This window comes from Bradyrhizobium agreste (assembly GCF_016031625.1).
Lineage (GTDB): Bacteria > Pseudomonadota > Alphaproteobacteria > Rhizobiales > Xanthobacteraceae > Bradyrhizobium > Bradyrhizobium agreste.
The window spans coordinates 112712-166540 of record NZ_JACCHP010000007.1 but is presented as its reverse complement, the minus strand read 5'-3'; the positions used below and the strand labels follow the sequence as shown (position 1 = coordinate 166540).

Sequence of the window (53829 nt, the reverse complement as noted above, 5' to 3'; positions counted from 1 at the left end):
CGGAGGAGAATCCGGAAGCGACCGCGAAGGCGCTGCGCGAGTTCTTCCTGGCAGGCTAGCGCCGCTCCCGAAAAAACTCCTTGAGCAGGCGCGCCGCCTCGCTCTCGCCGACACCGGAATAGACGTCCGGCGCGTGGTGGCAGGTCGGCGAGGCAAAGAACCGCACGCCCGATTCCACCGCGCCGCCCTTGGGGTCGGCCGCGCCGTAATAGAGCCGCCTCACCCTTGCAAACGAGATCGCGCCCGCACACATGGTGCAGGGCTCCAGCGTCACGTAGAGGTCGCAGTCGACCAGGCGCTCGCTGCCGATCTTTTTCGCCGCCTCGCGCAGCGCAATGATTTCGGCGTGTCCGGTGGGGTCGTAATCGGTCAGTGTCCGGTTGGCGGCCGTGGCGATCACCTCGTGATTCCGGACCACCACGCATCCGATCGGAACTTCGCCCGCCTTTCCGGCATTTTCGGCCGCCAGAAGCGCCAAATCCATGAAAGAGGGGGCTTTCAAGCCTCGTATCATCCGAAGAAACCTGCTAGTAGCTGCGCCTTCAGCAGAAGTGCTCAACCGAATTTGCCTGAGCCCTGCGGCTCGGAACGAGCGCGCACAATGCTCATCGCGCCACTTCCCTAAGTGAGATTATTTCATGCCTCGCGACAGCGACAAAGACAACGATTCCCGCGGCCGGCGAGGCCCGGCCAAAGGCGGCCGCAGCGGCAAGCCGCGCGGGCCTGAGAAGAAATTCGCCAAGCGCGGCTTCGCGGGCAAGGGCGAGCGCGACAGCCGCCCGCCCCGTGGCGACCGTGACAGCCGCCCATTCCGCCGCCGCGAGGAGGGCGACGCACCGCGCCGCGATTTCAGTGACCGTCCCCGCTTCAAGCGCGACGACCGCGGCAGCGAGGGCCGCGGCGAGCGCAGCTTCAAGCCGCGCGGCGATCGTCCGAAATTCGCTCGTGACGAGCGCGCTCCACGTGGCGAGCGCAGCGAGCGGCGTTTCGAGGACCGCAAGTTCTCGCGGGGCGGTGCGGATCGGCCGCGCAAGGATTTCGGCCGCGACCGCGATTTCCGGGATCGCAAGGGCGACCCGGGAGATCGCAAGCGCAGCTTTGGCGATCGCCCGCGCGATCGCGGCGAGCGCGGCGATTCCAAGCCGTGGCAGAAGCGCGAGGCGGGTCCGCGCGGTGACCGCCCGCGCAAGAGCTTCGACAAGGATTTCGGCGGCCGCGATCGCGGCGAGGAGAAGCCCTGGCGTCAGCGTGACGACCGCCGTGAGGGTGGCCGCGGCGACGACCGTCCGCGTTTCTCCCGGCGCCGCGACGAGGGCGATGACCGCCCGCGTTTCTCGCGCCCGCGCGAGGAGCGCGCCGGTGACGATCGTCCACGCTTCAACCGCTCGCGCGAGAAGCGGCCCGAAGGCCGCATGGACTGGCAGGAGCATCCGCGCAGCGAGGGCCGCTTCCGCGATCGTCCGCGCCGCGACAACGAGGACGACAGCAGGATCTTCGAGAAGCGTCCCGCCTTCGGCGGCCGCGGCGCCTACCGCGAGCGCGATCGCGATTTCGAGGGCCGGCCGCGCCGAGACGAGGCGCCGAAGCCGAAGAAGGCCGGCGAGCGCATTGCCAAGGTGCTGGCCCGCGCCGGGCTCGCCTCGCGCCGCGACGCCGAGGAGATGGTCACGCAGGGCCGCGTCACCGTCAACGGCCGCGTCATCAATTCGCCGGCGCTCGACGTCACCAGGAACGACGTCGTCATGGTCGACGGCAGGCCGTTGCCGGAGCGCGAGCGCACGCGGCTGTTCCTCTACCACAAACCCCGCGGACTGATGACGACGCATGACGACCCCGAGGGCCGACCGACCGTGTTCGACAATCTGCCGGAAGGCCTGCCGCGCCTGATCAGCGTCGGCCGGCTCGACTTCAACACCGAGGGCCTGCTGCTGCTCACGAACGATGGCGGCCTCGCGCGCACGCTCGAGCTGCCCGACACCGGCTGGCTGCGCCGCTACCGCGTCCGCGCCCATGGCGACGTCACCCAGGCGCAGCTCGACGCGCTCAGGAACGGCATCGAGATCGATGGCGTCAAGTATGGTCCGATCGAAGCGACGCTGGAGCGCGACCAGGGCGCCAATGTCTGGCTGGTGTTTGCGATCCGCGAAGGCAAGAACCGCGAGGTCCGCAACGTCTGCGCCCATCTCGGCCTCGAGGTGAACCGGCTGATCCGCGTCTCCTACGGTCCGTTCCAGCTCGGCGAGATTCCGGAAGGCCAGGTCGAGGAGGTCCGCTCGCGCGTGCTGCGCGAGCAGCTCGGCGACAAGGTAATCGAGAAGTCGGGCGCGCAGTTCGACGTGCCCTCGAAATCAGCTTCGCGCGCCGACGACATACCCGGCGAGAAGAAGCCCGCCAGCAAGCGCGCGGTGATCAACGACCGTAAGGGCCGCCGCGTGCTGGTGCAGCGCACCGGCAGCGAAGAGGCGCGCGAGCGCAACGAGATGGAGGCGAGCGGCTACGGCCCGCCGCGCCGTCCCAAGCGCGGCTATCACGGCAAGCGCGACCTGACGCCGCGGGAGGACTAGCTTTGCGCGTCGTCGGGGGCCGCTTGAAGGGGCGCAATCTCGCCTCACCCTCTTCGCGCGACATCCGCCCCACCGCGGACCGCTTGCGCGAGTCCGTGTTCAACATCCTCGTGCACGCCTATGACGATCCGATTTCGGATGCGCGCGTGCTCGATCTCTTCGCCGGCACCGGCGCACTCGGCATCGAAGCGGCCTCGCGCGGCGCCAAGTTCACGCTGTTCGTCGACAATGGCGCGGAGGCGCGCGCGCTGTTGCGCAACAACGTCGAGGCGCTCGGCCTCGGCGGCGTCACCAAGGTGTATCGCCGCGATGCGACCGATCTCGGCCCCGCGCATCCCGTCGAGCCGTTCTCGCTCGTGTTCCTCGATCCGCCCTACGGCAAGGGCTTTGCGGAGAAGGCGCTCGCGAGTCTGCGCGACGGCGGCTGGCTCACCCCGGGCGCGCTGCTCGTGGTGGAGGAGGCGAAGGCCGCGCAGTTCGTGACGCCGGAAGGTTTCGAGGAACTGGAGCGGCGAGCCTATGACGACACGGAGTTCGTGTTTTTGAAGAGGCCGTAGGTGCGTCACCGCCTTCCGAACAGCTTCTCCACGTCGCTCAGCTTGAGCTCGACATAGGTCGGCCGGCCGTGGTTGCACTGGCCGGAGTTCGGCGTCGCCTCCATCTCGCGCAGCAGGGCGTTCATCTCCTCCGGCCGCAAGCGGCGGCCGGCGCGCACCGAGCCGTGGCAGGCCATGGTGGCGGCGACGTGCATCAGGCGGCGTTCGAGCGGCAGCGCCTCGTCCCATTCGGCCATGTGCTCGGAAAGATCGCGCAAGAGGCCCCCCGCGTTGGTCTTGCCGAGCAGCGACGGCGTCTCGCGCACCGCGACCGCGCCGGGGCCGAAGGATTCGATGGCGAGGCCGAACGACGCCAGCTCCTCGCTGCGCTCGAGCAGGCGCTCCACAATGGCCTCGTCCATCTCGACGATCTCGGGGATCAGCAGGATCTGCCGCTGCACGCCGTTCGTAGCGAGCGCGGCCTTCAGCCGCTCGTATACGATGCGCTCATGGGCGGCATGCTGGTCGACGATGATCAGGCCGTCGCGGGTCTGCGAGACGATGTAGGTCTCGTGGATCTGGGTGCGCGCCGCGCCGAGCGGGCGATCGACGAGGTCGGCGACCGGCTGCGTCTCGATCCGCACGTCAGCACTGGGCGCGCCGACGTCGAAGGCGGCCTGCGCGCGCTCGGCGAACGCTGGCGCGGCGGCGCCTTCGAACGACGGCATCGGAGTTGATGGCGAAGCTCGCCAGTCCCAGCTCGCCGGACGTGGCGGCATGAAAGCGGGCCGGAACGAAGACAGCGCGCTCTCGCCGCTGTTGGCGGCGGTGCGGCGGCCCTCGCGCGCCAGCGCCTCCTTCAATCCGTGCACGATCAGCGCGCGGACGAGACCGGCATTGCGGAAGCGCACCTCGGTCTTGGCCGGATGCACGTTGGCGTCCACCTCGCGCGGGTCGAGCGTGACGAACAGCGCCAGCACCGGATGGCGATCGCGCGGCAGATAGTCGGAATAGGCCGCGCGCACGGCGCCGAGAATGAGCTTGTCGCGCACCGGCCGGCCGTTGACGAAGAGATATTGGCCGAGCGCGTTGGCCTTGGTCAGCGCCGGGGCAGCCGCATAGCCGGCGACGACGACGCCGTCGCGCTCGGCATGGACCTCGATGGCGTGGCTGCGGAAGTCCGCGCCGAGAATGTCGCCGAGCCGGGTCAGGCGACCGGCGGCACCGGGCAGCGCGGCGGCCCAGGTCACCGGCGCGCGCTCCTCCCCGGCGAGCGTGAAGGCGATGTCGGGGCGCGCCATCGCGAGGCGCCGCACCACTTCGCGGATGGCTTCCGCCTCGGTGCGGTCGGTCTTCAGAAACTTGAGCCGCGCCGGCGTCGCATAGAAGAGATCGCCAACCTCGACGCGCGTACCATGTGCGAGCGCGGCCGGCATGATCTCGGATTTCTCGCCGCCTTCGACCGACAGCGCCCAGGCGTGCGGCTCGCTGGCGTGCCGCGTGGTGATGGAGAGGCGCGCCACCGCGCCGATCGAGGGCAGGGCCTCGCCGCGAAAGCCGAGGGTGCGGATTTGCAGCAGGTCCTCGTCGTCGAGCTTGGAGGTGGCATGGCGCTCGACGGCGAGCGCAAGGTCTCTTGCGTTCATGCCGCCGCCGTCGTCGGTGATGCCGATCCGCCGCCGCCCGCCGCCGTCGGTGAAGACGTCGATCCGGCTCGCCCCGGCATCGATGGCGTTCTCGACCAGTTCCTTGACCACACTCGCCGGACGTTCGACCACCTCGCCGGCGGCGATGCGGTTAACGATCTGTTCGGGAAGTTGGCGGACGGGCATGGGCTCACTCGGCGAATGTCCCAGTCTAATGCCGCCTCGCAACAAATGCATGGGGAAGGTCACACTTCCCACATACCAGATGTGGGAAATCCCGAGCTTCGGGCAGTTCCAACGAATGCGGCGGTGTCGGCGCGCCGCCGCATATGAGGAGCACAATTCCGCGAAAGCGCCGCGAAAACCCTAAACGATCACCACACGGCGAGGCTTGCATCACACCGCGCCGTTCGAAGTCTCTACGCGGTGAACCGGTCCGGTGCAGGCGAACGGTGCAGAAGGCAGCCGTACCGTTCATCGCGACATTCCAGGAGAAATGGATGAAGTTGGTGAAGACCTCTGCGATCGCTTGCGCTCTCGCGGCCCTCGTTGCAACGCCCGTTCTCGCCCAAGGCACCTCGTCCGGGACGAAGCCTGGCGGCACCGTACAAAGCAAGCCCATGCAAGGCGCCGCGCCAGGCAGCGAGGATGAGGATCTCGGTGCCCAGCAGGGCGCTGCCGGCGAGAAGGTCGGCATGAAGTCGAGCAAGGGCACGAAGGGGGCCGTCGGAACCACCGGCAGCGCGACGCGCAAGGGCACCGCGGACGATGCGGCGACCGGCGGTGCTGCGGCCGGCAAGCGCTACTGACGCCAGCTTGCGAACGGCAACCTCCGGCCGCGCGTGCGACCGGAGGTTTCTTCGTATCAATCGTCGAAGCTCCGGCCGCGGCCGGCCTTGATGTCGCTGCGCCGTTTCTTGCCCTCGAGCCGGCGCTGTTTGGAGGCGAAGGTCGGCCGCGTCGCCCGCCGCGGCGTCGGCCGCACCATGGCCTCCTTGAGGATCTCGACGAGACGGTCGATGGCATCCTGACGGTTGCGCTCCTGGGTGCGAAAGCGCTGGGCGTGGATCACGATCACGCCGTCCTTGGTCATGCGCTGGCCGGCAATCCGGGCGAGGCGCAGCGCCGCGTCTTCAGGCAAGGTCAGCTTGCGGGTGTCGAAGCGCAGCTGCGCGGAGGTTGCGACCTTGTTGACGTTCTGCCCGCCCGGGCCGGAGGCGCGGACAAAGCCGATCTCGATGTCGTCCTCGTCGATGACGAGATCGCGGGATATCCGCAGCATGCTGGCACCATTCGTGATGTCAGGACATACCGCGGACATCCGCCGTCAGCAATGGCGCTGCCGCGAAACGCAAATGGCCGGGATGGACCCGGCCATTCAGGAAACGTCGAGAAAAGAGGTTAGTTCGACTTCGTCGCCGGAGCAGCGGCCGGTTGCGCGGCGGCCTGCGGGGCCCGGCCGACGACGACGGTCAGCAGCCCCTGGCCCCAGAGCCGCTTGGCGGCCGCCTTGGCATCGTCCAGCGTCACGGCGTCGACGATGGCGTTGCGCTTCTCGATATAGTCGATCGGCAGCTGGTCCTGCTGATATTGCAGCAGCGCCTGCGCCAGCTTGGACGAGGTGTCGAGCGCCAGCATCTGCGAGCCCTTGAGGTACGACTTCGCCTCATCGAGCTCCTTCTGCGTCGGGCCCTCCTCGGCGATGCGGCGCACCTCCTGTTCGATGGCCTCGATGGTGTCGCCGGCGCGGTCGGCGCGGGTGCCGGTGTTGCCGATGAAAACCGCCGAGTGCTGCATCCAGAGCAGCGACTCGTACACCGAATAGGCCAGTCCGCGCTTCTCGCGCACCTCGCGATAGAGCCGGGACGACAAGCCGCCACCGCCGAGGATGTGGTTGACGACATAGGCCGCCATGAAGTTCGGGTCACTCCGCTTCACGCCGGGTCCACCGAAGGTGATCACCGTTTGCGGCACGTCCAGCGTCACGAAGGCGCGTTGCGGCGGCTTTGCGGCCTCGACATCGGGCACTGGTGTCAGATTGGCCTTGGCCGGCAGGCTGCCGAACGTGTGGTCGAGCAATTTGCCGAGCGTCGCCGGATCGACATCGCCGACCACGGCGATCTTCAGGCCGTCCTTGGCGAGGACACGGCCGACATAATTCCTCAGGTCGGCAACCGTGATGGTCGGCACGCTATCGAGCTTGCCGTTGCTCTGCCGGCTGTAGGGGTGATCGCCGAACGCGACCTCCAGGAATTTGCGGCTCGCCAGCGAGGTCGGATTAGTGGTCTCGCGGCGCAGGCCCGAGATGACCTGCGAGCGAATGCGTTCGACGTCGGCCGTGTCGAAATGAGGCGAGGTCAGCGCCATCCTGAGCAGGTCGAAGGCCTCGTCCTTGTTGTCACGCAGCATGCGCAGGCTGCCGCGGAAGGTGTCGCGGGTGGCGCTGAAGGAAAGCTCGATGGCGCGGCGGTCGAGCCGTTCATGGAACGTCTTGGAATCGAGATCGCCGGAGCCTTCGTCGAGGAGATCGCCGACCAGGTTGGCGACACCGGGCTTGTCCTTGGGATCCTGCGCCGAGCCGCCGGCGAAGGAATATTCCATCGCGATCAGCGGCACGGTTGCGTCCTGCACGAACCAGGCTTCGATGCCGCCCGGCGAGATTAAATGCTGGATCTTTGCGGCGGCCTGCGACGGCGAGGCCGCAGAGAATGCGAGGACCGCGCCGGCGGCAACGGAGAATGCAACGCGTCGAAGGAAGGAATAGGTCACGAGCGCTTCTCCTCGCGCTTGGCGGTTGCAGTGTCCTTGATCAGGTAGCCCGTCACCGAGCGCTTCTTCTCGAGCCATCTCTGCGCAACGGCGCGGACCTGCTCGGCGGTGACGGCGCGGATGCGATCGGGCCAGCTCCTGATGTCCTCGATCGACAGGCCCGTGGTCAGTGCGCCGCCGTACCAGCGCGCCAGCACAGCCTGGTTGTCCTGGGCGTAGATCGCTTCGGCGATGAGCTGGGTCTTGACGCGCTCCAGATCCTCCGCGCGGATCGGGTTCTGCGCCACGTTGGCAATGACGCCGTCGACCGCCTGTTCCACTTCGGCGAAGCTGACGCCGGGTTTCGGCGCAGCCGAGATCGCGAATTGGGTCGGGTCGAGCGAGATGCTCGAATAGCTGGCGTTGGCGGAGACCGCGAGCGGCTTGTCGACCACGAGGGCGCGGTAGAGATAGGAATTGCTGCCGCTGCCCATCAGCTGCGCCAGCACGTCGAGTGCCGCGCTCTCGCCGGCCGCGGCCGTGGTTGCCGAGGGCACGAGATAATAGCGTCGCATGTTCGGCTGCTCGACGCGCGGATCGGCCAGCGTGACGGCGCGCGGGGCGGCAGGCTCCGGCTCCTGCGGACGAATGCGCCGCGGCGGGATCGCGGGCTGTGCCGGAATCGAGCCGAAATTGCGCTCGACCAGCGGGCGGATTTCGTCGGCGTCGACATCGCCGGCGATCACCAGGATCGCATTGTTCGGTGCATAAAAGCGACGATAGAAGGCGAGCGCATCCTCGCGATCGAGCTTCTCGATCTCCTGATGCCAGCCGATCACCGGCCGCCCGTAGGGATGGTTGAGATAGAGCGCGGCCATGATCTGCTCGTTCAACCGCGCATCCGGGTTGTTGGCGACGCGCATATTGTACTCTTCGAGCACGACGTCGCGCTCGGGCAGCACGTTCTCGTCCTTGAGGACGAGGCCGGTCATGCGGTCGGCCTCGAACTCCATCATGGTCGGCAGCTGCTCTTTCGGCACGCGCTGATAGTAGTTGGTGTAGTCGACCGAGGTCGAAGCGTTCTCGTTGCCGCCGACGCGCAGCACGGTCTGGGAGAATTCGCCGGCCGGATGCTTCGAGGTGCCCTTGAACATCAGATGCTCGAGGAAGTGCGCGAGGCCGGACTTGCCGGGCGTCTCGTCGGCCGAGCCGACCTTGTACCAGATCATCTCGGTCACGACGGGGGTGCGGTGATCCGGGATGACGACGACCTGCATGCCGTTGGGAAGCGTGAAGCTGGCGGGCGGAGCCGATGTCACCGTGGTCTGGGCAAGGGCGGCGCCGGCCGAAAGGACACTGGTCGAAAGCAGCGCGGCAAGGAGGCAGGCAGCCGTTCGGTAAGAGGACATCATGATCCCTAATGAAATGCCGAGGCCGGATCTCCGGCTCGGCGGGCACGGCATGCTACACCGTGCGGCTGAAGCTTCGCGTCACGAAGCAGAGAACGCTATCAACTCGGGAGCAGCCAGCAGCTGCGTGGGGTGCCGGCAGCAGCTGGGCGCCTGCCCAGATGTTGGAGCGGGGCAGGAGCGTTATTGCTGCTTCTCTTTGCCGGATAGGACGTCGAAATAGGTTCGCTTCGAATTATCCGGTCCGGAGCCGTAGGCGTAGTTCGGCGACGGCGTCTGATATCCCGGCGGCGGCTCCACGAGCGATTGGCGTGGCGGTTCCGACGTAAACGGCTTCGACTCGGCCTCGTTCCCTTTGAACAGCTTCCATAGCCCGCCCGTATATCCGAGTTGGGCGGGGCTGAGGGTTGGATTGGCGGTGTTGGTGCCTGGCTGGACCGGATCATTGCTGGTCTTCTCGGCGGCCGCCGTCCTGTGAGCGTTCAACTCGGCGGGCGACAGCGGCTGGGCGTTCTTCCAGTACTCCGCTGCCTTGTTGCCGGACTTCTTCCGCTGGGCGATAGCTTCCTTCCGGCGCTTCTCGTCAGGGTCCTTCGGCCAGTTTGGCGCGGCCGCGGCCTCGGTTGCGGCAGGCGGCGGCAGGTCGAGCTTGGGCGGCACGACCAGCGGCGAGCGCTCGCGGTACTCGATGCCGGGCTTCTCCATGCTCTTGGCGCCAAGGCCGGTCATCAGGTTGTCGATGAGCTTTTCTTCGAAGGTCATGTCGTCGTCGTCATCGTCAGCAGCGCGGGCGGCGCCGCTCGACATGACGAGACCGATGCCGAGCGCGACGGCGGACAATTTCAGTGCCCGCCTGACCTCCGAATGGGAGCCTCGAACCATCGAACCGCTGGTCTTCGCGCTGCGCATCACCGTACCTGTTTCAAATTGTGGCAGATTGCCGCTCGCACGCGGCTCCAACCCTCGCAAAACCCGAGTTCCACCTGCCCGTCCGTATCGGCCGGGATCAGGGCGCTTTTGCGGCGGGTACCCCCAGGAAGGAATCATACAATAGCGCTGCCACCCCAGCAACGATGGCCACGTCCGCGAGGTTAAACACATACCAATGATAGGTATTTCCCGCGATCTCGATGTGGAACAGGGCGAAATCCACCACCGCGCCATAGGCCAGGCGGTCGATGCCATTGCCGATGGCGCCGCCGATGATCAGGCCGAGCGCGACGGTCGCGAGCACGGTCTGCGAGCGCGCCATCCAGATCGCCAGCGCCACCACGGCGATGGCCTTGACCGCCATCAACGCGAGCTGCGCCGCCTGACTGTCGTTCTGGAGCCAGCCGAAGCTGATGCCGATGTTCCAGGCCAGCACCAGGTCGAAGAACGGCGTGACCCGCACCGCGCCGCGACGGGCGAGGTCGAACACGTTCAGGAGCCATAGCTTCGAGGCCTGGTCGGCCACGAGCGTGACCATGGCCGCGAGGATGCCGGCGCGGAGCGGGGTCATGGCCGGCCGATCAGACACTCACCCCCCGCGCCTTCCATTCGCGCAGCGCCTGGGCGTCGCGCGGGGTGACGTCGGGGTATTCAGGATCCTCGCCGACCGACGGCGAAATCTTCCAGGAGCGGGCGCATTTGGTGCCGACCGCCTTCTCCACCACGACCGCGACGCCGGGTACAGCATCGAGGCGGAACGCCGAGGCCGGCGCCTCGCCTTCCCGCACCTCGTAGTTGGAGGTGATGCAGACCTCAGCCAGATCGATGTCGAACAGGGTCGCCAGCATGCCGCGATCGGCGACATAGATCACCGGCGATGCCTCGAGCGAGGAGCCGATGTTCTTGGCGGCGCGTTCCAGCTCGAGCGCGCCGGTGACGACGCGACGCACGTTGCGGATCGTCTCCCATTTCGCGGCGAGCTTGTCGTCGCGCAAGGCTTCGAGATCGGTCGGGAACAGCGTCAGATGCACGGACGGCTCGGCGTCGGGCCGGTACATGCGCCAGGCTTCCTCCGCGGTGAAGCTGAGGATCGGCGCCAGCCATTTCAGGATCGAGGCGCACAACAGGTCGATCGTCGTCAGCGCCGCCTTGCGCGTCAGCGACGAGGGCGGATCGCAATACAGCGTATCCTTGCGGATGTCGAAATAGAACGCGGAGAGTTCGCTGTTCAGGAAGGCGGACAGGATCGCGACCACGGTCTTGTAGTCGAACTCCCGATAGGCCTTGCCGATCGCAGCGGCGCGCACCGCGAGCTCGTGCAGCATCAAGCGCTCCAGCTCGGGCATCTCGGCGGGCGCGACTGCGTCGGCCGGCTTGTAGTGATGCAGCGTGCCCAGCATCCAGCGCACGGTGTTGCGCAGCTTGCGATAGGTCTCGACGGTGTTTTTCAGGATCTCGGGCCCGATGCGCTGATCGTCAGTGTAGTCGCAGGACGCGACCCAGAGTCTTAGGATGTCGGCGCCGGACTCCCTGATGACGGCCTGCGGTTCGATGGTGTTGCCGAGCGACTTCGACATCTTGCGGCCGTCCTCGGCCTGGGTGAAGCCGTGGGTCAGCACGATGTCGTAAGGCGCGCGGCCGCGCGTGCCGCAGCTTTCCAGCAGCGAGGAGTGGAACCAGCCGCGGTGCTGGTCCGAGCCTTCCAGATACATCACCGTGTCGGCGCCGCCGTCGACCTTGCGCCTGATGCCTGACAGCCCTGGGAAATGCACGGGATCTTCCAGCACGAAAGCGTGGGTGGAGCCGGAATCGAACCAGACGTCGAGAATGTCGTCGACCTTCTGCCAGTCTTCGTTCGCGCGGGGGCCGAGGAAGCGTTCGCGCGCGCCCGTCGCGTACCAGGCATCGGCACCTTCCTTCTCGAAGGCTTCGCCGATGCGCGCATTGACAGCCTCGTCCTGGAGGATCTCGGCGGAGCCGTCGCCCTTCTCGCGCACGAACACGGCGATCGGCACGCCCCAGGCGCGCTGGCGCGAGATCACCCAGTCGGGGCGCGCCTCGATCATGCCGTTGATGCGGTTCTCGCCCGATGGCGGCACCCATTGCGTCACCGAGATCGCGTGCAGCGCGCGGGCGCGCAGCGTGTCGCCGCTCTTCGTCTTGCCGTCCACCGCCATGTCCTTATCCATGGCGATGAACCATTGCGGTGTGTTGCGGAAGATCACCGGCTTCTTGGAACGCCAGGAGTGCGGATATTGATGCTTGAGCCGGCCGCGCGCGAGCAGCATGCCTCTGTCGACGAGCGCCTTGATCACGGCCTCGTTGGCATCGCCCTTCTCGCCCTTGTCGGTGATGACGCGCTTGCCGGTGAAGCCCGGCGCGTGATCGGTGTAGGCGCCGTTCTCGTCGACGGTATAGGGGATCGCGGTGTTGATGCCGCGCGCGTCGAGATCGCGCGCCTCTGCCATCCAGGCATCGAAGTCCTCGCGGCCATGGCCGGGCGCCGTGTGCACGAAGCCGGTGCCGGTGTCGTCGGTGACGTGATCGCCGGGCAGCAGCGGCACGATGAAGTCGTAGCCACCACCGACGCCCTTGAGCGGATGGGCACACTCGATCGCGTCCATGGTGTCGCCGGGGACCTCGCGGACCTTCTCATATGCCGTCACGCGCGCCTGCTTGAAGACGTCTTCCGCGAGGGTGTCGGCGAGAATGAGGAGGTCGCCGGCCTTGGCCCAATTGTCGGCGGGGGCGTCCGTCACCTTGTAGAGGCCATAGGCGATCTTCGGCGAGAACGAGATGGCGCGATTGCCCGGCAGCGTCCAGGGCGTAGTGGTCCAGATCACGACGCTTGCCGAGGCGAGCGCACCGTGTGCGGGCGAGGTTACCGGGAATTTCACCCACACCGTATCGGAAGTGTGGTCCTCGTACTCCACCTCGGCTTCGGCCAGCGCCGTCTTCTCGACCACGCTCCACATCACCGGCTTGGAGCCGCGATAGAGCGTGCCGTTGGCGGCGAACTTCATCAGCTCGCGCGCGATCTGGGCTTCGGCCGGATAGCTCATGGTGGCGTAGGGATGATCCCAATCGCCGATGACGCCGAGGCGCTTGAACTCCTCGCGCTGCACGCCGAGCCAGTGCGTGGCATAGGCGCGGCACTCCCGGCGGAAATCGATCATCGCGGCGCTGTCGCGGAAGTCGGGCTTCTGCTTGCCCTTCTTGCGATAATGCTCCTCCTCGACCTTCCACTCGATCGGCAGGCCGTGGCAGTCCCAGCCCGGCACGTAGTTGGAATCGAAGCCGAGCATCTGCTGGCTCTTGGTGACGAGATCCTTCAGGATCTTGTTCAGCGCGGTGCCGATATGGATGTTGCCGTTGGCGTAGGGCGGGCCGTCATGCAGCACGAACTTGGCGCGGCCCTTCGCACTCTCGCGCAGCTTCTCGTAGAGGCCGATCTCGTACCAACGCTTGAGGATCTCCGGCTCGCGCTGCGGCAGGCCGGCGCGCATCGGGAATTCGGTCTGCGGCAGGAACAGGGTCTTCGAATAGTCTTTGGCTTCAGACTTTGGGGACTTTTGCGGCTTTTCGGACATGAGGCTGACTGGCTCGGAAAGGGCGCGGAAAACGGATGGCGATGCGGAATCGCGGGCGAAACGACGAAATCCCGGTCTTGCGCCGAGCCTTCAGGCTCAGGCGGAAGCCGGGCCGCTAATCCCTATGATGCGCCGCGCAAACATGGCTCTCCATAGCAGGGGGGCGGAGGAAGCGCAAAGGTCCGGGTGGCCCGGTTTCGCCTCTCAATCGATCACGCCCAGCCGCGGAAACGCGTCCGGGGCGGCGGCGAGGATGGCGCGGGCGCGGGCGGAATCGTCGTCCATCTGGCGGATCAGGGCCTCTAGACCATCGAATTTCAGCTCCTCGCGGATGAAGCCGATGAAGGCGCAGTCGAGCGCCTGCCCGTAGAGGTCGCCCTTGAAGTCGAACAGGAAGATTTCGAGGAGCGGGGCGCCATTGTCGAAGGTCGGCCGGCGGCCGAAGCTGGCCACGCCGTCCAGGCGCTCGGTGCCGCGGCCGACCCGCACCGCGTAGATGCCGTGCTTGAGGCCGCAATTGGCGTCCAGGCGGATGTTGGCGGTGGGATAGCCGAGGTCGCGGCCGCGCTTTTCACCATGGATCACCTCGCCGGTGATGAACCAGGGCGCGCCGAGCATGGTCGTGGCCTCGTCGAGCTGGCCCTCGGCGAGGGCGATCCGGATCGCGCTGGAGGAGACCGGCCGCTCGTCGATATCGACATGCGGCTGGACGTCGACCTCGATGCCGAGCCGGGGCGCCTCGTTGACCAGAAGGCTCGGGGAGCCGACACGGCCCTTGCCGAAATGGAAGTCGTAGCCGACCGCAATACCGCTGACGCCGAGCCGCCCGATCAGGTCATGGTGAATGAAATCTTGCGCGCTGGTTCCGGCACGGGCCTTGTCGAAGGTCATGACCACGGCGCCCGCAAGCCCGGTGCCGGCCAGAAGCCGCAGCTTGGCCCGCTCGTCCGTCAGGCGGAATTGCGGAGTGTTGGGGCTGAAAAACCGCCGCGGATGCGGCTCGAAGGTCAATGCCAGCGCAGGGCGGCCATGCGCCCTGCCCATCTCCAGGGCAGCCGCGATGACAGCGCGATGGCCGAGGTGAACGCCGTCGAAATTGCCCATGGCGACCACGGCGCCCCTTGGAATCGCGGAATCCGGCGTTGTATCGCGGATGACGGTAAAAGGCGGAGCCATCAGGGGAATTCTCGAACCGGGCAGGACCGGCCCGGACCGTGGCGCGACCGGCCCTGCGAAGTCAAGCGGCGGGGCGGGCAGACATTGAACATGATTTCAGTCCTTCGGAGCTGCCCGCAGTTAACGCGCTGTTTAAGGCCTTGATGCTAGTCCTTGAGGCGTGGAACTGCCGGGCGCCGGCCCGGCAGGTCCGATCGTAATATTCCTGGGTTTGCGTTGGGGGAGTCGAGATGGCGGTTGATTTGTCGATGCCGGTTCTGGTGGTGGATGACTACAGCACCATGATCCGTATCATCCGGAATCTGCTGAAGCAGCTTGGCTTCGAGAACATCGATGATGCCAGCGACGGTTCGGCCGCGCTGAACAAGATGCGCGGCAAGAAGTACGGGCTCGTGATCTCCGACTGGAACATGGAGCCGATGACGGGGTACGACCTGTTGCGCGAAGTCCGCGCGGATCCGAACCTCGCCACCACGCCCTTCATCATGATCACGGCCGAATCCAAGACCGAGAACGTGATCGCGGCCAAGAAGGCCGGCGTGAACAATTACATCGTCAAGCCGTTCAATGCGGCGACGCTGAAGACCAAGATCGAGGCGGTCTTCCCGGACATGGCGAGCGCGTGAGCGCGTTCGTGTCCCGGACAAGGCGCGGCACGTCAGTGACGCGACGCTGAGCCGGGACCCAGTCTTTCTCACGACGTCCCTTGCGACTTCTGGGCCCCGGCTCTGCCGCTCTTCGAGCTGCGTCCGGGGCACGATATTTCTACCACTTCAATTCGCGCATCAGGGCCTTCGGCGGATGGCCGAACAGCTCCATCACCGAATTCGGGTCGAGCTGGTCGAGGCCCTCGAACTCCTCGGCATGGATGCCGCGGGTGACGAACAGGCAGTCGATGCCGAATTCGCGTGCGCCGGTGAGGTCGGTGCGGACGGAATCGCCGATCGCCAGCACCTTCTTGCGATCGATCTGATGGCCTTGGCGTTCGCCGGCCAGCGTCATGGCGCGCTCGTAGATCGGCCGGTGCGGCTTGCCGTAGAAGATCACCTCGCCGCCGAGCTCGCGGTAGAGCTCGGCGATCGCGCCCGCGCAATAGATCAGCCGGTCGCCGCGTTCCACCACGATGTCGGGATTGGCGCAGACCAGCGTCAGCTTGCGCTCGCGTGCCTTCAGCATCATGCCGCGATAGTCTTCCGCGGTCTCGGTCTCGTCGTCGTAGAGGCCGGTGCAGACGATGTAATCGGCTTCCTCCAGCGGCGCGGTCACTGCATCGAGCCCGCGATAGATCGAGTTGTCGCGCTCGGGGCCGAGCCAGAACATCTTGCGGCCGGGATGCTCGGCGACATAGAGCCGCGTCAGGTCGCCTGAAGATACGATCGCGTCATAGGTCTCATCGGGGACGCCGAGCTTGCGCAATTGCCGCTGCACGGAGTCGGCCGGGCGCGGCGCGTTGGTGATCAGGATGACCGTACCGCCGCGGCTGCGATAGGTGTGCAGCGCCTCGCAGGCTTCGGGGAAGGATTCCAGCCCGTTATGGACCACGCCCCAGATATCGCTCAGCACGACCTCCACGCCGCCCACGAGCTCGCGCAGGCCTTCAGCAAAGTGCAGCGTGGTCATGACGTGCGCGGCCGATCAGATGCGGCGCGCGAGCGCTGCGTTACCGGTGATGCGTTGGGGCGGAGGCGCCGAAGAGGTCGCGCCTGAGCTGGGTGTGGCTGAGCCATTGGATCCCTGAATGTCGTGCGCCTGGTTCGGCGAGGCCCCGCCGGTAGCAGATGCCCCTTCGGGCCGCAATGGCCGGGGCGGTGCGAACAGGAAGCCCTGTCCAAACCGCACGTCATAGTCGAGCAGGTCGACCACGGCGCGCTCGCCTTCGATCCGTTCGGCGATCAGGTCGATGCCGAAGCGGCCGAGCAGGTCGGAGAGGTCGGAAGGGTGGATGTCGGAGGCAGAGGCCTGCTTGGGATCGAGCAGCAGCGCGGCCGGCACCTTGATGAAGCGGACCCCGCGATCGGCCAGCTCGCGCGGCTCGATGCGCAAATCCGTGACATGGTCGATCGAGAAGCGGAAGCCGCGCTGGGCCAGCGCCGCGAGATTTTCAGTCTCGGCCGGACCGAGATTGCGGAAGGTCGACTGCTTGAACTCCAGCACCAGCGAGGGCGCCAGCGCGCGGTTGGCTTCGAGGAAATCGAGGCATTGCGCAAACGTTGTGGAATTGCCGAGCGTGGAGGCCGCGACGTTGCAGAACACGCCGACGTCCTTGTTGCGCACCATCAGGCGCCGCAGCACCTGCACACAGCGGAGCATCACCATGTTGTCGATGCGCCCGATCAGCCCAGAGGCTTCCGCGATGCTGATGAACTCTTCGGCGGCGATCAGCTGGTCGCGCTCGTCGCGCAGGCGCGTCACCGCCTCGTAGAACCGCACCTTGCGCTGCGGCAGCGTCACCATCGGCTGCAGGAAGATATCGATGCGGTTCTCGTCGACCGCATTGCGCAGCGTCGCCAGCAACTGGGTCTGGTTGCGCCCATTGGCGGTCTGAACCGGGGTGGCGGCCTGGACCTGGACCGGCGGCGCCGGCCGTGGCGGGGGCTGCGGAAGCGGAGGAGTAGCGACTGGCTTCTGCTCGAAGGGGGCAGCCAGGTCGATCGGCGTTTCCGGCTCGGGCCTCGGGGCGGGCGCTGGCGCCGGCGTGTTGCCGGCCAGCAGATCCTCATGGGCCGCCACGGTGGTGGCGAGCTGCCTGACCAATCCGCCGAGTTCGTTGATCTCGCCGATGACCGACTGGATGCGGTCGGAATTGGTTGAATTGGACGAGGCGATGCGGCTCTCGACCGCAGCCAGCCGGCGGCCGAACTCGGCCACCTGGCGGGCGAGGTCGGCGGTGCCGCGGGAGAGGTCGGCGATCTGGCCGCCGACATCGCTGCGGTCGCGCAGCCGCATCGACACCGCGTTGTAGAGGATCAGGAAGGTCAGCGCGGTCAGCGCCACGATCGCCGATTCCGTTCCGCTGATGCCGGCGACCGAATAGAGCACGAGCCCGAGCGAGGCCGCGACCAGGACCATGCAGATGGCAATGAAGATCGTTGAAATGCGAATCATGCCGCGCGTTATGCCTTTAAGAGCTGACTGCCTCACTCGGGAAAACACGGGTCGCGCTCGACTCCGTGACGCCTGATGCTTCCCAAGCATCGATGAGCCTAACATCATTGTTGATTCGAGGGGATAGTGGCTGTTTCGCAGCCCGGTCCGTCCGCCGCCGAGAGCTTTCCAGGCAGCGGCTGCGAAACCTCCCACGGCCTCCGCCCCAATGCGGAAATCAAGACGCTCTCAGCGGAAAATCATGCCGCCCTCAAGGCCAGCGAGCCGCATGCGCCCTATCGTCCCGGCGTTTTCAACCGCAGGAGATTGCCATGTCGACATCCGCCGCGCTCAAGCCAGCCGCCTCCCAACCCGATCTTGCCGCCGTCAAACAGCGCCAGCACGGTGCCTGGTCCTCGGGCGATTATGCCGTGGTCGGCACCACCTTGCAGATCGTCGGGGAACAGCTCTGTGAGGCCATCGACTTGCGCGCCGGCAGCAAGGTGCTGGACGTCGCGGCGGGCAACGGCAATGCGACGCTGGCGGCGGCGCGGCGCTGGTGTGACGTCACATCGACCGACTACGTGCCGGAGCTGCTCAAACGCGGGCGCGAGCGCGCCATGGCCGAACACCTCGCCGTCGAGTTCCGCGAGGCGGATGCCGAGGCGCTGCCGTTTGCGGATGCCGCCTTCGACGTCGTGCTCTCGACTTTCGGCGTGATGTTCACACCGGATCAGGACAAGGCCGCTTCCGAGCTCGCGCGGGTCTGCAGATCCGGCGGCAAGATCGGCCTTGCCAACTGGACGCCGCAAGGCTTCATCGGCCAGCTGTTCAAGACCATCGGCAAGTACTTGCCGCCGCCGGCGGGGGTGAAATCGCCCGCGATGTGGGGCACGACGGCACGGCTCGAGGAGATGTTCGGCGCCGTGGCTGCGGATATCGCCGCCGAGCCGCGCATGTTCGTGTTCCGCTATCGCTCGCCGGACCACTGGCTCGACATCTTCAAGACCTTCTACGGCCCCACGCTGAAGGCGTTTGCTGCGCTCGACGCGAACGGGCAGGCCGCGCTGACGCGCGATCTCCTGGCGCTGCTCGAAGAGTTCAACCACGCCAATGACGGCACGATCGTGGTGCACAGCGAATATCTGGAAGCCGTGATCACCAAGCGCTGATCGCGCCCGAGATGCGGTCAGGCCGGCCTCGGGCCTGACCGCCGCCAAATCAACCGGCCGATTAAAATGGCGCAGCCGCGCCGACCGTGTCGGCGGAGACGGCGTCCCGGGTGCCGAGCGGCTTCGGCTGCCCTGTGGTCGTGTCCTTCAGCGTCTGCCGCTCGATCTCCGAATTCAGCTCGGCGCCGAACATGATGACGATCGCCGACATCCACATCCACATCATCAGGCCGATCGCCGCGCCCAGCGAGCCGTAGGTCGCGTTGTAATTGGCGAATTCCGAGAGATACCAGGACAGCAGGGCAGAGCCTGCGATCCAGAGGATCGCGGCCGTCACGGCGCCGAGGCTCAGCCATTGCCAGCGCGGCGCGTCGCGGCTGGGCGCGAAGCGGTAGAGGATGGCGAGTGCGACCAGCAGGATGACGAACAGCAGCGGCCATCGTGCCAGTGCCACGATCAGCTTGCTTTCCGGCGCCATGCCGAGATGGTTGAGCGCAAGCGGGAAGGCGACGACGGCTCCCACCATCAACAGCAGCGCCACGATTCCGCCGACGGTGAAGGCCAGCGAGACCATGTTCAGCCGGATGAAGCTGCGCTTCTCGCGTTCCTCATAGGCGACGTTGAGGGCGTCGAAGATCGCCTTGACGCCGGCATTGGCGCTCCAGATCGCAAGCAGCAGGCCGACCAGGAAGGTGACGCCGAGCGTCGTATTGCCGTTCGACACCACGCGCGCGACCTGGTCCTCCACGATCTGGAACGAACCCTCGGGCAGCATGGTCGCAAGCGTCTGCAGGTTGGCGCTGATCGTGGCGGGATCGGCGAACAGGGCATAAGAGGAGACAAGCGCGGTGACTGCGGGGAACAGCGCGAGCAGCCCGAAGAAGACGACGCCGCCCGCCGTCGCGAGCAAGCGGTCCTCGTCGATGCGCTGATAGGTGCGCCAGAAGATATCCTTCCAGCCCACCCAGGGGATCTCGAGCGGGCTTTTCGCCCGGCGGCCGCGGCCCGGCTGCATCGCCGCACCGGCCGGGTGCGTTTCCGGGGAATTCGCTTCGCCGTTGCGATGGTCTTGCGGAGGCCCCGGCCTCGCCAGGGCCGATTCCTGAAAGTACCGCTCCGCGGTCAGCACGAACACGGCCGTCGCCGCGACCAGCAGCCAGGAATCGATCCGGGAGTCGATCTGGTCGGAGCGCCGCGCCAGCATCACGCCTCCAGACTGTGCCTGTTGCGTCTCCGCCGGGCGGCCGTCAGCCCGACCAGGCCGACCGCCGCGAGCATCAGGCCGAGCTGCACGGGACGGTTGGCGCGGGCCGGCCAGGTCTTGATGCCGCCGCGCTCGCCGGGTGCGAGCGGCGCGAGGGGAATTGTCGTTGCGACCTCCTTCACCGCCTCCTTGACCGTTCCCCTCGGGATCCGGGGCGTGGCAACCGCCACGCGTAGGCGGCTCGCGAGCGGCACCACCGGCTTGGCCTTGCGTCTCATCTGAGCCATCGCCACCCCGGCACAGATCGCAGCCAGCACCAGCAGCACTGCGGCAACGGCGCCAAATCCCCAGAATTGCCCGTAGGTGATCCCGACCCAGCGGTACAAGGCGATCAGCCCGACGAAAAATGCCGCGATCACGAACAGGCCGGCGACCGCGAACAGCCCGCCAGCCACCGCGTAAGATGTCACCTTGCCCGTTGCCTGGCTGGTCTGGTCACGCAGATAGGATTGAGCAGCGCGTTTGACGTGATTGAGCTTGAGCGCCATCCCGGCGCGCAGCAATTCGCCCGATGGCGCGAGCATGCGGACATCCTCCCAAGAATTAGAAAATTCGTCGGGGGATGAACGTGGCGATATTTGACTTGTTCCGAAGAGGCGTGATCGGCCACGATGAATCAGCCGAGATCGGCGGCTGCGATCCAGAACACCTCGCCCTCGGAATCTTCGGTGTCCAGCCAGAGCAGCGGCAGTTCCGGAAAGGCCTCGTCGACCAGCTCGCGGCCGCGGCCGATCTCGCAGATCAGCCCGCCATCCGCCGTCAGGTGATCGGGCGCATCGCGCAGGATCCGGCGCACCACGTCGAGACCGTCGGCGCCGCCGTCGAAGGCAAGCTTCGGCTCGGCCCGGCATTCCGGCGGCAATGCGGCCATGCCCTCGGCATCGACGTAGGGCGGATTGGAGATGATCAGGTCGTATCTCTTGCCGCCGAGCGGGGCGAACAGGTCGCCGCGATAGAGGCTGATGCGGTCCTCGAGCGCGTATTCGCCGACATTGCGCGCCGCGACCTCGAGGGCGCCCTTGGAGATGTCGACCGCGTCGACGGTGGCGTTCGGGAAATGATGCGCGGCGAGGATCGCAAGGCAGCCCGAGCCCGTGCAGAGATCAAGCACGCGCTCGACCGCCGTCGGGTCGTCGATCAGCGATCCGGCCTCGCCGTCGGCGCCGAAATGCGACTCCAGGAGCTCGCCGATGAAGGAGCGCGGAACGATGACGCGCTCGTCGACATAGAAGGGCAGGCCCCGCATGTAGATCTTGTTGACGAGATAGGCGGCCGGTTTGCGCGTCGTGACGCGCTGATGGATGAGATCGAGGATGCCCTTGCCTTCAGCGGCGGTGACGCGCGCGTTGGCAAAGGTATCGAGCTGCTCAGGATGCAGGTGCAGCGCCTCGCAGACCAGGAACGCGGCTTCCGCCACCGGATCGGTCGTGCCGTGGGCAAAGGCGAGCTTGGCCTCGACGAAGCGGCTCACGGCATAGCGGACGAAGTCGAGCAGCGTGAGAAGCTCGCCGGGTCCCACCCTCGCGAGCTTCGGCGCGGCGCGGCCGCGCGCGGTCTTTTTCGTAACTTTGGCCATCAGGATTTGGTCCAGCGTGCGGCGGCTTCGTCGTCACGGGCATGGGCCTCGACCCAGCCGGTGCCGGTGGCGCTCTCTTCCTTCTTCCAGAACGGCGCGCTGGTCTTGAGATAGTCCATCAGGAACTCGGCCGCCGCGAACGCCGCCTGTCGGTGCTGCGAGGCGGTCACCACCAGCACGATGTTCTGGCCCGGCATGAGGCGGCCGACGCGGTGGATCACCGTGATGCCGTCGAGCGGCCAGCGCGCCATGGCTTCGTCGGCGTGGCGCCTGATCTCTTCCTCGGCCATGCCGGGATAATGTTCGAGCGTCAGCGCGGCAACTTTGGCGCTGTCCTCGTCGGCGCGGCAGATGCCGGAAAAGCTCACCACAGCGCCGATATCGGTCCGGCTGCTCGTCAGGACCGAGATCTCGCGCGCGATGTCGAAATCGTCTTCCTGGATGCGGATGGTGACGGGGCAGGTCATGAGCCTAGCCGCCGGTCATGGGCGGGAAGAACGCGATCTCGCGGGCGCCTGCGATCGCGGCGTCCTGCTTGACGTGAGCGCGGTCGATCGCGGCGCGGATCACCTTCGGCTTCTCGAACGCATGCGCATAAGCCTCGCTTTGGCCGGAGAGCCAGGCGATCAGCTCCTCGACGGTGCGCACGCTGGCGGGGGGCTCGATCGTCTCTTCGGCCTTGCCGACGCGCTCGCGCACCCAGGCGAAATACTTCACCTTCATCCCTCGTCCTCCTTGATGAGGTGATGGATGCCGGCGCGGAAGTAGTCGTAGCCGGTGTACATGGTGAGGATCGCCGAAGCCCAGAGCAGCGCGAGGCCGATCATCGAGACGACAGGCACGACCTCGTCGCCGGCAGGTCCCGCGAGCAGGAACCCGATCGCGACCAGCTGGACGGTGGTCTTCCACTTCGCCAGCTTGGTCACGGGCACGCTGACACGGAGCGCAGCCAGATATTCGCGCAGCCCCGAGACCAGGATCTCGCGGCACAGGATCACGATGGCGGCCCATAGCGACCAGCCGTGAATGATGCCGTCCGCGGCGAGCATCAACAGGCAGGAGGCGACCAGCAGCTTGTCGGCGATCGGATCGAGCATGCGGCCGAATGCCGATTGCTGATTCCAGATCCGCGCGTAATAGCCGTCGAGGTAATCGGTCACCCCTGCGGCGATGAAAATGGCGACCGCGAGCCAGCGCAGCCAGAGCGGCTGATCCAGAATCGACTGCGCATAGATGCATCCGACCACGACCGGGATCGCGGCGATCCGGCCATAGGTCAGGATGTTGGGGAGGGACATCGCGCGGCTGGTGGTCCCTCGTGTCGTGGCGATGTTCATCCGTCCTACCAATACCGCTCGAGCCTGAAGGTCAACCGTTCCGCTCCCAAATGAGATGGGGGATACGACGACCATATGACTGCGGTCCCCATTTAGTTCACCCCGGCTGGGGATGGAAATACTCGAAAATCCTGCGGGCGCTCTCGGCGCTGACCCCCGGAACCTTGCCGAGATCGGCGATCGAGGCCCGCTCGATTTCCTTCAGGGTCCCGAAATGATGCAGCAAGGCACGTTTGCGTGACGGGCCGATGCCCGGAATCTCCTGCAAGCCGGCCTCGCGGATGTCCTTCTTGCGCAGCTTGCGGTGCGATCCGATGACGAAGCGGTGGGCTTCGTCGCGCAGGCGCTGGATGAAATAGAGCACGGGATCGCGCGGCTCCAGCTTGATCGCCTCGCGCTCCGGCATGAACAGGGTCTCGCGGCCGGCATCCCGGTCCGGTCCCTTGGCGACCGACATCAGCGACACCTGGGTCAGGCCGAGATTGGCGAAGATCTCGCGCACGGCGTTGAGCTGGCCGCGGCCGCCGTCGATGATCACGAGGTCGGGCCATTGCGGGAAATCGTCATCCTTGGCCTTGGTGGCGGCGTCCTCAGGCGGATTGATCAGGCGCTTGAAGCGGCGCTCCAGCACCTCGCGCATCATGGCGTAGTCGTCGCCGGGCGTCAGCCCTTCCGACTTGATGTTGAACTTGCGGTACTGGTTCTTCACGAAACCGTCGGGGCCCGCGACGATCATGGCGCCGACCGCGTTGGTGCCCTGGATGTGGCTGTTGTCGTAGACCTCGATGCGCTTGGGCACGTGCGGCAGGCCCAGCGTCGCGGCCATGGCCTCGAGCAGCCGGCTCTGCGTCGCAGTATCCGCAAGCTTGCGGCCGAGCGCCTCGCGGGCATTGGTCAGCGCGTGGGTGACGAGCTCTTTCTTTTCGCCACGCTTGGGCGCGGTGACCTCGACCTTGTGGCCGGCCTTGATCGACAGCGCGTTGGCGAGCAGCTCGCTCTCCTCGATCTCGTGCGAGAGCAGGATGTTCTTCGGCGGCGGCTTGTCATCGTAGAACTGGGCCAGGAAGGACCCCAGCACTTCCTCCGGCGTAAAGCTCTTCTCCGCGCGCGGAAAATAGGCGCGGTTGCCCCAGTTCTGTCCGGTGCGGAAGAAGAACACCTCGACGCAGGAGAAGCCGCCCTCCTGGTGGATGGCGAACACGTCGGCTTCCTCCACCGTGCGCGGATTGATGCCCTGCTGCGACTGGATCGCCGACAGCGCGGCGAGGCGGTCGCGGTACAGTGCGGCGCGCTCGAATTCGAGCTCGTTCGAGGCCTTCTCCATCTCGCCGGCGAGCTCCTGCTTCACCGCATGGCTCTTGCCGGAGAGGAAGTCGCTCGCCTCGCGCACCAGCGTCGCATAGCCGCCGAAATCGATCTCGCGGGTGCAGGGCCCGGCGCAGCGGCGGATCTGGTGGAGCAGGCAGGGCCGGGTGCGGCTCTCGAAGAAGGAATCGGTGCAGGAGCGGATCAAAAACGCGCGCTGCAGCGCCGTGATGGTGCGGTTGACCGCGCCGGCGGAGGCGAACGGGCCGAAATAGCGCCCGGGCCGGGTCTGCGCACCGCGATGCTTAAGGATCTGCGGCGCCCAATGGTCGCCGGTGATCAGGATGTAGGGAAACGATTTGTCGTCGCGCAGCTGCACGTTGAAGCGCGGCCGCAGCTGCTTGATCAGGTTGGCTTCCAGCAGCAGCGCCTCGGTCTCGGTCGTGGTCGAGACGATCTCCACCGTGACGGTGGCCGCGATCATGCGCAGGATGCGCGCAGGCAGCGGCGCACTCTGGCGCGCATAACTGGATAGGCGCTTTTTGACGTTCTTGGCCTTGCCGACATAGAGCACGTCGGCGTTCGCATTGAGCATGCGGTAGACGCCGGGCGAGGTCGGCGCGAGGCGGACCGCGCGCTCGATCGCCTCGTGACCGGTCGCCAGCGGGCCTTCGCCGACGGCGTCGCTCTCTTCCAGGATGTCCGGCAGCAGGGCGTCGTCCTCGTCATCGCCGCCTGCCGCCGCGGGATCGACGTCCGGCGCGGCCAGCTGCTCGGGCGGCGCGTCGCTCGCAGCAGCCGGCGACTTGCGCGCGCGGTCGTCCGGATTGTCGGAGGAATCGTGAACCATGGGGCGAATTTAGGCGCTGAGGCTGCCGATTTGAAGTTCCGGCCAATGCGGCCCGCACAGATGCGAGCCAGTTCCCGGTAACGCTTCCTTAAGTCTGTTAAGCGGGCGGTAACCCGACTTAACAGCCCTTTAACTTAAAACTCTCGATAAATCCTGCGCGAAAAGCTCTTGGTTCCGTAACCATGCGGTTTTGCTCGCGCGGCGGCGCAGGCATCGCTCGGGTTGCGATAGTTGCGTTGGAGTGAGTGATGAAGGGGCTCGTTGTGGGCGCAGCCGCGTTGGTTGCAGCCGGCTGGACAGCTTCGGCAGAGGCCGCCGATCTCAATTACGGGCAGCGTGCGCCCTATACCGTCAATCAGCCGCTCAATGCCTATAGCTGGGCGGGTCCCTATCTTGGCGGCAACATCGGCTATGAATGGGGCTCGGTCGACAACAACCCCACCAAGCCGTCCGGCTTCGTCGGCGGTGTGCAAGCCGGCTACAATTTCCAGAACGGCCCGTGGGTGTTCGGCGTCGAAGGTGATATCCAGGCCGCCGGCGCCGATGACACCTTTGCGCCGTGGAAATTCTCCAATCCGTGGTTCGGCACCCTGCGCGGCCGCGCCGGCTATGCGTTCAGCAACGTGCTGTTCTACGGCACCGCCGGTCTCGCCTTCGGCGAGCTGCGGGCGCAGACCTTCGGCTGGACGGAGTCGCACACCACCGCAGGCTGGACCATCGGTGCCGGTGCGGAAGTCGGCCTCGCGCCGAACTGGAGCGCCAAGCTCGAATATCTCTACATCGATCTGTCGACCAGCCAGTTCGCAATTACGGGCGTGTCAAACGGCTATAGCGCCAGCGTCGTCCGCGCAGGCGTGAACTATCACTTCTGACATCCAAAGAAGAAAATACCGGACCAGCCTCCCGGCCGCTCGCGGCCGGGATTTTTTTTCGCGCCAGGGCTAGGAGAGGATCACCAGATTGACCGCCTTCGGTCCCTTCCCCTTCTTGTCCGGTTCGACTTCGAAAGTAATGCGCTGTCCTTCGGCAAGGTCCTTCAGTCCCGCCCGCTCCACAGCGGTGATGTGAACGAAGACATCGCGACCGCCGTCATCAGGCTTGATGAAGCCGTAGCCGCGCTCGCCGTTGAAGAACTTGACCGTTCCCGTCATGGCCATCGGGAAACTCCCCCTCATTGCTCCTCCGCCGCGACGCAGACTCACGTCGCGACATGACCGGGCCTTACGGAGCCCGGGAGCTGGCCATCCTTGGACGGACCGATCGGTCCGGCGGGATCTTTCTTAGGGCCTTCACTCCGCCGCAACCATTCGCGGAAGCGGAACGTAAAGCCAGTCACAGAAATAGCATAATACGGTTCTTTGCAGATTGACTACCGGTCCTGCATATTTTTCCCAAGAATGCCGGAGTGTTACGGCCTGGCGTTAAGGCTTGGGCACCTCCAATCGGAATCTGGCAGCCCCACCCTGGCCGAGCGGTATTTCCAGCTCCGGCAGAATGGTCTTGAGCTCGCCGTGCAGCGTATAGGGCGGGTTGACGATCAGGAGCCCGGTGGAGGTGAGGCCGGCGCTGTCGGCTTGCGGCGCGACGCTGAATTCGAGGCGCAGGCATTTTCCGGGCGGCTTTGCTGCAGCTGCGAGCCGCGCCAGGGTTTGCGCCAGCGTGTCGGTGGCCCGCCGGTTCTTGGCGGGATACCAGATTACGTAAATACCGGTCGGCCATTTCGCGAAGGCCGCGGAGAAGGCTTCGCCGAGCCGCTCGAACTCGTCCTTGGCCTCGAAGGGTGGATCGATCAGCACGAGGCCGCGCCGCTCCTTCGGCGGCACGAAGGCCGGTAGCGCCACCCAGCCGTCCAGATCGACCACGCGGGCCTGCTCGTCGCGGCGCAGCGCGTCGATCAGCGCTTTCCGTGCCTTCGGCTCGAGCTCGCAGGCGACGAGCCGGTCCTGCGGCCTGAGCAGGCCGCGCGCAATCAACGGCGAGCCCGGATAGACGTTGAGCTCCCCCTTCGGATTGAAGGCGCGGACGATGTCGAGATAGGGCTTCGCCAGCGCCGCGCTCTCGTTCGACAGGCGCGCCTGCAGCAGCCGCGCAATGCCGGTCAGCCATTCGCCGCCGCGGCGCGCCTCGTCGCTGTCGAGATCGTAGAGGCCGGCGCCGGCATGGGTGTCGATGACGCGGAACGCCGCCGGCTTGTCCTGCAGATAAGTGAGGATGCGCGCCAGCACGATGTGCTTGATGACATCGGCAAAGCTGCCGGCGTGGAAGGCGTGGCGGTAGTTCATGGCAAGAGCACTACGCCACGTGATGGGTTGAGCAAAGAGGTACAATCTCGTGTCCCGGACGCGGTGCAGCGCGTAGCGCTGCGCCGCTGAGCCGGGACCCAGCTCTTTAGCGTAATGGGCCCCGGATCAGCAGCGCACTACGCCGCGGTTCGCGGCGATCGCGCTGCATCCCGGACACGAGAGCGTGTCTACCCGCCCCTGATCGGCGGCATCGTCACCTGGTCGCGGCGGCAGGCGCGGCGCTCGATCTCATCGCAGGCGCGGAATTGCAGGTCCTTGCTGAGGCAGATGCGGACCTCGGACAGCCGTGTCCGGTTGCAGGTGACCGAGACGGCGGCATTGCTGAGACCCGGATTGGCCTTGATGAAGGCCTCCTCGATCTCCACCGGCGCCACCGTCTTGGCCTGCGACAGATCGAGATATTCGGCGGGAATCTTGATCGCGGCGCGCGCCTTGCGGATCATCTCGAAATAGGCGCGGCCCTCGAGGCCGGAACAGGTGCCGTGCTTGTCCCACTCGTTGAAGATCAGGCCCGGCGCCGGCATCAGGTCGAGCATCGAGGAGACGATGTTGCGGTTCAGCCGCGGCGCCGGCCGCTGGCAATATTCCGGAAAACCGTTCTCATATTGCGGCCACAGCCCATGCACCACGAAGGCGTAGGGCCGTCCGCCGCATTGCATCTGGGACCGGCCGCCGCGTTCGGCTGCTTCCTCGCAGAACGAGGGCGACCACGACAGCGACAGGACATAGAAGTCGAACTCGCCAGGTGCGTTCTGCCGCTTGTCCTGCGCCTTCGCAGCGCCGGCGAGGGTGGCCAACCCCGCAGCGAGGGTCAGCGAGATCATCAGGCGGGACAACGAACGCAATCTGGAGTAAAACATGGCAACGCCCCTCAACTAGACTGTGCGTACAGCCTAGCAGGCGGCGGGAACATTTCAAGAACAAAATTGGAGCTGCAGTCGTCGGCTGGCTGATCAGCCCGAATCAGCGGCTTCAGGTCAGGGCTTGGCGGCCCGGCAGGCCGGGTTATAGGCCCAGTTGCGGTCGAGCCCGACCACGCACCATTCCACCCCGTTGCCGTAACCGGCAAAGCCACCGTCTTCGATCAGCGAGAAATGCACCTTGCGCACCTTGCCGTCGGTGAGCATGGCGTCAGCCGTGCAATAGCGGCGCGGAATGTTATCGGACTGCCAGGGCCTGAATGCGACCTCGCGAACGGCGGAGAAGCCGGTGATCTTCAGCGGAGAATTCCAGAACGAGCTTTCTTTTTCCCAGAACTGGGTGGCGATCGTCGGCAGCGCCCGGTCGCAATCGGCCACAGTGCCGTCATAACGCGGCCCGCTCAGCCAGAAATTCAGCTCGAGCGGATTGGCAGCCCTGGCCTCGCCGAGCGACAGTGCTCCGAACATGAGGCCGAGCACGGCGGCAAAGCGGAGCGATTTCTGGGAGGGGGCGGGCATGGTCAATCCGGGCAGCTAAGATCTTGCGAAGGTCGGACGGTGCCGCGAAGGTCGGGGCGGGTCAAGTGCAGCGCGGCAACACTTCGCCAGGACTTGACCAGGATGTCGCGGCCAACAGGGGTTCGGTTCTTTTCACGTCCGTCCCGGCACCGTAAACTGGCTCCAGCCAATTGGAGTGACGGGAATGCGAATCATTGCGGCCGCGGGCCTTCTTGCCAGCCTGGTTGTCTCGGGCATGATGGCGAGCCAGTCGGCGCGCGCCGACATCTTTGCTCCGGTGCCGCCGTTCAAGGGCAACGACACCGGCGGCATCATCGCCTATTCGATGGCGACCCAGGTCGATGCGCGTCAGGTCGCGGTCGATCACTGCGCCCGCTACGGCAAGGTCGCGAAATTCCTGGGCGTGCAGGCCTATGAGGGCGGCTACGTCTCGTTCGCCTGCCGCTGGGTGCCCTATGGTGCCGCCGATCGGCCGATCCGCACGCTGTACTGAGGCGCTGTCGTAGCGCCGCACGTCTCTCAGCCGGGAGTCTTCGACATGACGCGCAAACTCGCTTTGCTCGGCTCGATGCTTTGCCTCGCGTTGTCGGCAGGCAGCGCCAGCGCGGACGAACTGCCGGTGCGCAAGGCCGGACTGTGGGAGATGAAGCTGGTCACATCAGGCTCGCCCGTGCCCGAGATGACCATGCAGCATTGCACCGACGAGACCGTCGACAAGGAGATGAGCAACAACGTCTCTCCAATGGCCAAGCAGATCTGCGCCAAGCAGGAGATCAAGAAGACTGCGACCGGCTATGTCAGCGATTCCGAGTGCAGCGTCGCCGGCGTCAGCACGACCTCGCATGCCGAAATCACTGGCGATTTCAACTCGGCCTACACGGTGAAAACGACCTCGCATGCGCAAGGTGGCGTCGCCGGCACGGCCGGGCGCGATAGCACCACGACGCTGCAAGCCAAGTGGCTCGGAGCCTGCAAGCCGGATCAGAAGCCCGGCGACATCGTCATGCCCGGCGGCTTCAAGATGAACACGCGCGACATGGACAAGCTGAAGGCGCTGCTGCCGAAGTAGGTGCGTCTTGAGTTCGTAGCGCGCGGAAATCGGTGCGCTCCCTCGCCCCGTTCTTACGGGGAGAGGGTTGGGGTGAGGGGCCTCTCTCCGCACGCGAAAAATGCCGAGAGGCCTGTACCCCCTCACCCGGATCGTAAGAGCGATCCGACCTCTCCCCGCAAGCGGGGAGAGGTGAAGTACGACAGCTACACCGGTATTCGCACGCTCGCCCTCAATCCCCCCATCGGGCTGTCACCCAGCGTGATGTCGCCGCCATGCGAGCGGGCGATGTCGCGGGCGATGGCAAGGCCCAGGCCGGTGCCGCCTTCGTCCTGGTTGCGGGCGTTGTCCAGCCGCAGGAATGGCTTGAACACCTCTTCGCGCAAGTGCGCGGGAATGCCCGGGCCGTCGTCATCGACTGTGACGGTGAGATAACGGTGATCGCGCTGGCCGGTGATGGCGATGTTCTTGCCGTAGCGCGCGGCGTTGGTGACGAGGTTGGCGAGGCAGCGCTTGAACGAAGCCGGCTTCACCGTCACCACGGGCAGGCCGTTGAACGCGACGGTCGCGGTATGGCCGTGGCGCTCGGCGTCGCTGCGCAGCTCCTCGAGCGCCTGCGCCATGTCGGTCGGTTGCGACTGCTCGCCGGAATCGCCGCGCGCGAAGGCGAGGTAATCCTCCAGCATCATCGACATCTCGTCGACGTCCTTGCGCATGCCTTCAAGCTCGGGACTGTCGCCGATCAGTGCGAGCTCGAGCTTGAAGCGGGTCAGGATGGTGCGCAGATCGTGGCTGACGCCGGCGAGCATCGCGGTGCGCTGCTCCATCGTGCGCTCGATGCGCGACTTCATCTCGAGGAAGGCGACCGCCGCGCGCCGCACCTCGCGCGCGCCTCTGGGGCGGAAGTTCGGCGCCTCGCGGCCTTTGCCGAAGCTCTCGGCGGCATCGGCAAGGCGCAGGATTGGCTTGATCTGGTTGCGCAGGAACAGCACCGCGACGATCAAGAGGATCGAGGATGTGCCGACCATCCAGAACAGGAAGATCTCCGAGTTCGAGGCATAGGCGGCGCTGCGCTGCGCGAACACGCGCATCACGGCATCGTCGAGCTGGATGCGGATCTCGACCAGGTTGGAGCGGCCCACCGTGTCGATCCAGAACGAGCGGCCGATCTGGCGGCCAAGCTGCACCGACAGCGTCTGGTCGAGCAGCGAGAAGAACGGTTTTGGTCCCGGCGGCGGCATGTCGCCGGCAGGAAGAAAGTCCACGACTAGGCCGAGGCGCTGCTGGGCGATGCGGCGGATTTGGTCGCGATCGCGGTCCTGCGGATAGCCCTTGTAGACGTCGATGAGCGCGGCGATGTCCTGCACCACCGCGGCCGACAGGCGGCGCGTCACCGTGTTCCAGTGCCGCTCCATGAACACGAAGGCGACGACCGATTGCAGGATCACCATCGGCACGATCATGATGAGCAGCGCGCGGGCGTAGAGGCCGGTCGGCATCCAGCCCTTGAACGCGTTGCCCATCCAGCCGTTCGCGGCCGAGACGCGGCCGGCGGCGCTCTTCAGAAGCGTCAGGCCGGTATCGATCGTGCTCATCTGGCGCGCTTCACTGATTTATGGCGAGGCCACCAGGCGGTAGCCGATGCCGCGCACCGCCTGCAGGAACAGCGGATTGGCAGGATCGGTCTCGATCTTGCGCCGGAGACGGTTGATCTGCACGTCGACGGCGCGCTCGTTGACGCTGCCATTGCCGGTCAGCGCGCTGCGCGGCACGGTCTCGCCCGGCGTCTCCGCGAGAATCCGCAGCATCTCGCGCTCGCGGTCGGTGAGGTGGATGACCTCCTCGCCCTGGCGCAATTCGCCGCGTTCGAGATGGTAGACATAGGGGCCGAAGGCGATCTTCTCGATCGTCGTGGCCTGCGGCGGCGGCGCGGCGCGCTTGAGAATGTTGTTGATGCGCAGCGCAAGCTCGCGCGGCTCGAACGGTTTTGCCACGTAATCGTCGGCGCCGATCTGCAAGCCCTCGATGCGGGCTTCCGCCTCGTGGCGCGCCGTCAGCATCACGATCGGCACCGACGACGAGGTGCGGATGAAGCGGGCGAGGTCGAAGCCGGTCTCGCCGGGCATCATGACGTCGAGGATCAGGAGATCGAAATGCAGGCCCAGCAGCTTCGAGCGCGCATCGGCGGCGCTCGCCGCGGTGGTGACGCGGTAGCCTTCGCTGGCGAGAAAGCGCGAGAGCAGGTCGCGGATGCGGCGGTCGTCATCGACCAGCAGCAGATGCGGGGCATCGTCGGCCGGTTGCACCGGCGGGCGGGCGAGCGTGGCGAGCGGCACGGTCACTCCTTGGCGTCTTGGTTGACGGAAGCGAAGATCGTCTCGAGCACCTTGTCCGGATCGTCGCGGTCGATCATCGCGCGCAGGAAGCGCTTGACTGTCTCGGCGTCCTGCGGAGCCATCTCCGCGAGCGCCCTGGTGATCCGCGTGGTCTGCAGCCCGGCGAGCTTCTGCACCAGCGCCTCGCCCTTCGGCGTCGCGTAGAGCAGGCGCTGGCGACGGTCATTGTCGCCGGTCTTCTGCACGATATAGCCCTCGTCCAGGAGCTGCTTCAGCACCCGGCCGAGCGACTGTTTTGTAATGCGCAGGACGTCGAGCAGGTCGGCGACCTTCAGCCCGGGATAGCGGTAGACGAAGTGCATGACCCGGTGGTGGGCCCGACCGAAGCCGAACGCCTCCAGCTCCTGGTCGGGATCGCCGACGAAATCGCGATAGGCGAAGAACAGCAGCTCGATGATATCCCAGCGCAAATTGCCTCCGTCCGACGCGGCGGGCCGAGATTCGGCGACGTCAGGAGGAGAGGCTGCGAAATTTATGTCAGGCATATTGACGTATCTTGGGTTCAATGTTACAAAACGATCGACCCGCACGAAATTTTAGATCGTTTCGCGCCGGGTGGATCGTAGCAGGGACGGCCGGAGAGAGCCGGACAGGCGGCGACGGCCGAAGCAGATCTACCGTGCGATTGTCGAGCGGCATTTCGGCAAAACATACTGGACTTCCGCCTTCCGCAAAAGCATGTCCTGCCCGACATGCTGGCCGCGGAAACCGGCCGTAACATGGCTGGCGGCGGTCCGGCCAGAAACCAATCAAGCCAGCCGGGCCCGAACGGGCAGGCGGGCGCGAGCAACAGCGCCGCCACCGGCAGCGGGAGGCAAGGACATGAGCATGACATTCGACATCCAGCCCGCATCCAATCCGACGCCTGAGAAGGACCGTGTCGCCAAGCTGGTGGATCCCGGCTTCGGGCGGGTCTTCACCGATCACATGGCGGTCGTCCGCTACAACCAGGCCAAGGGCGGCTGGTACGAGGCGAAGATCGAGGCGCGCGCCAACTTCCAAATCGATCCCGCCGGCGCGGTCCTGCACTACGCCCAGGAGATCTTCGAAGGCTTGAAAGCCTACAAGCGCGACGATGGCGGCGTGAACCTGTTCCGTCCCGACGCCAATGCGCGGCGTTTCAAGGACTCGGCCGAGCGCATGGCGATGGCGCAGTTGCCCGAAGACGTCTTCATCGAGGCGGTCGAGCAGATCGTGCGCATCGACCGCGCCTGGATGCCGGGCGGCGAGGGCAGCCTTTATTTGCGCCCGTTCATGATCGCGAGCGAGACCTTCCTCGGCGTCAAGCCGTCGTCCGAATACATCTTTGCGGTGATCGCCTCGCCCGTCGGCTCCTACTTCAAGGGCGGGCCTGCGCCGGTCTCGATCTGGGTGTCGGAGAACTACACGCGCGCCGCGATCGGCGGCACCGGCGCGGTCAAATGCGGCGGCAATTATGCCGCCAGCCTGCGCGCCCAGGCCGAAGCGATCCAGCACGGCTGCGATCAGGTCGTCTTCCTCGATGCGGTCGAGCGCCGTTACATCGAGGAGCTCGGCGGCATGAACATCTTCTTCGTGTTCGACGACGGCTCGCTGTCGACGCCGCCGCTCGGCACCATCCTGCCCGGCATCACCCGCGACTCCATCATCACGCTCGCCCGCGACGCCGGCAAGACCGTGCGCGAGGAGCCCTATTCGCTCGAGCAATGGCGCAAGGATGCGGCGAGCGGCAGGCTGAAGGAAGCCTTCGCCTGCGGCACCGCCGCCGTAATTTCGCCGATCGGCAAGGTGCGCTCGGTCAGCGGCGACTTCGAGATCTCGGGCGGCGCCGCCGGCCCCGTCGCCATGGGCCTGCGCAAGCAGCTCGTCGACATCCAGTACGGCCGCACCAACGATCCGCACAACTGGATCCGCAAGGTGTTTTGATCCCCTTACCCTCCCCTGGAGGGGGAGGGTCGATCGCGCGAAGCGCGAGCGGGGTGGGGTGATCTCTCCAGTCGGGCAGTGCCCGCGAGGAGAGATCACCCCACCCCGTCGCACATTCCGCTTCGCTCCATGTGCGCCGACCCTCCCCCTCCAGGGGAGGGTAAGTGCGCCATGAACGCCTCGCCACGATGCCGCGACAAAGCCAGGACGCATCAACGCGCCTGGACATCGCGATCATGGCAATGAAACTCTCCCAACCCATGAAATGGGTCGTTCTCGCCGCCATCACCGGCGCTTCCGTTTTCGGCATCCTGACCATCGGCCCGACGCGCGAGGTCGCAGCGCAGGACCGCTCGCCTATCGTCGACGTGCGCACCGGCGATCCCGAGATGAACGCGGCGATCGCGCGGGCTCGCGCGACGCTCTCCACCTTCTGGACCTCCTATGAATCGCCAAAGCCGTCCGAGACCGGACACGCCCTGAAGGTACACTTCACGACCCGCAAGGGCGGCGAGCACATCTGGATCGGCGAGCTGAAGAAGCAGCCCGGCGGGACCTATTCGGGCCTGTTCGCCAACGAGCCGCGCGATCTGCCGGGCAAACACGCAGGCGACCCGGTCAAGTTCACAGAGGCCGACATCTCGGACTGGATGTTCATGCGCAACGGCAAGATCGTCGGCGGCGAAACCATCAAGCCGCTGCTCAAATCCATGCCGAAAGCCGATGCCGACGCGCTCCGGGCGCGAATGGAGCAGCCGTAAATATAGGCCGTCATTCCGGGATGGTCCGAAGGACCAGACCCGGAATCTCGAGATTCCGGGTTCTCGCTTCGCGAGCCCCGGAATGACGTCGTGCTCTAACACCCGTTGCCGCCTCCCGCGCCGGCTGGTAAACGCCGCGCATGGCCGAGAAACCCAAAAAACCCCAGAAACTGAAGGCGCGCCTGCCGCGCGGGCTCGAGGATCGCGATCCTGCCGCGATCCGGGCGACGCGCGAGATGGTCGAGAAGATCCGCGCCGTCTACGAGCTCTACGGCTTCGAGCCGGTGGAGACGCCGGCGATGGAATACACCGACGCGCTCGGCAAATTCCTGCCGGATCAAGACCGGCCGAACGAGGGCGTGTTCTCGTTCCAGGACGACGACGAGCAGTGGATCAGCCTGCGCTACGATCTCACCGCGCCGCTCGCCCGCTACGTCGCCGAGAATTTCGACACGCTGCCGAAGCCCTATCGCAGCTATCGCGCCGGCTACGTGTTCCGCAACGAGAAGCCCGGCCCCGGCCGCTTCCGCCAGTTCATGCAGTTCGATGCCGACACCGTGGGTTCGGCGACGCCGGCGGCGGACGCCGAGATCTGCATGATGGCGGCGGACACGATGGAGGCGCTCGGGATTGCGCGCGGCCAGTATGTGGTGAAGGTGAACAATCGCAAGGTGCTCGACGGCGTTCTGGAAGCCATTGGCCTGGCGGGTGAGGAAAATGCCGCGCGCAGACTGACCGTGCTGCGCGCGATCGACAAGCTCGACAAGTTTTCCGCGGACGAGGTGCGCAAGCTGCTTGGTCCCGGCCGCTGGGACGGTGGCGAGGAAGGCAAGGGCGACTTCACCAAAGGCGCCAATTTGAGCGCGGCGGAAGCCGACGTCGTTCTCGCCATCACCAGGCCGCGCGAGGATTGGAAAGAAGCAATCGACGCGGCAGAGACCTATCTCGCCAAGAGCGAGGTTGGTCAGGCCGGCGTTAGCGAGCTGGAAGAGATTGCAAAACTGGTCACGGCGTCGGGCTATGGTGCGGATCGCATCAAGATCGATCCATCCGTCGTGCGCGGGCTCGAATACTACACCGGCCCCGTCTACGAGGTCGAACTGTTGCTCGACACCAAGGACGAGAAGGGCCGCCCGGTGCGCTTCGGCTCCGTCGGCGGCGGCGGCCGTTATGACGGCCTGGTCTCGCGCTTCCGCGGCGAGCCGGTGCCGGCGACCGGTTTCTCGATCGGCGTGTCGCGGCTGCAGGCCGCGTTGACGCTGCTCGGCAAGCTCGACACGCGGCCCGAGTTCGGGCCTGTCGTCGTTACCGTGTTCGACCGCGACCGCGTCGCCGACTACCAGAAGATGGTCGCGAGCTTGCGCACCGCCGGCATCCGCGCCGAGCTCTATCTCGGCAATCCCAAGAACATGGGCAACCAGCTCAAATATGCCGATCGCCGCAACTCACCTTGCGTCATCATCCAGGGCTCGGATGAGAAGGCGCGCGGCGAGGTGCAGGTCAAGGATCTGATCGAGGGCGCCAAGGCGGCCGCTGCGATCGCCTCCAACCAGGAATGGCGCGAGACCCGGCCGGCACAGTTCTCGTGCAGCGAAGCGGACCTCGTCGCGAAAGTGCGCGAGGTTCTGGCCCGCCATGACGTGAGCTGGGGCTAGCTATTCGCCTCGATCGTCATGCGCGGGCTTGACCCGCGCATCCATCTTCAAAATGATGGATTGCCGGGTGCAGACAAGTTTACGCAGTCTGCAAGAGCAGACTACTATGCCCGGCAATGACAATGGATGATCAACGACGAGCAGGGAGAGAAAAATGCCTGAGATCACCATCAGCATGGCCGAAGGCCGCACCGACGAGCAGAAGGCCGGCATGATGCGCGACATCACCCAGGCGCTGGTGAAGAATCTCGGCGTCGATGCCGAGGCCGTCGTCATTCAGATCAACGAAGCCCCGCTCCGCCACAAGATGAAGGGCGGCAAGACCTTCGTGGAGCGCGCGGCGGCGGCGGCGAAGAAGTGACGCGTTAGCGTCATTCCGGGGCGCGCGAAGCGCGAACCCGGAATCTCGTGCCGCAAACTTCTGGATTCCGGGTTCGGCGCTACGCGCCGCCCCGGAATGACGGGCAAGCTCCATGGACGCACGCGACTTCATCACAACAGGCATGAGCGCCGAGCGCACGCTGTTGGTGCCGATGGAGCGCACGGTCGGGCATTTCGTGCCGGGCATGCCGTTTGTCTACGCGACCCCGATGATGATCCTGGAGATGGAGATGACATCGGGCGATGCGATCCGCTCAGCGCTGCAGCCGGGCTGGGTCACTGTCGGTACCGAAGTCGACATCCGCCATCTTGCCGCCGCGCTGGTCGGCGCGAAGGTGCGGACCACCGCAAAGGTGGTCGCGGTCGAGCGCCGCGTCATCCGCTTCGAGGTCGAGGCCTTCGAGGGCACGCGCAAGCTCGGCGAAGGCCGCCACGCGCGCGGGCTCGTCAATGTCGAGATGTTCAACAAGCGGCTCGGGGCGACGTAGCTTCCGCTTGCTCTGTCCTAATCCTGAGGAGGCGCGTAAGCGCCGTCTCGAAGGATGGCCGCGGGAGAGAGCCGGGCCTTTCATGGTTCGAGACGGCGCTTCGCGCCTCCTCACCATGAGGATCAACTACTTCGCCAATTCCTTCGACCGCTGCGTCGCCGCCGCCACGGCGCGGATCATGAGATCGCGCAGGCCCGGCTCGCCCATCAGCACGCCGAGCGCTGCGGCCGTCGTGCCGCCGGGCGAGGTGACGTTCTGGCGCAGCGTCGCGGAGGGAAGCTCCGACTGGTGCAGCAGCTCGCCGGAGCCGGCGACGGTCTCGCGGGCGAGCCTGGTCGCGAGCGCTTCGGGCAATCCCGCTTCGACACCGGCGCGGGCGAGCTCTTCGGCGAGCAGGAACACATAGGCCGGCCCTGAGCCGGACACGGCGGTGACCGCGTCCATCAATCCTTCGTCCTCGACCCATTCGACCGAGCCGGTGGCGCGCAGCAGCGCATCCGCGACCGCGCGCTGCGCGGCGCTGACGTCGTTCGCCGCGACCGCGACGGTGATGCCGCGGCCGATCGCGGCCGGCGTATTCGGCATCGCGCGAACCACGGCGCCGCCGCAGACCTCCTGGAGCGCGGCGATCGTGGTGCCCGCCATGATCGAGACCACCGAGGTCTTGTCCGAGACGAACGGCTTCAGCCTGGCGCCGGCCTCTCGGAACATCTGCGGTTTCACCGCCACGACCAGTGTCTCGACAGCGCCGGCGGTGCTCACATCAGGATTGAGCACGACGCCCTTGGCGGCCAGCGCGGAGATCTCCGGCGCAAGGTGCGGCTCGATCACCGCGACGCGGCGCGGGTCGAGCCCGCCCGAAAGCCATCCGGTCAGCATCGCGCCGCCCATCTTGCCGGCGCCGGCGAGCAGGATTGTGCCGGTGATGTTTTGGAGAGGGTTGTTGGTTGCCACTGTGATCGCCCAAGCAAGATGTCGTCCCTGCGAAGAAGGGACCCATAACCACAGGCGGTTCTAGTGGATCGAGGTGTTGGCAACAAGCCGCGTGCCACAAGCGACATCACGCGGCATGGATCCCGGATCGGCGCTTTGGGCGCGCTTGTCCGGGATGACGTGGGGAGGGAGCAGCGCCCCTCACGTCTTGGGAGGCCTTACGCCTCCCCCACTGTATCGAACATCGCCGCGTCCATCGCCTCCGCGGTGGTCTTGCCGGCCCACACCACGAATTGGAACGCGGGGAAGTAGCGCTCGCAGGCATGGATGGCGCCGGCGAGCATGACTTCGCATTGCGCAGGCGAAGCGGTGAGGCCGCCCGGCAGCACCAAGGCCTGGCGGTGCATCACCATGCCGGTGTTGGTCCACAGGTCGAAATGGCCGACCCAGAGCTGCTCGTTCACGGAGGCGACGAGCCGCTGCACCTCGCTGCGGCGCGCGAGCGGAATCTTCATGTCGAAGGCGCAGGCCAGATGCAGCGCCTCGATCTCGCCCATCCAGGTGAAGGAGAGCTGGTAGTCGGTCCATTGCCCCTTGGAGACAATCGTGAGCTCGTCCTCGCCGGAACGTTCGAACGGCCAGTTGTTGCTGGCGGCGATGTCCTCGACCACCGCGAGCGGATGGTTTCTGGAATCGATAGTGCCTTCGAGCAGGGACATGCCGTCTCGACCTCTTGCCTTCTTGTTGTCTTTGATACGCACGCGGTCGGCCCGGCACGCTCCCTCAATGTCGCTGTCGCGTTCCCTCGGATCAGCGCGGGCCTGTCGCGGATCAAGTGATGTGATTTGCGGAATCTGCGCAACGGGGTCGCGAGTCCGTCCACAAGCCAGGACTCGTTCGTCCACAGCTCATCTCCGCCACAATTCTTAACGGACGAGAACAAACCGGAATCGGATTCGGCAAAAAGGCGCTCAGCGCAAATTCCGCCAGGCGAGCGCTGGACCGCCGTGCGGGCATGGGACCATGCGCCTTACCCATGCGGAACACGCTTGCCGCGACTGCCCGGCGGCGGCATATTTCCAGTCAGGCCGTTCATCCCGGACGGCCGATGTTCTCAGGGCGGGGTGAAAGTCCCCACCGGCGGTAAGGGCCGCAAGGCCCAAGCCCGCGAGCGCCTTCCGTGAGGGGTCTCCCGAAGGGAAGGGTCAGCAGATTCGGTGCAACTCCGAAGCCGACGGTTAAAGTCCGGATGAAAGAGAACGGTCGCTGGCAGACGCATCGCGAGGTGCGGCTGTTTGTCGTTCCGTGTGCCCTGATTCTGGTCCTTAAACCGAGGAAAGCCATGAATCAGATGCTGCAAGACCCCCAAACCGAAACGTCCCACATACAGCCGCCGCCGGTTCCCGCGGACCCGGCACCTTCGCATCCGCGCTTCGCCAAGCCGCAGCGGGTGGCCTTCGTGCAGGCCTGCTGGCACCGCGACGTGGTCGCGGAAGCCCGCATCGCCTTCATGAAGGAGGCGGAAGCCCGCCACCTCACCCATGTCGACGTGTTCGAGGTGCCGGGCTCGTTCGAGATCCCGCTGCACGCGCAGGTCCTCGCCAAGACGCGGCGTTACACCGCGATCGTCGCGGCAGGCCTCGTCGTCGACGGCGGCATCTACCGCCACGAATTCGTCGCCGACACCGTGATCAAGGCGCTGATGGACGTGCAGCTGCGCACGGAGGTGCCGGTGTTCTCAGCCGTGCTCACGCCGCAGCAATTCCACGAGACCGAGGTGCACTACGACTTCTTCCGCAAGCACTTTGCGATCAAGGGCGTCGAGGTCGCGACCGCCTGCGCGGAGACGTTGCACGGCCTGGAGCGGCTGCGTGGCCAGGTCGCCGCGGGGATCGTGTGGTAGGCAATGGTCATTCCGGGGCGCGCGAAGCGCGAACCCGGAATCCATTGATCGACAAGAAATTGCTGCAGGATGGATTCCGGGTTCGGCGCTGGCGCGCCGCCCCGGAATGACGGTGTCAGTCGAACAGGCTCGACACCGACTCTTCCGCCGCCGTGCGCGCGATCGCATCCGAGATCAGGCTGGCGATCGGCAGGGTGCGGATGTTCGGCGCCTTGGTCACCGCCTCGGTCGGCAGGATCGAGTCGGTGATCACGAGCTCCTTCAGCCTGGAGCCGGCGATGCGGGCGGCCGCGCCGCCGGAGAGCACGCCGTGGGTGATGTAGGCGTAGACGTCCTTGGCGCCCTTGGCGAGCAGCGCATCGGCCGCATTCACCAGCGTACCGCCGGAATCGACGATGTCGTCGACGAGGATGCAGGTGTGGCCGGAGACGTCGCCGATCACGTTCATGACCTCGGACTCGCCCGGCCGCTCGCGGCGCTTGTCGACGATCGCGAGCGGGGTGTTGATGCGCTTGGCGAGGCCGCGCGCGCGGGCCACGCCGCCGACGTCGGGCGAGACCACCATCGTCTTGGTCAGGTCGAACTTGTCCTTGATGTCGCGCACCATCAGCGGCGCGGCGAAGAGGTTGTCGGTCGGGATGTCGAAGAAGCCCTGGATCTGGCCGGCATGCAGGTCGAGCGTCATGACGCGGTCGACGCCGGCTTGCGTGATCATGTTGGCGACGAGCTTGGCCGAGATCGGCGTGCGCGAACCGGACTTACGGTCCTGCCTGGCGTAGCCGAAATAGGGCAGCACCGCCGTGATACGGCGCGCCGAGGAGCGGCGCAGCGCGTCGGTGATGATGAGCAATTCCATCAGATGGTCGTTGGCGGGGAACGAGGTCGACTGGATGATGAAGGCATCCGAGCCGCGGACGTTCTCCTGGATCTCGACGAAGATCTCCATGTCGGCGAAGCGCCGCACCACCGCCTTGGTCAGCGGCAGGTCTAGGCCTTGCGCGATCGCCTGGGCGAGGGCCGGATTGGAGTTGCCGGCGACGAGCTTGATGGAGCCGTTTTTGGCCGACATGGACGCTTCCTCCCGCGCTTTGCTGGATACGACCTTCAACATCAGAAAATACCCGCTGGCAGCACGGTTACGACGGGCGAGGAAATATCAGGCGGAAGGCCGCAATGGCAACCCGGGATGCTACGTTTTCCCTTTGAAAATCCTGAGTCGGGCCAACGGCTTGGCCGCAACTTGAGGCCGTGGTTTAGCGGGGGTTATGGCGCGGCATAGCCAAGCACTGATGCCGGCATATCAGGCGCGGGAGCGTCCTTGACGACGCTTGCCACCGCCGGTCCCCGCAACGAAGGAGCCGCGCCAGGGGCATCCGGCGTTCCGTTGATCATGTTGGAAAGTCCGCTGAATCCGGCCTGGGCGATCTTCCGCAGCACGAGGTCGTCGGCGGCCGTCCAAGCATCACGTGACGCGTCGCGGCCGCCCTTGGCCGCGGTCGGTTCCTCGCCGGAGAGGCGCAGCGCCCGCTGCTGGTTCGCGTCGTAGACGTCCCAGACCCAGGCGATCACGGTCCTGCCGCGCACCACCTGGGCGGAGAGGTAGCTGCGCACGCGATAGGCAGCCGTGCCCTCGCGGGAGACCACGGACAGGTTGCGCAGCTTGGATTCGCTGTCGAGCACGCCGACCATGCGGTCGAACACTTGCGGCGGCGGCCCGTCGATCGATTCGAAGGCGACCGTGGCCCCGCCGCCGGCGCTCGGCGCCATCGCATAGGAGTTGGCGGCACTGCCGCCACCGGCGCAGCCGCCAAGCGCGGCCGCTGCCGCCAGCAGCATGACCGCCAGCACGCGCGAACCCGCACGGCCCAGGATGAATGACGCGTCCCTCATTATGGAGGGCAGCGATATCGTTAAAATCGATTAAGGTCTAGGGCAGGAGCGACACAGGCCACGTCTACGCACCGTCATTCCGGGGCGCGCCTACTTGGCGCGAACCCGGAATCCATTTCTCCGCATAAATTGCTGCACGATGGATTCCGGGTTCTCGCTTCGCGAGCCCCGGAATGACACGGGGTTGCCCCTGTGTTCACGCTTCCAGCGCGATGGCGTGAACGTGGCGGCCGTAATCCGGCTCATTGCGATGCACCGAGCGGCGATAGCTGAAGAAGCGCTCGTCGGCGTAGGTGTCGAGACCGAGATCGTCGATCATCAGGATGCCGGCGGCCTCCAGCCGCATGCGGATGTAGCCGGCGAGATCGAACATCGCGTGGCCCTCGCGCACCGAGGGGATGAAGAACATGGCGTTCTCCGCATCCGCCTCGATGAAGCGCGCGACGAACTCGTTGCCCACCTCGTAGCTGTCCTGGCGGATCAAGGGGCCGATCGCGGCGATGATGCCGCCGCGGGTGGCGCCGAGCTTCTCCATCGCCGCGATGGTCGCTTCCAGCACGCCTGTCAGTGCGCCCTTCCACCCCGCATGCGCGCCGCCGATCACGCGCGCCTTCGGATCGACGAACAGCACCGGCCCGCAATCGGCGGTGGAGACGCCGAGTGCGATGCCCGGCGTTTTCGTCACCAGCGCATCGCCTTTCGGTCGCGGCCCGCTCGGCCACGGTGCCTCGGCAATCAGCACGTCGGGCGAATGGATCTGGTGCAGGCTGAGGAAGCGTTCGGGCGCAACGCCGACGTGTTCGGCCATGCGGCGCCGGTTCTCGGCGACCAGCGCCTGATCGTCGTTGGAGCCGAGCCCGCCGTTCAGCGCGGAATAGATGCCGCCGGAGACGCCGCCTTCGCGGGTGAAGAAGGCATGGCGCAGGCCGGGCACGGCGGACAGCAGCGACGAAGCAATCGTCATGAGGCCTCTCCTGCCCGTTCGAGATCGCTGAGGCCGGCAAGGCCCGTCAGCCGCGGCTCGGAGATGCCGAGCACCTTGAACATCGAGCCCATGCCGCCACGCCCGGTATCGGTCAGGCGCTTGAGCGCCACCGAAATGTCGGTGGCGACGTCAGGCGCAGCTTTCTGCATCAGCGCGGCGGCGCGGGTGTCGATGCCGATCCGCTTGAGGAAGTCGCCTTGCGTCACCGGCCCATGCACGCGCGCGCCGACATCCTCGGCCGCCCGCGCCAGCGCCTGGAAATCGACATGGGCGGTGACGTCGGCCTGGCCCGGCGCCTTCAAGGGGTCGGCGAAGGTGTGGCGCGCGATGGCCTGGAACGTGTCGCCGGCGTCGCTGCGTAAGTGGCCGTAATCGATGATCAGCGCCGCGCCGTCCTGGTCGCGCACGCGCGTGGCGAGCTTCATGATCTCGCCGTCTGGCCGCCACTCGAACACCGCGCCGATCGGGGCGGCGCGCACCAGGGGCGGCAGCAGCACGTCGAAGCGCGGCGTCGGCTCCGGCGCCGCGCCGAACTGAAGCCTGCCGTTGGGATCGATCTCGATCACGCGCTCGTGCCAGCCGTTTTCGTGGCGGATCATCTGGTGAATCGGCAGCACGTCGAAATATTCGTTGGCGAGGATGATGCTCGGGCCCTCCGGCACCTCGTCGATGCTGTCGTGCCAGGCGATGTTGCGCACGTTGGCGAGCGTCGCGCTCTGCCGTTCCCGCAAGACGGGATTGACCTCGACCATGTGGATCTGGAGCGCCTGGTAGAGCGGCGGCAGCACGCGAAGCGCGCGCAGCGCATCCGCCATCATGGTGCCGCGGCCGGGGCCGAGCTCGATCAGCCGCAAGAATTGCGGCGAGCCCATCTGCTTCCAGACCGAGGCGGTCCACAACCCTAAGAGCTCGCCGAACATCTGGCTCACTTCGGGCGCCGTGGTGAAGTCGCCCTCCCGGCCGAGCGGATCGCGCGAGACGTAATAGCCATGGCGCGGATGCATCAGGCACAGTTCCATGTACCGCCAGACCGGCATGGGCCCGGAGGATTTGATCAGCGCCTTGATCTCGTTGAGCAGCGGCTGGTCGGTCACGGCGATGTTCTCGAAATGAATTAACGAATGGCCTGGACGGGCGTCGGCGCACCGCGCCTGACAGCCCATACAATAAGGATGAGGCCGGCGATAAGCATCGGAATCGACAGCAGCATGCCCATGGTTAATCCGCCCCAGAGAAAGCCGAGCTGCGCGTCCGGCTCGCGGAAATGCTCCCCGGCGATGCGGGCCAGGCCATAGATCAGGATGAAGGCGCCGAGGATCATGCCGGGCCGCTTCAGCGCACCGAACCGGATCATGATCGCCAGCACGGCAAACAGCAGGATGCCCTCCAAGCCAGCCTGGTAGAGCTGGCTGGGATGGCGCGGCAACTGCATCGGATCGTTGGGGAAGATCATCGCCCAGGGCAGGCTCGGGTCGGTGGCGCGGCCCCACAATTCGCCGTTGATGAAATTGGCGATGCGTCCGAGCAAGAGCCCGACCGGGGCGACCGCGGTGGTGATGTCGCCGAGCGACAGGATCGAGATGCCGCCCCGATAAGCGAACCACATCACCGCGACGACGCAGCCGAGGAAGCCGCCGTGGAACGACATGCCGCCCTCCCACAATTTGAAGATCGCGGCGGGATGATCGATGAAGAAGGGCAGGTTGTAGAACAGCACGTAGCCGGCACGGCCGCCGACGATGATGCCGAGCGTGACCCACAAGATGAAGTCGTCGATTTGCACCAGCGAGATCGGTGCCGGTCCGCCCCACAGGCGTTCGCTCTTCAGCAGCGCTCGGGCATAGAGCCAGCCGAATACGATGCCGCAGATATAGGCCAGGGCATACCATTTGATCGCGAATGGACCGATCTGGAGCGCGACCGGGTTGAAGGCGGGGAAGTCGATCAGCAGAAACGGCATCGCGCCTTCTATGTCCAAGCGGGATCGCGGCGATCGGGCGCCGGCCGACGCCCCGTGATTCCTCTTATGCAGGGACGTTGAATACGATTGCAAGGAAACCGGCGCATGACAAGGATACCGCCGCTTCGCCCTTGAACCGGCCCCGTCCGATTGCCATTGTCTTTCGGCGAGTTCGCGCAAAGTTTATCGGAGGCCCACAATGACCCAGACCAGCAACCGGTTTTTCGACGAGATCGGCCGCCTGATGAATGACGCCGCCGGTGCTGCCCAGGGCGTCAAGCGCGAGTTCGACTCCGTGATGCGCAGCCAGGCCGAAAAATTCCTGCGCGACATGGACCTCGTCAAGCGCGAGGAGTTCGAGGCGGTCAAGGACATGGCGCGCCTGGCGCGCGAGGAGAACGAGGCGCTGAAAGCGCGGATCGCCGCGCTGGAGGCCAAGCTAGGGGGGACCCCCACTTAAAGCGCGGTCTCTTCTGTACCCTCCCCCTCCAGGCCCTCCAGGGGAGGGTAAGGGCCCGGGTAGAACCCCCAGGGCTGCCAGCCCATTCTCCTTGTCATTTCCGCAGCTTCCGGGTAAAAGCCCGCCACGTCCGCGGCCCCCGCACCCCTGGAGGCTTGCTGCGGACCATGCCATGGGCCGCCTTGCGGCCCATTAACTTTTGCAAAAACAAGGACTTAACGACATGGCGACGACCGTCAAGGAATTGAAGGCGACCGCACGTCCGAAGAGCGGCAAGGGGGCCGCCCGGGCTGAGCGTCGCGCCGGGCGAGTGCCCGGAGTGATCTACGGCAACAACCAGCCCCCGCTGACGATCTCGATCGAAGATCGCGAACTGCGCCAGCGCATCCTTGCCGGCCGGTTCCTGACCACCCTGGTCGACATCGACCTCGAGGGCAAGAAGCACCGCGTGATTCCGCGCGATTACCACCTCGACCCGGTCAAGGACTTCCCGATCCATGTCGACTTCATGCGGCTGGGCGAAGGCGCCACCATCCGCATCAGCGTTCCCCTGCACGTGGTGAAGGCGGAAACCTCGCCGGGCGTGAAGCGCGGCGGCACCGTCAACATCGTCGCCCACGCCATCGAGCTCGAATGCGGCGTCGAGAGCATCCCGCAATCCATCGAGGCAGATGTCGGCTCGCTCGAGATCGGTCACTCCCTGCATCTGGCCGACATCAAGCTGCCGGCCGGCGTCAAGGCGCTGACCCGCGAGGACGCGACCCTCGTCACCATCGTGCCGCCGTCCGGCTACGCCGAAGAGCAGAAGGCTGCTGCGGCGGCTGCCGCTGCTGGTGCGGCCCCGGGCGCTGCGGCTGCTCCGGCCGCTGGTGCTGCGGCTCCGGCTGCGGGCGCGGCTGCGCCTGCCGCTGCCGCCAAGGCTCCCGCCGGCGGCGACAAGAAGAAGTAATCTCTCAAAGCTGGCGCGCGGCTCCTCGCCGCGCGCCGAGCGAGGGGCGCGCCGCGTCATGCGACTCTTTGTTGGGCTCGGCAATCCCGGCGCGAAATACGCACGCAACCGGCACAATATCGGCTTCATGGCCGTCGACGAGATCGCGCGGCGTCATGGTTTTGCGCCGTGGCGCCGCCGCTTTCAGGGCGAGACCACGGAAGGTGCGCTCGGCACTGAGCGCGTGATCCTGCTCAAGCCCACGACCTACATGAACGAGTCCGGCCGCAGCGTTCAGGAAGCGGCGAGCTTCTTCAAGATCGCACCTGGCGACACCACCGTGTTCCACGACGAGCTCGAGCTGCCGCCGGGCAAGGTGCGGGTGAAGGTCGGCGGCGGCATCGCCGGCCACAACGGCCTGCGCTCGATCTCGGCGCATATCGGCAACGATTATCGCCGCGTGCGCCTCGGCATCGGTCACCCCGGCGTCAAGGAATTGGTGCACGGCCACGTGCTGTCGGACTTCGCCAAGGCCGACAACGAATGGGTGGCGACGCTCTGCGATGCCATCGCCGAGCATGCCGCACTGCTCGCCAAGGGCACGGACGCGACCTTCGCCAACAGGGTGCATCTGGCCATGCAGGCGAAGGGATTTTTGACCAAGGACGAGAACGGCAAGGAATAAAGCTCGTGGGATTCAAATGCGGGATCGTCGGATTGCCCAATGTCGGCAAGTCGACCTTGTTCAATGCGCTGACTGAGACGGCCGCGGCTCAGGCCGCGAACTATCCGTTCTGCACCATCGAGCCGAATGTCGGCGAGGTCGCCGTCCCCGATCCGCGGCTGGAGAAGCTCGCGGCGATCGCCAAGTCGGGCCAGATCATCCCGACCCGGCTGACCTTCGTCGACATCGCCGGCCTCGTGCGCGGCGCCTCCAAGGGCGAAGGCCTCGGCAACCAGTTCCTCGCCAACATCCGCGAGGTCGACGCCATCGCGCATGTGGTGCGCTGCTTCGAGGATTCCGACATCACCCATGTCGAGGGCAAGATCGCCCCGCTCGCCGACATTGAGACCATCGAGACCGAGCTGATGCTCGCCGACCTCGATAGCCTCGAGAAGCGCGTCGACAACCTCACCAAGAAGGCCAAGGGCAACGACAAGGACGCCAAGGAGCAGCTCGATCTCGTGGGCCGCACCCTGGTGCTGCTGCGCGAGGGCAAGCCCGCGCGCCTCGTCGAGCGCAAGGCGGAGGAGGAGCGGGCGTTCTCGATGCTCGGCCTGTTGTCGTCAAAGCCCGTGCTCTATGTCTGCAACGTCGAGGAAGGCTCGGCCGCAACCGGCAACGCCTTCTCCAAGGCGGTCGAGGAGCAGGCGGCGAAGGAGGGCGCCGTCGCCGTCGTCATCTCCGCCAAGATCGAATCCGAGATCGCGACCATCTCGCGCGACGAGCGCGCCGATTTCCTGGAGACGCTGGGTCTCGAAGAAGCCGGCCTCGATCGCCTGATCCGCGCGGGCTACACCCTGCTCGACCTCATCACCTACTTTACCGTGGGCCCGAAGGAAGCGCGCGCCTGGACCATCCATCGCGGCACCAAGGCGCCGGCGGCGGCCGGCGTCATCCACACCGATTTCGAGAAGGGTTTTATCCGCGCCGAGACGATAGCTTACGAGGATTATGTCGCGCTCGGCGGCGAAGCCGGCGCCCGCGATGCCGGCAAGCTCCGCCTCGAAGGCAAGGACTACGTCGTCGCCGACGGCGACGTGATGCATTTCAGGTTTAATACGTAGACCGATCTCGTGCCCCGGACGCAGTGCAGCGCTTCTTCGGCGCTGCGCTGCAGAGCCGGGGCCCAGAAGCTTCGTTTGCGGATGCATGGGTCCCGGCTCTGCGTCGCGTCATTGCATGCCGCGCCGCGTCCGGGACACGAGAGCCTCACCGCATCCCGCTGCCCTGGTCCCGGATCGCGCCGAGATGCTCGTTGATGCGGAAGACGATCAGGATCAGCTCCGCGACGATGCGCGAGAATACGATGCCGACCACGACGCTGGCGATCGACGACAGCAGCACCAGGAAACCGCCGAACGGGCTGATCGCCATCGCAGCCAACCCTGAGAAGATGCCGGAGAGGCCGAACAGGCAGATCAGCGCGATCACCAGCCAGTAGAAGGTCTTGATGATTGTCGGCGTGATGAAGCGGTCCCATTGGAACAGGTCGCTGAATGAAAACATTGCTCTCCCCAAGGCAGATCGGGACTTCAAATCGGGACTTCGGGCTTCGGCCGTCGACCGATCCGACTCAAATCAAGGCCGATCCCAAATATGTAGCACGAGCCATGCGGGCCGGCGGGTTGAGATTGCCGCAAAGTGCGGCCACAATCTGTCATTCCCGCAAAGCTTTCCCGAGATGACCCTGACCTTCGAAGATTTCCGGCCGGGCCGGTTCGGAACGTTCGGCCCGCGCCACGTCACCCGCGACGAGATCCTGGCCTTTGCCGCCGAGTTCGATCCGCAGCCGATGCATCTCGATGAAGAGGCGGCGGCGAAAAGCATGCTGCGCGGCCTGTCCGGTTCGGGCTGGCACCTGTGTTCGCTGATGATGCGGATGATGGCCGATGGCTTCATCACGCGCGCCGCGTCGCTGGGATCTCCCGGCGTCGACGAGGTGCGCTGGCTGTCGCCGCTGCGGCCCGGCGACGATCTCACGCTCGATGTCGATGTGGTCGAGGCGCGGGTCTCGAAGAGCCGTCCTGAGCTCGGCATCGTCAAGTTCAAATGCACCGCGCGCAACGCGGCGGGGCAGGCGCTCGCCGAGATGACCTCGCCGATCCTGATCAAGCGGCGCGAGGGAGCGGCCTGATGCGGTTCTTCGAAGACATCGCGATCGGACAGCGCCGCGAGATCGGCACCTATACGTTCACGGCGGAGTCGATCAAGACATTCGCCGCCAAGTTCGATCCGCAGCGCTTTCACCTCGACGAGGAGGAGGGCAAGAACTCGCTGTTCGGTGGGCTCGCCGCGTCGGGCTGGCATGTCGGCTCGGCCTGCATGAGCCTGCTTGTCGCCGACGGCCAGCGCCTGGCGCGGGAAGCCGCCTCGCGGGGCGAGGAGGTCGCGGTGTGGGGCCCGTCGCCGGGCTTTCGCGACCTGCGCTGGATCAGGCCGGTGCTCGCCGGCGACACCGTTGCCTACGTCAACGTCGTCATCGACAAGCGCACCTCCGCCTCCCGTCCCGGCTGGGGCATTTTGACGGCCCGCACAACCGGCACCAACCAGCGCGGCGAGGAGGTCTATTCCATCACCGCGACTGCCTTCGTGCCGCTGCGCAAGCGCGGTTAGATCCGTTCCAAGATGATTGGGCAAATGAGTGCGCGAGTGTTGCCCGCGCGCTATGGACGCGATTCCGGGTCGCTGCCATAAGCCTGCGCAACATTGGTGACCCCGCGTTTTGGCGGAACCAGTGAGTTGCTAACTAATTATGAACCTGTCGCTGTCTATTTGAAACGAATTGGCAGACGACAGGGGACGAGGACCATGGCTGATCGCGGCGCACTCAAATTTGTTGGATTCATCTTCGCAACCGCGACGCTGGCCGTGATGCTGGTCGCCGGCATGGTGGTGAAGGGCTATGCCGATGGCGCCTACACGCTGGAAGCCTCGACCTCGGAAGCCCAGTAGGAATCCGTTAACGATCGCGGCCGGCATCCGGCCGCAGCTCAGCGGCTATAGACGAACGCCAGGATGGCGATCGCGACCGCCAGCAGCCCGACAAAACGCAGCATGATCGTGCCGAATTGATTCGGCGCAGGCCGCAACGGGATCGGGTCCGTGGTGTCGGGCCGAATGCTTTCCATGACATGTCCCCTGAGCCCGGCCATGACTGCACGGGCGCTTGGCGTTGGTCGCCGGGGAGGGGCTGCGGGTTCAAAGCGGAGTCTCGTGTCCCGGACGCGCTGCAGCGTGCAACGCTGCTGCGCAGAGCCGGGACCCAGTGGCCACACTGGAGAAATGCTGAGACATGGGCCCCGGCTCCGCGACGCGTCACTGCGTGCCGCATCGCGTCCGGGGCACGAGACCACCCAAATCAAAACCGCCGCGTCCCTTCCGGAACGCGGTAGCCAATGATGGGTTGCGGGCGATCAGCTGTTGCGCAGGCCGTCGGCGGCGCGTTTCCACTGCGCGACGTTGTCGGCGATCATGCGGGTCGACTTCATCGCGGCCTGGCTGAGCTGGGCGTAGCCGGAGATCTCGCGCTGGACGCGCTGGCCTTCGGCGTGGAGCAGGTCGCGCAGGCTCTCGAGCTCGGAGATCAAATTCTCGATCTCGGCGAGCGAGGTGCCGGCGACGCGCTGGATCAGCGAATTGACGTTGTTGACGGTGGCTTCGGCGCTCGGATCGAGCGGCGGCGCGTCGGTGGTGCTAGACGCCGGACGGCGCAGATAGGCGATGTCGTTGCGGACGAAGTCGCGGATGCCGGCTTCGACCTCGGTCACGGCGGCGAGGTTGGTGTCGACCGTTTCGGTCTCGGTGGCTTCGACCTTTTCAGGACGCATGGCGTTCATCGTTGTTCCCCTGTTCGCGTTGAGCGCAGCGCGAGTGTCCCCCGCACGACGACGTCTGTGAGGCAAGCCGCATCAGGGCGTCCGATTTTGACCGCAAATGGGCCGAGATGCGGCAAGGCCGGACGATTCGGGGGTTTTGCCGTGGCGTATGGTTAGTGGAGTGTGAATTGGGGCTGCGGCGAGGTGAGTGCGCGGCTCGGCCGGTGCTTCACTCCCTCGCCCCGTTCTTACGGAGCCGCGACGAGCTCCGCTCGCGCTGAGAGGGTGGGGTGAGGGGCTGCTGCCGCGATCACGGTGAGAGTTGGACTCGCGGAGAGTCCCCCTCACCCGGAATTTGCTGTCGCAAATTCCGGCCTCTCCCCGCACGCGGGGAGAGGCAACGCTACCAGCTCTTCTTGAAGCCCGCCGTCACGCTCTTGTTCAGCGTGCCTTGCGGGGTCTCGCCGACCGAGCCTGATACGGTGACGTTGTCGAACAGCTTCTGCTCCGCGCCGAGCTTGCGCAGCCATTTGTCGTCGGTGGTCGACAGCGTCTGGCCGGCGATGATGCTGGTGCCCGTGTCGGTCACGGTGACCTTGGCGCTCTGGTCGGTCTCGTAATTGCGCGTGACGTGGCCGCCGATGCCGGGGACCGCTGTGGTGCCTTGCTGGTTGACGCTGTAGCCGTTCTGCAGCGTCAGGGAGGTGTCGCCCGACAGCGGCACCGATTTGGTCAGTGACGCCCCGATCTTGCTGTGCTCGGCGCCGGGATCGACCCTGGCTTCCACCGCGGTCTTGTCCCAGATCGCGCCCGCGCCCGGCGCGGTTGCCGTCGCCCAGGCGCTGCCCGAGGATTGCGGCAGGCTGCCGCCGTTGCTGGCCTTCTGCGCCAGCAGCTCGGACATCGTCCTCGGCTCGCTCGCCACCGTCATGTCGGCGCCGATCCGCGCATCCCAGAACGAGGACACGGATTGCTTCACGGTCACCGCCGAGGAGCCGTTGGCATTGGCGTTCGACGACCAGTCGAGCCCTTCCCTGGCGGCGGCCTGGGCGCGCTTCTTGGCGGCCATCGGGTCGATGCCGGTCCCCGCATCGACCGCGAGCTGACTCCAGTCGAGTTTGTCGACGTCGATGCCCTTCATGATGTCGGGATCATTGACCTCGGGGGCTTCCGCCGCCTCGACCTCGTCGTCGGATGCCGGTAAGGAGAAAGGCGGAACGATCTGCGCCTGTAACGTCAGCACCGAGCCCAGGATGAATGCGGCCGCCAGCAATGGCAGCCTGGTCCAGCCAAACCCTGTCGAGAATTCCATCGTCCTGCCCACGAACCCCAGCGCATGCTGTCCGCTCCTCTATAGCGGCTGCACTGACCATGCGCCATTCCGACGCTGAAAGTGCCGATCTATCGTTGCGGAATTGTGGCGGTTCGCAAGTGGACGCGAACCAACGGGCCGCGCGAAAGGCGCGCGCCCGATGACGAGCTCGTGATGCGACGGCATCCGGCGGGGCTGGAGGCCAGGACGTCGCGATCGCCGCGTCATCGGTCCCGAACAGCGGGACCCGTTGGCGTCCCCTGAAGCGCGATGATCATCGCGCTCCAGGTTGTTGTTTGCGCGTGATCTTTTCGGAAAACCGCCTCGCACTTTTTCGGCTCATGCACTAGCCGACGCTGGTCATCTTCGGCAGATGAATGGCGCGGCCGAGTGCCTGCTCGACCAGGTCGAAGGTGTCGATCAGCACCCGCATGCTGATCAGCTTGCCGGCCTTGAACTGGGCGAATTGCGCCACGCGCAAGCTGATCGGCTTGTTGGAATCGAGCGCCGTCAGCGAATAGCGCAGCATCGAGGCGGCGGAATCGACGCCCAGCATGATGCTCTCGCGGTCGAAGCGGCGGATGTGGAAATTGTCGGCGAGCTGGCGGATGACGTCGAGCACGGCATCCTTGCCCTGGCGCGCGCCGAGGAACGGAAACATGTCGATCGGGCCGTAGAGCGCCCATTCGACGTCCTCGTCGATCAAGGCCTCGATATCCCTGAAATGCCGGTCGTTGATCGCGCGGTGCAACGCGCGCGAGAAACGCCAGAGGCTGTGCTCTGTCATTTGGGGCAGTCCTGAAGCTGGCTTTACGGAAAAACGGCAAACAACCCCACGCGCAGTCAGGCGCCGGGGCTCAATTCATTTGTATACGCACAAATTAGCAGATTTCGGCCAAAACGCAATTCACGTTTTCGCAATGCACAATTGAACGGATTTTGTGAGATTTGCAATAGAACCCCGTAATTTGCCGGTCTCTGCCAGTCGCCGCGGTCGGTGCGCTCCCTCGCCCCGTTCTTACGGGGAGAGGGCTGGGGTGAGGGGCCTCTCTCCGCACGTGAGATGGCTGATGGACCTGTACCCCCTCACCCGGATCGCAAGAGCGATCCGACCTCTCCCCGCAAGCGGGGAGAGGTAAGGACGCCCGCATAGCCTCTACACCCCATCCATCCGCACCCCCGCGATCAGCGGTCCGATCTCCCGCTCCAGCACCTGTTGCACCAGGTCGTAGGAATCGATGATCTCGCGGATCTCCGCCACCAGTCCACCGCGGAAGCTGTAGAACACCGCCATGTCGAACTGCACGATGTCTCGCCCGTGGCCATCCTTCGAGACGCCCGCCGTTGGCGGGCCGT

At 65.9% G+C, this 53829-nt stretch carries 58 protein-coding genes, 2 pseudogenes and 1 riboswitch (1 of these 61 running past the window's edge); of the genes and pseudogenes, 22 read left to right on the top strand and 38 right to left on the bottom strand.

Annotated features, from left to right (window positions below; translation table 11 throughout):
* Nucleotides 1-59 carry the 3' end of an alpha/beta fold hydrolase gene (locus HZZ13_RS12360; protein WP_197959868.1) on the top strand. It extends 847 nt beyond the left edge of the window, so the window shows 59 of its 906 coding nt (coding positions 848-906); the start codon falls outside the window, past its left edge; it ends in the stop codon at nt 57-59.
* Here HZZ13_RS12360 and HZZ13_RS12355 read toward each other — a convergent pair.
* A complete protein-coding gene (locus tag HZZ13_RS12355) occupies nt 56-514 on the bottom strand; it encodes a nucleoside deaminase (protein ID WP_197960136.1) in 459 nt (152 codons plus the stop codon). The two genes, HZZ13_RS12360 and HZZ13_RS12355, sit on opposite strands and share 4 nt — an antisense overlap.
* A 124-nt stretch (nt 515-638) precedes the next feature.
* On the opposite strand from HZZ13_RS12355, the gene HZZ13_RS12350 reads away from it, so the two are divergent.
* Nucleotides 639-2564, top strand: coding sequence for a pseudouridine synthase (locus HZZ13_RS12350; RefSeq protein WP_197959867.1), 1926 nt, complete (start codon nt 639-641; stop codon nt 2562-2564).
* 2 nt (nt 2565-2566) lie between these two features.
* Nucleotides 2567-3121: a 16S rRNA (guanine(966)-N(2))-methyltransferase RsmD gene (rsmD, locus tag HZZ13_RS12345; RefSeq protein ID WP_197959866.1), complete on the top strand. Its 555-nt coding sequence runs from the start codon at nt 2567-2569 to the stop codon at nt 3119-3121.
* A 5-nt stretch (nt 3122-3126) separates the two neighbouring features.
* Here the strand turns inward: rsmD and mutL are convergent, their stop codons facing one another.
* Entirely contained in the window at nt 3127-4932 is a 1806-nt protein-coding gene (mutL, locus tag HZZ13_RS12340) for a DNA mismatch repair endonuclease MutL (protein ID WP_197959865.1), read from the bottom strand.
* Between the two features lie 314 nt (nt 4933-5246).
* Here mutL and HZZ13_RS12335 point away from each other — a divergent pair, with 314 nt between their 5' ends.
* On the top strand, nt 5247-5555 hold the full coding sequence (locus HZZ13_RS12335) for a hypothetical protein (protein WP_197959864.1): 309 nt from the start codon (nt 5247-5249) through the stop codon (nt 5553-5555).
* A gap of 56 nt (nt 5556-5611) precedes the next feature.
* Here the strand turns inward: HZZ13_RS12335 and arfB are convergent, their stop codons facing one another.
* From arfB to HZZ13_RS12300, 7 genes are all read right to left on the bottom strand, one after another.
* Nucleotides 5612-6028, bottom strand: a complete 417-nt coding sequence (gene arfB / locus HZZ13_RS12330) for an alternative ribosome rescue aminoacyl-tRNA hydrolase ArfB (protein WP_027575820.1) — start codon at nt 6026-6028, stop codon at nt 5612-5614.
* 119 nt (nt 6029-6147) lie between these two features.
* On the bottom strand, nt 6148-7515 hold the full coding sequence (locus HZZ13_RS12325) for a M16 family metallopeptidase (RefSeq protein WP_197959863.1): 1368 nt from the start codon (nt 7513-7515) through the stop codon (nt 6148-6150).
* Entirely contained in the window at nt 7512-8903 is a 1392-nt protein-coding gene (locus HZZ13_RS12320) for a M16 family metallopeptidase (RefSeq protein WP_376707033.1), read from the bottom strand. Before HZZ13_RS12320 ends, HZZ13_RS12325 begins: the two co-directional genes overlap by 4 nt.
* A gap of 183 nt (nt 8904-9086) precedes the next feature.
* Nucleotides 9087-9812, bottom strand: a complete 726-nt coding sequence (locus HZZ13_RS12315; protein ID WP_197959861.1) for a hypothetical protein — start codon at nt 9810-9812, stop codon at nt 9087-9089.
* 97 nt (nt 9813-9909) lie between these two features.
* Nucleotides 9910-10404, bottom strand: a complete 495-nt coding sequence (gene lspA, locus HZZ13_RS12310; protein ID WP_197959860.1) for a signal peptidase II — start codon at nt 10402-10404, stop codon at nt 9910-9912.
* A gap of 10 nt (nt 10405-10414) precedes the next feature.
* Nucleotides 10415-13423, bottom strand: coding sequence for an isoleucine--tRNA ligase (ileS, locus tag HZZ13_RS12305; protein ID WP_197959859.1), 3009 nt, complete (start codon nt 13421-13423; stop codon nt 10415-10417).
* 204 nt (nt 13424-13627) lie between these two features.
* Nucleotides 13628-14599, bottom strand: a complete 972-nt coding sequence (locus HZZ13_RS12300) for a bifunctional riboflavin kinase/FAD synthetase (protein WP_197959858.1) — start codon at nt 14597-14599, stop codon at nt 13628-13630.
* A 230-nt stretch (nt 14600-14829) separates the two neighbouring features.
* On the opposite strand from HZZ13_RS12300, the gene HZZ13_RS12295 reads away from it, so the two are divergent.
* Entirely contained in the window at nt 14830-15225 is a 396-nt protein-coding gene (locus HZZ13_RS12295; RefSeq protein ID WP_008567674.1) for a response regulator, read from the top strand.
* A gap of 139 nt (nt 15226-15364) precedes the next feature.
* Here HZZ13_RS12295 and HZZ13_RS12290 read toward each other — a convergent pair whose 3' ends face one another.
* Complete coding sequence (locus HZZ13_RS12290) at nt 15365-16219, bottom strand: TIGR01459 family HAD-type hydrolase (protein WP_197959857.1); 855 nt, start codon at nt 16217-16219, stop codon at nt 15365-15367.
* A gap of 15 nt (nt 16220-16234) precedes the next feature.
* Nucleotides 16235-17704 (bottom strand): EAL domain-containing protein, encoded by a 1470-nt coding sequence (locus tag HZZ13_RS12285; protein ID WP_197959856.1) that lies wholly within the window; start codon nt 17702-17704, stop codon nt 16235-16237.
* Between the two features lie 311 nt (nt 17705-18015).
* On the opposite strand from HZZ13_RS12285, the gene HZZ13_RS12280 reads away from it, so the two are divergent.
* Entirely contained in the window at nt 18016-18855 is an 840-nt protein-coding gene (locus HZZ13_RS12280) for a class I SAM-dependent methyltransferase (RefSeq protein ID WP_197959855.1), read from the top strand.
* A 61-nt stretch (nt 18856-18916) separates the two neighbouring features.
* On the opposite strand, the gene HZZ13_RS12275 is transcribed toward HZZ13_RS12280, so the two are convergent.
* The 7 genes from HZZ13_RS12275 to uvrC all read right to left on the bottom strand — a co-directional run bounded on the left by HZZ13_RS12275 (nt 18917) and on the right by uvrC (nt 25187).
* A complete protein-coding gene (locus HZZ13_RS12275) occupies nt 18917-20059 on the bottom strand; it encodes a YihY/virulence factor BrkB family protein (RefSeq protein ID WP_197959854.1) in 1143 nt (380 codons plus the stop codon).
* The gene (locus tag HZZ13_RS12270; protein WP_197959853.1) at nt 20059-20643 is read right to left on the bottom strand and encodes a phage holin family protein; all 585 of its coding nucleotides are present in this window, start codon (nt 20641-20643) and stop codon (nt 20059-20061) included. Before HZZ13_RS12270 ends, HZZ13_RS12275 begins: the two co-directional genes overlap by 1 nt.
* Before the next feature lie 92 nt (nt 20644-20735).
* Nucleotides 20736-21695: a 50S ribosomal protein L3 N(5)-glutamine methyltransferase gene (prmB, locus tag HZZ13_RS12265; RefSeq protein ID WP_197959852.1), complete on the bottom strand. Its 960-nt coding sequence runs from the start codon at nt 21693-21695 to the stop codon at nt 20736-20738.
* A complete protein-coding gene (locus HZZ13_RS12260; RefSeq protein ID WP_197959851.1) occupies nt 21695-22162 on the bottom strand; it encodes a molybdenum cofactor biosynthesis protein MoaE in 468 nt (155 codons plus the stop codon). The genes prmB and HZZ13_RS12260 overlap by 1 nt, the downstream gene beginning before the upstream one ends.
* Before the next feature lie 4 nt (nt 22163-22166).
* Nucleotides 22167-22418, bottom strand: a complete 252-nt coding sequence (gene moaD, locus HZZ13_RS12255) for a molybdopterin converting factor subunit 1 (protein WP_157286520.1) — start codon at nt 22416-22418, stop codon at nt 22167-22169.
* A complete protein-coding gene (gene pgsA / locus HZZ13_RS12250) occupies nt 22415-23032 on the bottom strand; it encodes a CDP-diacylglycerol--glycerol-3-phosphate 3-phosphatidyltransferase (RefSeq protein ID WP_172788771.1) in 618 nt (205 codons plus the stop codon). The genes moaD and pgsA overlap by 4 nt, the downstream gene beginning before the upstream one ends.
* A 97-nt stretch (nt 23033-23129) precedes the next feature.
* A complete protein-coding gene (uvrC, locus tag HZZ13_RS12245; protein ID WP_197959850.1) occupies nt 23130-25187 on the bottom strand; it encodes an excinuclease ABC subunit UvrC in 2058 nt (685 codons plus the stop codon).
* 248 nt (nt 25188-25435) lie between these two features.
* Between uvrC and HZZ13_RS12240 the strand changes: the two genes are divergently transcribed.
* Nucleotides 25436-26059 (top strand): outer membrane protein, encoded by a 624-nt coding sequence (locus tag HZZ13_RS12240; RefSeq protein ID WP_197959849.1) that lies wholly within the window; start codon nt 25436-25438, stop codon nt 26057-26059.
* A gap of 69 nt (nt 26060-26128) precedes the next feature.
* On the opposite strand, the gene HZZ13_RS12235 is transcribed toward HZZ13_RS12240, so the two are convergent.
* The 4 genes from HZZ13_RS12235 to HZZ13_RS12220 form a co-directional block, all read right to left on the bottom strand.
* On the bottom strand, nt 26129-26344 hold the full coding sequence (locus HZZ13_RS12235; protein ID WP_008544396.1) for a cold-shock protein: 216 nt from the start codon (nt 26342-26344) through the stop codon (nt 26129-26131).
* A 264-nt stretch (nt 26345-26608) separates the two neighbouring features.
* Nucleotides 26609-27469: a 23S rRNA (adenine(2030)-N(6))-methyltransferase RlmJ gene (locus HZZ13_RS12230; RefSeq protein WP_197959848.1), complete on the bottom strand. Its 861-nt coding sequence runs from the start codon at nt 27467-27469 to the stop codon at nt 26609-26611.
* 188 nt (nt 27470-27657) lie between these two features.
* Nucleotides 27658-28350 (bottom strand): ribonuclease T2 family protein, encoded by a 693-nt coding sequence (locus HZZ13_RS12225; protein WP_197959847.1) that lies wholly within the window; start codon nt 28348-28350, stop codon nt 27658-27660.
* A gap of 117 nt (nt 28351-28467) precedes the next feature.
* Nucleotides 28468-28929 (bottom strand): hypothetical protein, encoded by a 462-nt coding sequence (locus HZZ13_RS12220; RefSeq protein ID WP_197959846.1) that lies wholly within the window; start codon nt 28927-28929, stop codon nt 28468-28470.
* A 184-nt stretch (nt 28930-29113) separates the two neighbouring features.
* Between HZZ13_RS12220 and HZZ13_RS12215 the strand changes: the two genes are divergently transcribed.
* Together HZZ13_RS12215 and HZZ13_RS12210 are read left to right on the top strand one after the other, a co-directional pair.
* Nucleotides 29114-29422, top strand: coding sequence for a hypothetical protein (locus HZZ13_RS12215; RefSeq protein WP_197959845.1), 309 nt, complete (start codon nt 29114-29116; stop codon nt 29420-29422).
* Between the two features lie 45 nt (nt 29423-29467).
* Nucleotides 29468-29998 (top strand): DUF3617 domain-containing protein, encoded by a 531-nt coding sequence (locus HZZ13_RS12210; protein ID WP_197959844.1) that lies wholly within the window; start codon nt 29468-29470, stop codon nt 29996-29998.
* A gap of 185 nt (nt 29999-30183) precedes the next feature.
* Here the strand turns inward: HZZ13_RS12210 and HZZ13_RS12205 are convergent, their stop codons facing one another.
* The 3 genes from HZZ13_RS12205 to HZZ13_RS12195 are packed head-to-tail and all read right to left on the bottom strand — an operon-like array spanning nt 30184 to nt 32858.
* Nucleotides 30184-31572 (bottom strand): ATP-binding protein, encoded by a 1389-nt coding sequence (locus HZZ13_RS12205; RefSeq protein WP_197953660.1) that lies wholly within the window; start codon nt 31570-31572, stop codon nt 30184-30186.
* Nucleotides 31573-31590: 18 nt separating this feature from the next.
* Nucleotides 31591-32319: a response regulator gene (locus HZZ13_RS12200; protein ID WP_197959843.1), complete on the bottom strand. Its 729-nt coding sequence runs from the start codon at nt 32317-32319 to the stop codon at nt 31591-31593.
* Nucleotides 32316-32858, bottom strand: a complete 543-nt coding sequence (locus tag HZZ13_RS12195; protein ID WP_197959842.1) for a MarR family winged helix-turn-helix transcriptional regulator — start codon at nt 32856-32858, stop codon at nt 32316-32318. Before HZZ13_RS12195 ends, HZZ13_RS12200 begins: the two co-directional genes overlap by 4 nt.
* A 337-nt stretch (nt 32859-33195) precedes the next feature.
* Here HZZ13_RS12195 and HZZ13_RS12190 point away from each other — a divergent pair, with 337 nt between their 5' ends.
* The 5 genes and pseudogenes from HZZ13_RS12190 (at nt 33196) to HZZ13_RS12170 (ending at nt 37563) form a co-directional block, all read left to right on the top strand.
* Nucleotides 33196-34278 (top strand): branched-chain amino acid aminotransferase, encoded by a 1083-nt coding sequence (locus HZZ13_RS12190; protein ID WP_197959841.1) that lies wholly within the window; start codon nt 33196-33198, stop codon nt 34276-34278.
* Nucleotides 34279-34514: 236 nt separating this feature from the next.
* Complete coding sequence (locus tag HZZ13_RS12185) at nt 34515-35039, top strand: YegJ family protein (protein WP_197959840.1); 525 nt, start codon at nt 34515-34517, stop codon at nt 35037-35039.
* Between the two features lie 140 nt (nt 35040-35179).
* Nucleotides 35180-36694 (top strand): histidine--tRNA ligase, encoded by a 1515-nt coding sequence (hisS, locus tag HZZ13_RS12180; RefSeq protein WP_197959839.1) that lies wholly within the window; start codon nt 35180-35182, stop codon nt 36692-36694.
* Between the two features lie 151 nt (nt 36695-36845).
* A pseudogene (locus HZZ13_RS12175) lies at nt 36846-37055 on the top strand (tautomerase family protein); the annotation flags it as partial.
* Between the two features lie 112 nt (nt 37056-37167).
* Nucleotides 37168-37563, top strand: a complete 396-nt coding sequence (locus HZZ13_RS12170) for a thioesterase family protein (protein ID WP_197959837.1) — start codon at nt 37168-37170, stop codon at nt 37561-37563.
* 126 nt (nt 37564-37689) lie between these two features.
* On the opposite strand, the gene proC is transcribed toward HZZ13_RS12170, so the two are convergent.
* Nucleotides 37690-38517, bottom strand: a complete 828-nt coding sequence (proC, locus tag HZZ13_RS12165; RefSeq protein WP_197959836.1) for a pyrroline-5-carboxylate reductase — start codon at nt 38515-38517, stop codon at nt 37690-37692.
* A gap of 197 nt (nt 38518-38714) precedes the next feature.
* On the bottom strand, nt 38715-39215 hold the full coding sequence (locus tag HZZ13_RS12160; protein WP_197959835.1) for a type III secretion system chaperone family protein: 501 nt from the start codon (nt 39213-39215) through the stop codon (nt 38715-38717).
* 387 nt (nt 39216-39602) lie between these two features.
* Nucleotides 39603-39761: riboswitch (FMN riboswitch) on the top strand.
* Between the two features lie 77 nt (nt 39762-39838).
* On the opposite strand from HZZ13_RS12160, the gene HZZ13_RS12155 reads away from it, so the two are divergent.
* A complete protein-coding gene (locus HZZ13_RS12155; protein WP_197959834.1) occupies nt 39839-40399 on the top strand; it encodes a 6,7-dimethyl-8-ribityllumazine synthase in 561 nt (186 codons plus the stop codon).
* A 115-nt stretch (nt 40400-40514) separates the two neighbouring features.
* Here the strand turns inward: HZZ13_RS12155 and HZZ13_RS12150 are convergent, their stop codons facing one another.
* The 5 genes from HZZ13_RS12150 to lgt form a co-directional block, all read right to left on the bottom strand.
* Nucleotides 40515-41468, bottom strand: a complete 954-nt coding sequence (locus HZZ13_RS12150) for a ribose-phosphate pyrophosphokinase (RefSeq protein ID WP_197953679.1) — start codon at nt 41466-41468, stop codon at nt 40515-40517.
* A 194-nt stretch (nt 41469-41662) separates the two neighbouring features.
* Entirely contained in the window at nt 41663-42289 is a 627-nt protein-coding gene (locus tag HZZ13_RS12145) for a hypothetical protein (RefSeq protein WP_197959833.1), read from the bottom strand.
* A gap of 196 nt (nt 42290-42485) precedes the next feature.
* Nucleotides 42486-43253, bottom strand: coding sequence for a peptidoglycan editing factor PgeF (pgeF, locus tag HZZ13_RS12140; protein ID WP_197959832.1), 768 nt, complete (start codon nt 43251-43253; stop codon nt 42486-42488).
* Nucleotides 43250-44368, bottom strand: coding sequence for a class I SAM-dependent methyltransferase (locus HZZ13_RS12135; protein WP_197959831.1), 1119 nt, complete (start codon nt 44366-44368; stop codon nt 43250-43252). Before HZZ13_RS12135 ends, pgeF begins: the two co-directional genes overlap by 4 nt.
* Before the next feature lie 20 nt (nt 44369-44388).
* On the bottom strand, nt 44389-45234 hold the full coding sequence (gene lgt, locus HZZ13_RS12130; RefSeq protein WP_197959830.1) for a prolipoprotein diacylglyceryl transferase: 846 nt from the start codon (nt 45232-45234) through the stop codon (nt 44389-44391).
* Nucleotides 45235-45433: 199 nt separating this feature from the next.
* Between lgt and HZZ13_RS12125 the strand changes: the two genes are divergently transcribed.
* The 4 genes from HZZ13_RS12125 (at nt 45434) to ychF (ending at nt 48410) form a co-directional block, all read left to right on the top strand.
* Nucleotides 45434-45694 (top strand): accessory factor UbiK family protein, encoded by a 261-nt coding sequence (locus HZZ13_RS12125; protein ID WP_197959829.1) that lies wholly within the window; start codon nt 45434-45436, stop codon nt 45692-45694.
* Nucleotides 45695-45917: 223 nt separating this feature from the next.
* Nucleotides 45918-46643 carry a 50S ribosomal protein L25/general stress protein Ctc gene (locus HZZ13_RS12120; RefSeq protein ID WP_197959828.1) on the top strand — a complete coding sequence of 242 codons (726 nt, stop codon included), beginning with the start codon at nt 45918-45920 and terminating at the stop codon, nt 46641-46643.
* A 58-nt stretch (nt 46644-46701) separates the two neighbouring features.
* A complete protein-coding gene (gene pth, locus HZZ13_RS12115; protein ID WP_197959827.1) occupies nt 46702-47307 on the top strand; it encodes an aminoacyl-tRNA hydrolase in 606 nt (201 codons plus the stop codon).
* 5 nt (nt 47308-47312) lie between these two features.
* Nucleotides 47313-48410 carry a redox-regulated ATPase YchF gene (gene ychF / locus HZZ13_RS12110; protein WP_197959826.1) on the top strand — a complete coding sequence of 366 codons (1098 nt, stop codon included), beginning with the start codon at nt 47313-47315 and terminating at the stop codon, nt 48408-48410.
* A gap of 145 nt (nt 48411-48555) precedes the next feature.
* Here ychF and HZZ13_RS12105 read toward each other — a convergent pair whose 3' ends face one another.
* A complete protein-coding gene (locus HZZ13_RS12105; protein WP_028134403.1) occupies nt 48556-48852 on the bottom strand; it encodes a DUF4282 domain-containing protein in 297 nt (98 codons plus the stop codon).
* A 175-nt stretch (nt 48853-49027) separates the two neighbouring features.
* Between HZZ13_RS12105 and HZZ13_RS12100 the strand changes: the two genes are divergently transcribed.
* The 3 genes from HZZ13_RS12100 (at nt 49028) to HZZ13_RS12090 (ending at nt 50298) form a co-directional block, all read left to right on the top strand.
* Nucleotides 49028-49480 (top strand): MaoC family dehydratase, encoded by a 453-nt coding sequence (locus tag HZZ13_RS12100; RefSeq protein WP_197959825.1) that lies wholly within the window; start codon nt 49028-49030, stop codon nt 49478-49480.
* Nucleotides 49480-49959 (top strand): MaoC family dehydratase, encoded by a 480-nt coding sequence (locus tag HZZ13_RS12095; protein WP_197959824.1) that lies wholly within the window; start codon nt 49480-49482, stop codon nt 49957-49959. Before HZZ13_RS12100 ends, HZZ13_RS12095 begins: the two co-directional genes overlap by 1 nt.
* Before the next feature lie 195 nt (nt 49960-50154).
* Nucleotides 50155-50298, top strand: coding sequence for a hypothetical protein (locus HZZ13_RS12090; protein ID WP_197959823.1), 144 nt, complete (start codon nt 50155-50157; stop codon nt 50296-50298).
* Between the two features lie 38 nt (nt 50299-50336).
* On the opposite strand, the gene HZZ13_RS12085 is transcribed toward HZZ13_RS12090, so the two are convergent.
* From HZZ13_RS12085 to HZZ13_RS12065, 5 genes and pseudogenes are all read right to left on the bottom strand, one after another.
* Nucleotides 50337-50474, bottom strand: a complete 138-nt coding sequence (locus tag HZZ13_RS12085; protein WP_007614812.1) for a hypothetical protein — start codon at nt 50472-50474, stop codon at nt 50337-50339.
* 285 nt (nt 50475-50759) lie between these two features.
* Nucleotides 50760-51182 (bottom strand): hypothetical protein, encoded by a 423-nt coding sequence (locus HZZ13_RS12080; protein WP_197959822.1) that lies wholly within the window; start codon nt 51180-51182, stop codon nt 50760-50762.
* Between the two features lie 382 nt (nt 51183-51564).
* Nucleotides 51565-52473 carry a hypothetical protein gene (locus tag HZZ13_RS12075; RefSeq protein WP_197959821.1) on the bottom strand — a complete coding sequence of 303 codons (909 nt, stop codon included), beginning with the start codon at nt 52471-52473 and terminating at the stop codon, nt 51565-51567.
* Between the two features lie 346 nt (nt 52474-52819).
* Nucleotides 52820-53260: a nuclear transport factor 2 family protein gene (locus HZZ13_RS12070; RefSeq protein ID WP_197959820.1), complete on the bottom strand. Its 441-nt coding sequence runs from the start codon at nt 53258-53260 to the stop codon at nt 52820-52822.
* A gap of 369 nt (nt 53261-53629) precedes the next feature.
* Nucleotides 53630-53782, bottom strand: a pseudogene (locus tag HZZ13_RS12065) (nuclear transport factor 2 family protein); the annotation flags it as partial.
* Nucleotides 53783-53829: the final 47 nt, after the last annotated feature.

Excerpts from the sequence above, each read along its gene's own strand:
- HZZ13_RS12160 (WP_197959835.1), bottom strand. The coding sequence starts at position 39,215 with ATGTCCCTGCTCGAAGGCACTATCGATTCCAGAAACCATCCGCTCGCG.
- moaD (WP_157286520.1), bottom strand. The coding sequence starts at position 22,418 with ATGAAGGTGAAGTATTTCGCCTGGGTGCGCGAGCGCGTCGGCAAGGCC.
- HZZ13_RS12145 (WP_197959833.1), bottom strand. The coding sequence starts at position 42,289 with ATGAGGGACGCGTCATTCATCCTGGGCCGTGCGGGTTCGCGCGTGCTG.
- HZZ13_RS12070 (WP_197959820.1), bottom strand. The coding sequence starts at position 53,260 with ATGACAGAGCACAGCCTCTGGCGTTTCTCGCGCGCGTTGCACCGCGCG.
- pth (WP_197959827.1), top strand. The coding sequence starts at position 46,702 with ATGCGACTCTTTGTTGGGCTCGGCAATCCCGGCGCGAAATACGCACGC.
- arfB (WP_027575820.1), bottom strand. The coding sequence starts at position 6,028 with ATGCTGCGGATATCCCGCGATCTCGTCATCGACGAGGACGACATCGAG.
- HZZ13_RS12350 (WP_197959867.1), top strand. The coding sequence starts at position 639 with ATGCCTCGCGACAGCGACAAAGACAACGATTCCCGCGGCCGGCGAGGC.
- HZZ13_RS12075 (WP_197959821.1), bottom strand. The coding sequence starts at position 52,473 with ATGGAATTCTCGACAGGGTTTGGCTGGACCAGGCTGCCATTGCTGGCG.
- HZZ13_RS12120 (WP_197959828.1), top strand. The coding sequence starts at position 45,918 with ATGGCGACGACCGTCAAGGAATTGAAGGCGACCGCACGTCCGAAGAGC.
- HZZ13_RS12125 (WP_197959829.1), top strand. The coding sequence starts at position 45,434 with ATGACCCAGACCAGCAACCGGTTTTTCGACGAGATCGGCCGCCTGATG.
- HZZ13_RS12170 (WP_197959837.1), top strand. The coding sequence starts at position 37,168 with ATGGACGCACGCGACTTCATCACAACAGGCATGAGCGCCGAGCGCACG.
- HZZ13_RS12080 (WP_197959822.1), bottom strand. The coding sequence starts at position 51,182 with ATGAACGCCATGCGTCCTGAAAAGGTCGAAGCCACCGAGACCGAAACG.
- pgeF (WP_197959832.1), bottom strand. The coding sequence starts at position 43,253 with ATGACGATTGCTTCGTCGCTGCTGTCCGCCGTGCCCGGCCTGCGCCAT.
- HZZ13_RS12295 (WP_008567674.1), top strand. The coding sequence starts at position 14,830 with ATGGCGGTTGATTTGTCGATGCCGGTTCTGGTGGTGGATGACTACAGC.
- HZZ13_RS12270 (WP_197959853.1), bottom strand. The coding sequence starts at position 20,643 with ATGCTCGCGCCATCGGGCGAATTGCTGCGCGCCGGGATGGCGCTCAAG.
- HZZ13_RS12155 (WP_197959834.1), top strand. The coding sequence starts at position 39,839 with ATGAATCAGATGCTGCAAGACCCCCAAACCGAAACGTCCCACATACAG.
- hisS (WP_197959839.1), top strand. The coding sequence starts at position 35,180 with ATGGCCGAGAAACCCAAAAAACCCCAGAAACTGAAGGCGCGCCTGCCG.
- lgt (WP_197959830.1), bottom strand. The coding sequence starts at position 45,234 with ATGCCGTTTCTGCTGATCGACTTCCCCGCCTTCAACCCGGTCGCGCTC.
- HZZ13_RS12105 (WP_028134403.1), bottom strand. The coding sequence starts at position 48,852 with ATGTTTTCATTCAGCGACCTGTTCCAATGGGACCGCTTCATCACGCCG.
- prmB (WP_197959852.1), bottom strand. The coding sequence starts at position 21,695 with ATGGCCAAAGTTACGAAAAAGACCGCGCGCGGCCGCGCCGCGCCGAAG.
- HZZ13_RS12210 (WP_197959844.1), top strand. The coding sequence starts at position 29,468 with ATGACGCGCAAACTCGCTTTGCTCGGCTCGATGCTTTGCCTCGCGTTG.
- HZZ13_RS12230 (WP_197959848.1), bottom strand. The coding sequence starts at position 27,469 with ATGAACTACCGCCACGCCTTCCACGCCGGCAGCTTTGCCGATGTCATC.
- HZZ13_RS12275 (WP_197959854.1), bottom strand. The coding sequence starts at position 20,059 with ATGCTGGCGCGGCGCTCCGACCAGATCGACTCCCGGATCGATTCCTGG.
- HZZ13_RS12100 (WP_197959825.1), top strand. The coding sequence starts at position 49,028 with ATGACCCTGACCTTCGAAGATTTCCGGCCGGGCCGGTTCGGAACGTTC.
- HZZ13_RS12315 (WP_197959861.1), bottom strand. The coding sequence starts at position 9,812 with ATGCGCAGCGCGAAGACCAGCGGTTCGATGGTTCGAGGCTCCCATTCG.
- HZZ13_RS12085 (WP_007614812.1), bottom strand. The coding sequence starts at position 50,474 with ATGGAAAGCATTCGGCCCGACACCACGGACCCGATCCCGTTGCGGCCT.
- HZZ13_RS12190 (WP_197959841.1), top strand. The coding sequence starts at position 33,196 with ATGAGCATGACATTCGACATCCAGCCCGCATCCAATCCGACGCCTGAG.
- HZZ13_RS12320 (WP_376707033.1), bottom strand. The coding sequence starts at position 8,903 with ATGTCCTCTTACCGAACGGCTGCCTGCCTCCTTGCCGCGCTGCTTTCG.
- HZZ13_RS12095 (WP_197959824.1), top strand. The coding sequence starts at position 49,480 with ATGCGGTTCTTCGAAGACATCGCGATCGGACAGCGCCGCGAGATCGGC.
- HZZ13_RS12195 (WP_197959842.1), bottom strand. The coding sequence starts at position 32,858 with ATGCCTGACATAAATTTCGCAGCCTCTCCTCCTGACGTCGCCGAATCT.
- ileS (WP_197959859.1), bottom strand. The coding sequence starts at position 13,423 with ATGTCCGAAAAGCCGCAAAAGTCCCCAAAGTCTGAAGCCAAAGACTAT.
- HZZ13_RS12235 (WP_008544396.1), bottom strand. The coding sequence starts at position 26,344 with ATGGCCATGACGGGAACGGTCAAGTTCTTCAACGGCGAGCGCGGCTAC.
- pgsA (WP_172788771.1), bottom strand. The coding sequence starts at position 23,032 with ATGAACATCGCCACGACACGAGGGACCACCAGCCGCGCGATGTCCCTC.
- HZZ13_RS12090 (WP_197959823.1), top strand. The coding sequence starts at position 50,155 with ATGGCTGATCGCGGCGCACTCAAATTTGTTGGATTCATCTTCGCAACC.
- HZZ13_RS12205 (WP_197953660.1), bottom strand. The coding sequence starts at position 31,572 with ATGAGCACGATCGATACCGGCCTGACGCTTCTGAAGAGCGCCGCCGGC.
- HZZ13_RS12220 (WP_197959846.1), bottom strand. The coding sequence starts at position 28,929 with ATGCCCGCCCCCTCCCAGAAATCGCTCCGCTTTGCCGCCGTGCTCGGC.
- HZZ13_RS12225 (WP_197959847.1), bottom strand. The coding sequence starts at position 28,350 with ATGTTTTACTCCAGATTGCGTTCGTTGTCCCGCCTGATGATCTCGCTG.
- lspA (WP_197959860.1), bottom strand. The coding sequence starts at position 10,404 with ATGACCCCGCTCCGCGCCGGCATCCTCGCGGCCATGGTCACGCTCGTG.
- HZZ13_RS12260 (WP_197959851.1), bottom strand. The coding sequence starts at position 22,162 with ATGACCTGCCCCGTCACCATCCGCATCCAGGAAGACGATTTCGACATC.
- mutL (WP_197959865.1), bottom strand. The coding sequence starts at position 4,932 with ATGCCCGTCCGCCAACTTCCCGAACAGATCGTTAACCGCATCGCCGCC.
- HZZ13_RS12355 (WP_197960136.1), bottom strand. The coding sequence starts at position 514 with ATGATACGAGGCTTGAAAGCCCCCTCTTTCATGGATTTGGCGCTTCTG.
- HZZ13_RS12215 (WP_197959845.1), top strand. The coding sequence starts at position 29,114 with ATGCGAATCATTGCGGCCGCGGGCCTTCTTGCCAGCCTGGTTGTCTCG.
- HZZ13_RS12150 (WP_197953679.1), bottom strand. The coding sequence starts at position 41,468 with ATGTCGGCCAAAAACGGCTCCATCAAGCTCGTCGCCGGCAACTCCAAT.
- HZZ13_RS12240 (WP_197959849.1), top strand. The coding sequence starts at position 25,436 with ATGAAGGGGCTCGTTGTGGGCGCAGCCGCGTTGGTTGCAGCCGGCTGG.
- HZZ13_RS12285 (WP_197959856.1), bottom strand. The coding sequence starts at position 17,704 with ATGATTCGCATTTCAACGATCTTCATTGCCATCTGCATGGTCCTGGTC.
- HZZ13_RS12185 (WP_197959840.1), top strand. The coding sequence starts at position 34,515 with ATGGCAATGAAACTCTCCCAACCCATGAAATGGGTCGTTCTCGCCGCC.
- HZZ13_RS12280 (WP_197959855.1), top strand. The coding sequence starts at position 18,016 with ATGTCGACATCCGCCGCGCTCAAGCCAGCCGCCTCCCAACCCGATCTT.
- HZZ13_RS12300 (WP_197959858.1), bottom strand. The coding sequence starts at position 14,599 with ATGGCTCCGCCTTTTACCGTCATCCGCGATACAACGCCGGATTCCGCG.
- uvrC (WP_197959850.1), bottom strand. The coding sequence starts at position 25,187 with ATGGTTCACGATTCCTCCGACAATCCGGACGACCGCGCGCGCAAGTCG.
- HZZ13_RS12290 (WP_197959857.1), bottom strand. The coding sequence starts at position 16,219 with ATGACCACGCTGCACTTTGCTGAAGGCCTGCGCGAGCTCGTGGGCGGC.
- HZZ13_RS12335 (WP_197959864.1), top strand. The coding sequence starts at position 5,247 with ATGAAGTTGGTGAAGACCTCTGCGATCGCTTGCGCTCTCGCGGCCCTC.